Origin of the sequence: Butyricicoccus sp. OF10-2, from assembly GCF_003481925.1 — a bacterium.
GTDB lineage: Bacteria > Bacillota > Clostridia > Oscillospirales > Butyricicoccaceae > Agathobaculum > Agathobaculum butyriciproducens.
In genome coordinates this window covers 54,807-111,651 of record NZ_QUMC01000002.1, presented here as the reverse complement: position 1 = coordinate 111,651, position 56,845 = coordinate 54,807, and the positions used below count along the sequence as shown (strand labels likewise).

The window sequence follows — 56,845 nt, the reverse complement described above, 5'->3', positions numbered from 1 at the left end:
CTTTTTCTTTGCTCGTTTAGATAAATAACGGGGGCAGTTAATCACAACCGCCCGGAAGCTCTGCCTGCACCCATGCTGGCATTTCCGGCATAATTCGTTGTAAGTGACACGCCCCCGGTCATTGAGGTAAAAGGAAAGCTCATGCTTCCTCTTTTTACTCATTCTCGGCATATTGTGTTTCCTCCCGTTTTAGTGTATGGTTTCGGGGCGATTTTCGGCAAAATTACAGCCATAGAGCCGATTAAAATCTCCCGAAGTATCAGCGATAGGGTAGACTATCCCCCTATCAGATTGTCGTGTTTCGGTATCATTTCGGTGTCAGTTCGCCAGTTCTCCCCGGTGTCGTTCCTCCCCTGAATCTCACAGCGGCGTATCGCTCCCTTTGGTACGCTCGTTTCGGTCAGGGTTCCTCCACATCCCTGCCAAAAGTCATGGCACTACATCGCCGGGGAAGCATATCCCACACAGGCTGGTCATTCGATTGGAATAATCCATCGATGAACTACCTGTATCATAGAACATTTTTGTGCCCTGTGCCGTATGTCCACAAAGTAGGAATTAGGGGTAAAAATCAGAAATTTCCACGATTGCGGAAAGTGTGATATAATCCAGATAAGCGGCAGCAATGAAACCATTGGAAAGGAGCGCGCGCCCATGAAAGGAGCAACAAGCATACAGGAACGCCTTTGGGAACTCCGCAAGGACAAAGGCTTAAATCTGGAAGAACTATCAAAGCTGACAGGCATTTCCAAATCAGCTCTTGGAAGTTATGAAAAAGAGGATTTTAAGGAAATCAATCATGGCAACCTTATCACGCTGGCAGACTTCTATGGGGTCTCTGTTGATTATCTACTGTGCCGGACAGAGAACAGGGAGCAGATCAACACACCATTGACGGAGCTGCATTTGAATGATGAGATGGTGGCACTGCTGAAAAGCGGTCGGATTAACAACCGTCTGCTGTGCGAACTTGCCACCCATAAGGACTTTATCAAGTTTCTTGCGGATATTGAGATTTATGTGGATGGGATTGCCACCATGCAGATTCAGAACCTCAACGCCCTTGTCGATACCGTCCGGCATGAAATCATTGAACGGTATCGCCCCGGCGAAGATGACCCCCATTTGAAAGTGCTGCAAGCCGCCCATATCAGCGATGATGAATATTTCAGCCACATGGTGCTGGATGACCTCAACCTGATTATCCGGGATATTCGGGAAGCCCACAAAAAGGACAGTGAGAGTGCGCCCCAGACCACCGTTGCCGATGAATTGAAAGAAAATCTCGAAGCAGTCGAAAATTTCAAGGGCAGCCGGGATGAAAAGCTGGTTGTCCTTTACTGCAAGCAGCTCGGTATCAACTATAAAAATCTGTCAGACGAAGAATTTCGCTGGCTGATTCGGATTCTCAAAAAATCAAAGAAAATGGGAACGCCTATCAGCCAGAGGAAAAAACGGTAAAAAAAACCGCTGTTGCATGGTTGGGGTGCCTTCCATGTAGCAGCGGTTCTTGCTGTGGTTATTATTTCATTCGTTTTCTTAATATCCGGCGATAATTTGTTTCTCCCTTTGGTGCGTCCTGTATAATTTCCAACACACCATCTTCAAGCATTTTATCAATGCGATTAGAAATCCATACATCACTAATTCCAAGTTGATATTTTCCTAAAACATTACCTATAACAATAGCCATTTTGAATTGCTCTGGCTGTTCCGCAATTTCACGAAGAATGAAACTATCATATATATCTTCTGAAACACTTTGCAATTTACCATTTAGCATTGCACGCAAAGGTGCATTTTCATTTTGAAGTTGATTCCATTTCATAGCACAAGCTGAAAGAAATACAGGCTTAGCTTTTTCTTGTAGAGTTATATATTTTCCCCATTCGCCAGGAGAAACCTCACCCCATGCTATTTTGGATGTCATAGTATTTTCTTTTCCATATTCCCAGGCAGGTAACTTAACCAAATAAATTGTTGTCTGACAGTTTAATGGTCGAAGTTGTTTCATAAGCCAGTACATACCGCAAAGTTCATCCGGATTATAGCTATACCAAATACGAACTTCTTCCCCAGCTACATATCGTTCAATAACCGAAGACAATGTAGTTTTAATTTTCTGTATTTTTTCTTCAACCTGATAGTCTAAATCCTCTACAAACCAGACAGACAGCATTTTCTTGAGAACATTTTTCCGCTGTTCGCCAATTCCATTATCAGAAATATCTCCCACACTAAGAGCCATATCAAAACAATAAACATCACTGCTCTTGCCTCCCAATGGAATAGCATTCTCCCAATCAATATGTTCTTGTTCCTGTGCTTGAATTTGTGCTTCTTTCATTTCATCTGAAGATGGAACACTCCCATCTTCGTGCCTCATAAAGGCCGAAACTGCACTTCCTCTATACTTTCCCTTACCGTAAGTTTGGGCAATTTTCAAACTTCCACAGGCACTTTCACCAAATACAATTTCAATCATCTTATATACCTCCGATTTAATTACTCCCGTATGAATAAATTATATCATGCAAAACAATTTCTTCTGCCCGGTTGTGAATGTTATTACAACGCTGCACCCATTCCATTTGTTGAGTTCGCTTCAATTCCTCTGTCACGCCCTCGGTGGCTTTCATCTGCTCCATGATAGTGTCTAACCGTTCCTGTGCCTGTTCGTTCAGGTCTGCAAGATATGTCCACAATTCTCCGGTCAGTATCAATGTATTCAATCTGGCTGGGTGGACTTCTCTTAAATATTCCCGGTGCATCCGTCCGTACTTTCCGATAGGGCGGTGTTCCTCCGGCAGTTTCAAGTCCGGGATGTAGTATCTCCGACAAGGATATAATCAATTCCGTTTTCCGTTATTCTTGGTTTCAATTCGCTCATGTTCCTTACCTCCTGTGGAAGCAGGCTCGTCTGGTACTAACTCAATCACATCGGTAATCTCACAATTCAGCGTTTCACAGATACGGGCTAATGTGTCCATGCTGATGTGCTTTCCCTCTTTGCTCATGTTGGCAATCATATTCGTTGTCATACCAGCGGCAAGCCTTAAATCCTCTTTCCTCATATCACGCTCTAACAGTGTGTGCCAGAGTGGTTTATAGCTGATGTGCATATTGTTTTCCTGCCTTTCTATCCATACCACCGGGGCGGTTGCCCCGGCAGGAACTTTTCTCTTATTATAACACCAATCTTGTGAAATCACAATTTATTCTTGTAGCCTGCCGCTGATACCGTCTGGATTGTGCTTTTCCTTTCTTTTTGTTACCTTTAATTAGCCATGAACTGCTTCATGCCCTGGGATTTTACTGATGTGCGATAAAGAAGTAATAGAAGTGTAAAAAATTTTGCCGTTCCTATCCGGCACTTGCGCATTGTGTCGGATAGGTCGGGCGGTTATTCGGGCAAGTCCACCTTGCCAACAAAAGAATAATAAATCTCAATGTCCTGTCTGCGGGTCTTGTTCTCGTCATAGCTGCACTCATGCACAACGATTTTCTCTACAAACTCCCGCAGCAGAGTAGGGGTAAGTTCTTCAAAGCTGGTATGCCGCCGGACAACATTCATAAACTTTTCTGCGTTCACGGTGGCTTCCTGTGCTTTGGAAAGCTCCGCTTGAATAGCAGCGGCTCTTTCTTTCAGCTCCCGTTGCTCTGCTTCATAGTCTGCCGACAGCTCTGTGAAACGCTCGTCTGATATGCGCCCGGTCACGCTGTCCTCATACAGCCGCTTGAAGATAGCGGATAACTCGGCTATGCGTTTCTCGGAGGCTTCCAGTTCCTTTTTCTTGGCGGCGTTCCTGCGTTTGCCCCCGTCCTCGTTCTGCTCAATCAAGAGTTTCATAAACCGGGCTTCATGCTTTGCCGCATAGCTGGTCACTTTCCGCAGATTGGAGAGTACACCAGCGGTCAAGAGGTCGGTGCGGATAAAGTGCGCCGTACAGTCATGGGTGCGTTTCTTGTAGTTGCCGCAGATATAACAGTCCTGCTTGCGCTTGTCCGTCTGGTATCGCTGCTGATACATCACGCTGCCGCAGTCCGCACAGAACAGTATGCCGGAGAACAAACCCACTTCATCATAGCGGTTTGGGCGTTTGCGCTGTTTGCGAAGCTCCTGCACCCGTTCCCATGTTTGGGTGTCTATGATAGGCTCGTGGTGGTTCTCGAAAATCACTTGCTTTTCCGGGGGATTTTCTACACTGTGCTTGACTTTGTAAGAAAGTTTTTCTGTCTTGAAATTTACCAGACAGCCTGTGTATTCCCGGTTTTCAAGGATATGCACTACGGTATTGGTCGCCCACTTGCACTCATAGCCGGGGTGGTAGCGGCGGGTGCTGCCCGTCCTGCGGTATTCAAGCGTTCCCGGCGTGGGGATTTGCTGCTCTGTGAGCATACGGGCTATCTTGGTCGGACCATTCCCGGCAAGACAGAGGTTGTATATCTGCTTGACTACGGGTGCAGCTTCCTCGTCAATAATGAAATTTTCATCCTCGTCCATGAGGTAGCCATACACAGGCTTGCTTGTGATGGGCTTGCCATTCATGCCTTTTGAGCGTTTTACTGCTTTGATTTTCTTGCTCGTATCTCTCACCAGCCATTCGTTAAAGATATTCCGCAGCGGGGCAAAGTCATTGTCGCCCTGTGCGCTGTCCACTCCGTCATTGATAGCGATGAAGCGGACACCTTTCTGTGGGAAAATCATTTCCGTGTACATTCCCACTTGCAGGTAGTTTCGCCCTAACCTCGACATATCTTCTTGTGTCAAGTAGGGACTAAAAAAATTTTGAGAATTTACAAGCCGTTCATAGGTGGACAACCACCCGTGAACGGCTTGCGTTTTCTCTATGCTCTTTTGCCGTTCTTTGTGCGACGTTTCTTATACGCCGTCTCAAACGCCTCCTTCATTGGAGTGACCGGAAGCTCGTTGTCAGGCTTGGACAGATACTCGAACCGGATGCCGTTCTCCCTGAACTTTCGCTCAAACCTTATGAAAGAGGAAGTGTCCCGGCTAATCCGTGAGGTGTCACGGGTGAGGATCGTACCGATGTCCTGACGCTTGGCTTCGTTCAGCAGGAAGTTCATGATACCTTCCGTATGGACGCCGGAGATGCCGTCTGCTGCCATCGCAGCAGCCACCTCATAGCCTTTGTCCTTCGCATAGCGTTCCAGCTCTTCCCGCTGGTCTGCTGCCGCAAGCTGATCCGCACAGGCAACGCGCATATAAAGAAATACTTTCATTTGGCTTCTCCTTCTGATGTAGTGAGGAAGTCCTTGAACTTCCAGACGATTTCTATGTTGTCAAGATCGTAAATGTAGACCGCAGAAATGAATGCGTGGGTCAGCTCATAGGTCAGAGCTTTGCAGTCGGCGTACTGTTCGCAGACCGCATCCAGCTTTTCATCTGAACAGGCGGTCTCGGAGTCAAGCTCCTTCATCCGCTCGTGACTGCGCTGGATTACTCCATCGTTTTCAGCAATCTTCACATCCGTTGCCGCCTTCTGCTGAATGTACGCCTCCTTCGTGATGCTTCCGGCTGCATACTTCTCGTAGAGCCTCAGCTTGGACGCCTTGTGCTGCTCGTTCTGCTTTTGCAGAGTGCGGATTTTATCAGCACATTCCTTGATGGCAGATTTCCGCAGATCACCGACTTCGCGGTTCTGTATTGCTTCCTTCTGTGCCAAAGCAAGAAACTGAGTAAGGGCATGGAAGACAACCTTCTCAATATCCATTTCCGGAAAGCTCCTGCCAACCGGACAGTCTGTGTTTCCGTTGTTGACCGAGTGAATGCACTGGAAGTATCGAATGCCAGCCTTGTTCTTTCGGCGTGTCATAGCACGTTTACAGTTACCGCAGCGGACGAGTCCCTTGAGCGGATAGTCATGCTGCTTGCGCGTGGGATTCCGTCCTCCGCCTCGAATGACCTTCTGAGCAAGCTCAAAGTCTTCCTTGCTGATAATCGCTTCATGCGTTCCTTCTACGATAATCGGCTCATTGACAACACGCTTTTTTGAGCCGACACCGCAGGACTTCATTTTGCGGCTGACCAGTGTTCCGGTGTAAACAAGGTTTTTGAGGATGTTATAGACCATCACGGTTTCCCAACTGATTTTCTCGCTCATGTTACTGAACTTCTTCTTGTCGGAATGCTTGCTCTTGAAGTATTGCCCCGGCGTCGGGATGCCTTCATCATTCAGGCTGCGGGCGATCTGAGAGGTGTTGCTGCCTTCCAGCGCCTCGCGGAAAATACGACGGATCACATCAGCCGCCTCCGGGTCTACGGCAAGTTTGTTCCGAATGGTGGGATGCAGGACGTAGCCGTATGGGGCGTAGCCACCGACATACTTGCCCTGCTTCATCATCTGGATTTTTGCCGATGTGGTCTTTACGGAAAGGTCTTTGCTGTATGCGGCGTAGATGATGCTGCGCATAACCACTTCCAGACCGCCCGTTGTGCCTTTGTAATCGTCGCTGTCATAGCCGTCGTTGATGGAAATAAAGCGGACGCCCATGAATGGAAAAGTGCATTCCAGATAGTTTCCCGTTTCAATGTAGTCACGAGAAAAGCGGGAAAAGTCTTTGACGCAGATCAGATCGATTTCGCCGCGCTTGACCTTCTCCATCATCTGCGTGAACTGAGGACGGTGAAAGTTCGTGCCGGTATAACCGTCATCCGCAAACTCAGACCGCTGACAGTGAGACAGCTCCGGATGATTATCAAGAAAGCGGTTAATGAGCATACGCTGGTTGCCGATGCTGTCACTTTCTGCCTTGCTGCCATAGCCGGTATCTTCATCAGCCATTGAGAGGCGGATGTAGATGCCGATATTGTATTCCTTGCTCATTTACATCGCCTCCTGAACTTCCTTGATACTCTGAACGGTCAGAGCGTAAATATCGCCGTATTTCATGACCAGCTCGATTGAGCCGTCCTCATGGACTTTCACAAGCTCTACGGACTCGTCAACTAACTCCTGAGAGAGTATCGTTGCACCGCTGACGGATTTCATCAGCGTGAGCCACTTGTTGTCCTCGGACATTGCCTCGGCAAACTTTACCTTCCGCTGAACCGCTTCATCCAACCGCCGTGAAAAATCGACATACTGCTCATCGTAGGCTTTCTTGGCAAAGGCGTATTCCTCTTCATCGAGAATGCCTTCCGTGAAGTCCTCATAGAGCCGAGTACGCTTCTTGGAGATGCCGCTGAGTTTCAGATTCAGGCTTGTGATGAGCGCATTCTGCTGATCGCGGATGCTGCGTTCGCCTTCGCTGTTTCTCAGCTTGGCAAGCAGCTTGTCGTAATTGAGAGCCGCCTTGACTTGAAGCTGGATCGCCGCAAGCACATCGGCTTCGAGTTTGTCCTGCCGCGTATAGTGTGGCGTACAGAGATTGCCGCGCTTGACGGATGAACTGCACTCATAGAAGGCGTACCATGCGCCGTCCTTGCGCTTGTCAACGCGCTTGCGATGGAAATAGAGCTTCCTGCCGCAGTCTGCGCAGACGATTTTGTCTTCAAAGAGATTGATCAGTGTAGCACGGATTTTCGCCGTGCGCTCCATCTTCTCAATCCTTGTCCTTGCAGCAGCGTCGCGCAGCTCTTGTACCTTTTGGAAGTCCTCACGGGAAATAATCGCCTCGTGAGTATTGGGAAAAACAATCCATTCCTCGCGGTCGATATGCTGATTCTTGACGCCCTTGTAGATGGCGTTCAGCGTCCGTCCGAGAACGGTATCTCCGACGTAATGGGGATTATCCAGAATGGTAGTGAGTGAAGACTTGTTCCAAATCTTCTTTGCCGTAGCATTGCCTGTGCGGACGCCGACCTGATACTTCTGAAACTCCGGATTGGGCGCGTTCATTGCATCAAGCCGGTCTGCAATCGCAGGAAGGGACAATCCTTCAATTTTCCATTGGAAAATCTTCTGGACAATCGGTGCGGTTTCTTCATCGAAAACCATATTGCTGTGTTCTTCATCCCAGCGATAACCATACGGGAGATTGCGCTTCTTGAACTCTCCACTTTCCATCTGTGCTTTGAGCGCAGTAGAAACCTTGCGGGAGATGTCCTTCGAGTAAAGGGTGTTGATCATGTTTTGTAGAGGGATGATGAGGCTTTCGCCGGAGCCGTCCGTATCAAAGTTGTCGTAGTTCTCTTTGATAGCGATAAACCGAAGCCCGATCTGCGGAAAGACCCGTTCCAGATAGGTTCCAGCCTCGATGTAGTCACGCCCGAACCGGCTGAGATCACGAACTACAAGGCACTTGATCCTGCCGGTGCGGATGTCGTTCATCAGCCGGTTGAACTCCGGTCTATCAAAAACCGTTCCTGTTCGTCCGTTGTCCACATAGGTATCTATCAGATTCAGGTAGGGACGCTCTGCAATGTAGGACTTGCAAATCTCAATCTGATTTGCGATGACATCCACCTTTTCGGACTTGCCGCTGTTTTCAACGGAAAGACGGGCATAGATGGCTGTTGAGAAGACCTCGGAAGAAACAGGTTCGATAACCGGCTCTTCGACTGCAATTTGTTTTCTGCTTTTTCTTGCCATTTGCTCATCCCTCCTTTATACGGCAATATCCAGTTCGTCGGCATAGCGAGAATGTATTCAAGCGTCTGCTGGTATTCGTCCCTATATTTGAAGACGATTTCGATTGCATGGTTTTCGTGAATCAGGATGCGGTCAACCAACGACATCAGCACACGGCGGTTCAGCTCTTCGACGTTTTCATACTGCTTGAAAAGCGTCACCCAGTTTCGTTCAGTCGTACCGGTTGTCACCGTCTGCTTCATTTCTTTTTTAACCCGCAGAAGCGCGTCCTGCTTGCCCTCAATGATTTTGGTGTAGCTGTTGCGGAACTCGAAGTATTCCGATTTATCAATGACGCCGCCGATGAAGTTCTCGTAAAGCCCCAGCTTGAGCTTTTGGTACCGTTCAATCTCTTCCTCGATTTTGGCGATCTGAGCTTCGTAATTGAAAGCCTTACGGCTCTGAGACGGAAGCCGTTCTATCATCGCAAGCGCGTGTTCCAGATTGATGACAAGCTCGATCTGGTCATGAATGGCACGGAAGACCTTTTCCTCAACCTCTTTTGCGGCGATGCTGTGCGGGCTGCACGTCCGGCTATGCTTATTGGTGGAGCAGACGTAGTAAACATACTTTTTCGTCTTCGACGGGACGGTCTTGCGGATCATTGGCTGCTGACAGTCTCCGCAGAACAAGAAGCCGGAAAACAGATGCGCTTCGTCCTGATCGGGCGAACAGCGCATATCCCGCTGCATCATGACCTTGACTGCCATGAAGTCCTCGTAGGACACAAGAGCTTCATGCGCATTTTCAACCTTGATCCACTCGGATTCATCCTTGCTCTTCACGACGCGGACTTTGTAGTTGGGAGTGCCGCGCTTGCCCTGAGCCAGAACGCCGATATAAACCTCGTTGGTGAGAATACGCTGGACGGCTTTGTATGTCCATTTTGCGGTATCGCCGGTTTTGAAGACGGTATCAAACTTCACACCGGCGGAATGCTTGTATTCCATTGGGGACAGGACGCCCATCTGGTTCAGACGCTTTGCAATACGTCCGATGGAGAAGCCGTCCTTGTACATGGAAAAGATCATCTGCACATATTCGCTGACCGCTTCATCCACGATGAGCTGGTTTTTGTTCTCAGGCGATTTCATGTAACCGTAAGGCGCGAACGAGCCGACGAACTCACCGCTCTTCTGCTTGACTTCCAGACTGCTTCGGATTTTCATGGAGATGTCCTTGCAGTAAGAATCGTTAATCAGGTTTTTGAACGGGATAACAAAGGAGTCGGACTGCGGATCACCGGTCAGACTGTCATACGCATCATTGATTGCGATGAAGCGAATGCCAAGCTGCGGGAAAATCTTTTCAATGTAGCGCCCGCCGTCGATGTAGTTTCTTGAGAAGCGGCTGAGATCCTTGACCACGATGCAGTCAAGCGCACCCTTGCGGATTGCCTCTTCCAGCTTTTTGAACTGAGGACGATTGAAGGAAACGCCGCTGTAACCGTCATCCACAAACGGCTCACAGACAAGCTCCAAATCCTCATGCCTTGCGATATAGTCCTCGCAGATGGCTCTCTGGCTGGCGATGGAGTTGCTTTCTACTTTGTCTCCATCTTCACGGGACAGACGGCAGTAGATCGCCGTGCGGTAAACCTTGTCTGGCATAAAAATAACCTCCGTTTTTCTGTTTGGTGTGGTACATCAAATCAGAAAGACGAAGGCTTGCTTCAACTCTTATGAAGAGGAACACGAAAACGCCACATGACCATCAGGGCAAGCGGCTTAATCCGTATTCTTCTTTTTTGACCGATTTCATTATACCACAGGCTCAATCGCTTGTCCATAGAACCGGGTGAAAAGATTCAGACTGTTCATAAATCAGAGACCTCTCAGATAGTGTTCCAGACAATCTTCCATTGTCGTGTCCGTCGCGGCGAAGCTGATCTTCACCACAGTTTTCCCGTCCAGATAACAATAGGGATTTCTGATCTGCTTGATGAACTCCCTCAGCCTGTCCTCTCGCGGTGCCGCAGGATCAAGCCGGATGCTGCTTCTCTGAACGAGTGTGCTTCGGTCAACCGTTTTCGGACTGACGCTTTTCATTGTTTCAATGCCCATCATATTCTAAGCACCTCCTGTTTCGTGAAATATTCAGGACAAAAGGATATGGCAGAGCATCTTGTGAAGATACCCTGCCACATAGTTTTCATCCTGAAACTATATAGTAAGTTTCTTTTGGGTTTGTTTCATTGTCCGGCATATTTGCAGCTCGCGCCCCTGCCAGAAGAACTTTGCAGTTCCGGGAATGCTGCGGACTACCAATGGTCAATCGGTATCATGGGACTCTCACCCCTCCGAGGATCGCTCCGAGCCGCCCATTCAAAGAAAAGACGGAAGTATCATTATACCCGGCATCTGCATCGTCGCAAGCAGCCGCACCACACGACTGTTATAGCTCTCCGGAGGTCGCTCACTCCCTTTCGGGAGGTCTTGGCGTCGGAAGCTGTGTTGCTTCGCAGAAGCGGAAAGATCCGCAGCACTGAACTATTCAGTTTTCAAGGAGCAGTGAAGTGGTCTGATTGACCCTTTCACTTTACAACGGACATCTTTTTGCCGTTTGTTGAGTACCGCTCAAAAAATTTTTTGAAATTTTTTCTGCACCGCTGCTTTGAGGTCAAATGCAGCTCTGATGCCAATGCCTTTCCTCCGGGCAAACTCTCGAAGAGTCAGTCCTTCACGGGTCATCGCAAGATACAATTCGCGCTGCTTCTCGGTCAGAATGGAAAGAAGCTCCTTCTCTTTGAGGGCGGTGATCAGTTCCTCCATGCAGTCGCGGGAGTCTGCCAGCCATGCAGCGGACTTCACATCGTCCTCCGGCATAGCGTCAAGGGACAGCACGGTATCAGAAATTTTTTCTGCGCCGTCCTCATCCTCAGAGGTGTTGTCAGAGCCATACGAGCGTCTGATCCGCTTTTCCTCTGCGCGAAGGATTCTCATAACCTTGCGGTCAACCTCGGAAACTTCGCCGGTTCGTTTCACGCGCACCATGCACTTGCCGTCCTCCGTAGTCCAGAGGTCGTAATCGAACGCGATAGGGGTCTTAGGGATTTTCATTGTTCATCCTTTCCGCTGCGCGGGAGCAGCGGGAAGGGTGAAGACGGAAAAAGAGCCGCATGACGGTGAGGTTTGAATCCCATGCCGATAAAACAGAGTAATTAAACTCTGTCTCATGCGGCATTAGGATGACTTCACCTATCAGGCGGCTCCACAGCTCAGCTATGACATATATTTTATTTTAGAACAGAGGCTTGTCCTCTGGTTCCTACTTGGTACTTACTTGGTACGCGGGCGCAGTCTTCTCATATTCAGCACATCAAAGACTGTGATCCGCCCGCATTTCTTGCACTTGGATTCTACATGACCTCTCGTGTCTTCGTAGACAGCAATGGCATTATGCTGACAATAGGGACATTTCAGGTATCGGGGCTTCTGCTGGGAAATGGCAACTCTTGCCCTGCGGATTTTTTCGATCAGCTCCGGCGTCGGTTCCTGAACCCGAATGGATGCTCTCTTCATTACCACACCTCCAATGGGTCAACATACTCACTGAATGGACGATCTACCATGTAGCCGAGTTGACGAAGGCGGATAGACGCCGTTGTCTTGGAGACACCGAACAACCGGCAGAAAAGGCGCAGCGTTAAGTGATCACCATACGAATACCTCCCCTCGTAATTGATCAGCGGCGTTTCTGCAAACCGACGCATTGCCAGGTCAACCTCTTTTTGAGGAAGCAGGATCGCCGCGCCCAAGACATTTGCTTGCCACTCGTTCCAGTCCTCGCGGGTTTTCAGCTCTCGCGGTGTATAAGCAGTCCGTGCGGAATATCTCATTTCGCAGGATGCCTTTACCTCTTCCGATTCCAGTTGGAAGAGAATCTGATGAGCGCACTCGTGGGCAAGGGTAAATCTGCGCTTGGCGCAGAGCCGCTGCACGTTGCCGGATAGAATGAAGCTCTCGTCCAAGATGACCTGATTGCGCTTCAAAGCCAGTGTGCGCGTAATGCCAAGCTCCGTGATCTTGTACTCGGTGTCGGCATAGGCAGTGACACCGCAGATGCTTCCGTCCGGCGAGAGACGGGCGAATGATACGCGAAGACCGAGATAATTCTTTGCAAACTGATCAATGGGTGTTGGCAAAGCTGATCGGTCGGGCTTGTCCGCCTCATCCCCGAAAAAGAACCGGTTGAAGTCCTTTGTTGTTGAGGCTGCAATTTCTTCAAGTTGTCGCTGGGATAAAATCATGAGCAGTTGTCCTCCTTTGCTTCGACAAACCACTTGTCTCCTTCGTGGAAAAGAAACGATTCCTTTCCGCGAATCTGAACTGTGTAACGGATGCCTCCGCCCCCAACCTTTTTGGATGTGGCGCGGCATTTGTAAAGAATCTGGTCGATTTGAAAGATTACACCGTTGTCCCACCAGATAAGGCGAGGGAGGATTGCCCCTTCCTTGTCCACATCCAGCGTAACCGGAACGTATGCCTTTCTGTACTGTGTAGCCATTTGCGTTTCTCACTCCTGTTCCCTCATACCGGTGTATGCCGGTACGGATGATCTTCGGCAGCGTAAATGCCTGTCCATTTGAACTGCTCAAAAGATGTAACTTTTTCGTGTACAACTACTCATGCCCCTTGACAGGATGAGCAATTCAGGATATACTATGAGTAGTTGGATTGCTCAGTCATTATTATACGCACTTCAAGTGCCTTTGTCAATAGACTTGCGCAATTTGATGTCGCAAACTTTTTGTGAACAGGAGTGATTACCAAAATGACGTTTGGAGAGAAATTCAAGGCTGAACGGGAGAAGCGGAAGCTGACCCAGCAGGAAGTAGCCGATGCACTGGGGATCAACAGGCGTATGATTACCCGGTACGAGAACGGCATTTCCTTTCCCCGTACCAAGGACGCTTACAGAAAAATCGCGGAATACTTCAAGGTGGATGTGAACTATCTGCTGACCGAGGACGAAGAGTTTGTGGTTCAGGCATCCGAGCAGTACGGCTCCCGTGGCATGAAACAGGCAAAGGACCTGATTGAAGGGATGTCCGGCTTGTTTGCGGGCGGTACGCTGTCTGAGCAGGACAAGGATGCGGTGATGAAGGCGTTGCAGGATATATATTGGGAATCCAAAGCCCGGAATGTTGAGAAATACACGCCGAAGAAATACAAGAAGACCGGTACGGACGCAGAGGAATAACTGTCTGCGTCTCGGTTTCTTGACGGATTTACTTTGACTGTTTTCAACATGAAAGGGGTGAAGGTCCCGTGATAATTCGCTCCGAGGAAATATACAAAAAGGCGAACAGCATTGTCAAAAGCTGTGGAACAAGAGATACCTTGAAGATTGCCCGTGAGCTGGGCATTCATCTCCATTTCCTTGACAATCTGAACGATCTGCTCGGAATGTACACCTACCGCCATAAAGAGCGGCATATTCTTCTGAACTCCAACATGGAGTATCTGATCATGCAAATGGTTTGCGGTCACGAGATCGGGCATGATACCTTTCATCGCGATCTTGCCAAAGGGAACGAACCGCTCCCGGAGTTCGTGCTGTTCGATATGCGCACAAAACACGAATATGAGGCGAATGCGTTTGCCTCTCACCTGATCATTGACGATGATGAGCTGATTGACCTGATGAAGCAGGACTACGATGTGGTGCAGCTTTCTGCTGCAATGGGAACAAACATCAACCTGATGCTGATCAAGCTCAACGAGCTGAACCGCATGGGCTGGCAGCTCAACTTGCCGTATGTACCGCACTCTGACTTCCTGAAAAATGTCAGACCGGAGGGGTGAATGAGGATGAAGGATAGTAATTAGATGAACAACGACGACTATAAAGAAGCCCTTTTCTATGCCGCTTCCATCTTTAACGAACGCTTGGGGGCAGAGTTCAGTGAGGACAACCTTGTACTGCGCTGCTTTCAGACGGAAAACCAGCAGGAAGTCTTTGAGCAGTTCTGCAAGCAGTATTTCCCTGACCGGCTGGAAGACCGATATACAGAGGACGGCTATTTTGACTTTCACGCCTCTGCATTCGTCGGCACAGGAGACGGCGCGGACGGAATCCTTCTGCGCACAGACATAGCGCGTCATCCGGCAGAGTTGAAGCACATTCTTCTGCATGAGCTGGCGCATATCTTCTGCACCCGCAACGAGATTGACGGAGATAATTTCTTTGAGCGATACTGCATGGACGATACCATCAGCCGCGAAGAGGACGGAACCATTAACGCCGGTTATGCGGTCTGGCGGGAACTGATTGCGGAGCTGATTGCATTTGAGCTGGATGACAACTGCGATGTAGTTCCGCTTCGACGCAAGAAAGACCTACTCAGCTATTACGAAGGAGAACTCCTGACCGGCAACGGAAAAATGGGCGTCAGCATGATTCTCTGTGAGGCAATGACCAGTGCTGAGGGCGAAGCGTCTATGACATGGGACGCTGCCAAAAGCAAGTTTACGCGGTTCAAGCCCTTTGATGATCCGCTGTACAGGGACTTGCTGGAACTGGTTTTTACACACGTTAGAGAATACTTTATCGTGATCGACCGCGACTTTATCTATGAAATTGGAGTTTTGTATCTGAGCATTGCCGCACAAGCGATGATTGCGTCCCTAAAGAACAGATTTCAGGAAGAATAGGCAGGCCGAAAGAGAGAAAGGACGGGCAACGATATGAAATATAAGCTGTTTCGCTCCCCCGGTAATCTGGACAAGGCAGTCCGGAAGCACGAACTGGTTTCCGTGGAGACCGGCAAGAACATTGATGATGTGGCAGAAGCGCTTATCCGTGATGTTCGGGATGATCTTGCGGAAATGCCGGAGTATGCGCACTGTGAAACCGCTGCGTACGCACCGGAACCAATTCAGGAGCATCGCCGCGTAAGACGTTATCAGTATGAGATGATGGGTGTTGTTTACCCGCAGTATGCGGAGAAGAACATCCTGATTGATTATGGCGTGATTGAAGAGGCGGAGTAATGTCAAAGAGATATGCCAGACAACTACATAGTGCAGATGGTTTGATTGCCGCCGTCGAACAATACGGCTTTCTGCCCTTCTTTCGGAACGAGATTCACGGCTTCTCCATCGAGGAACTTTGCCCACCTGAGTTATGGTTTGCGGATGATGTAGATGGTCCGTGGGAATGGAAAGGACCGGCTGCGCGGAGCGGCAAATGTCTTTACGGCAAACTTTTCAACAAGAAGGCTGGATTTGTGAGTCGGGAGTGGATTCCGGACTTTGCGAACTTCCGGCGTGACGGCTATGACTTTGACGCCCGTTGGGATGACGGCTTGGCGTCCTACAAGGACAAGGAGCTTTATGAAGCCATAGCCGGTGAAGGCAGGATGCTTTCCAAACGGCTGAAAGAGGCTCTGAACTACCGCAAGGGCGGCAACACCGGTTTTGAGACGTGCATCACGCGGCTGCAAATGCAGAGCTATGTCTGCATCGCGGATTTCGTCTATATGCAGGACAGATACGGAAGACCTTATGGCTGGGGTGTCGCAGAGTATGCGACGCCGGAAGAACTTTTCGGGTACGACCTTATCACATCTGCCTATCAGCGAGACCCGCAGGAATCCAAAGAACGCATTCTAAAACATCTGCAATCACGTCTGCCTAACGCGACCGAAATGCAGCTTGAGAAAATCATAAAGGGGTAACGCAATGGACGATATTATCTTTGAGAAGGATTACCGGGAAACCGAGTCTGCCGAATACGATAAATGGTGCGATGAGGTGTTTGACCGCGCAGTTAATTGTGGTATGCTGAAAGCGTACTCCGAAGCAATGGACAAGATACCAAAGATCATTGTACCGGAGGACAAGAAGAACTACGAGTATCTTCTGGAACGCTGTGATGCGTTTGTCAAGCAACACCGCGGGTATATCAAGGGAATCGTGGACTATCATCGTTGGCACGCGGAAATCAATATGTTTCTTCCGTTTGCGGAGTTCGATGACTCAGAAGACCTTGCATTTTTGAAAGAAATTGCAGAAAAATCGCAAACCGTCTGCTTCTCCCCGGACGAAGAAGGTGGCATTCGCGTTCATATTTTTATCAACTACTTTGAAGAATTGATGTCAGCCGAACACAAGTCATACATCGAATACGATGCTATTATGCAGGACAAGAAACTATCTGAGTTACTTGGCATACCGGAGCTTTCTGACGAGGAAAAAGAACTCGCCCTGAAAATGAAGGGCATACTTGACCGCATTGATGAGGAAACAAGGATTGACCGTACCACGGCTTTTCGAGCCGTGCTTGATAAGATGACAAAAGAGCCGGAAGAAAACTGGTCGCTTCATTATATGGCAACATTGCTGGAAGCTCTGCTATACTTCATGCTGAATGAAGGAAATGAAAAGATTGATGAGGAAGAACACAATGAGTAATAAACTTGTAGCATATTTTTCTGCGTCCGGCGTGACCGCGAAGGTTGCCGAGACGCTGGCAGAGGCAATCGGCGCGGACATCTTTGAGATTGAGCCGAAGGTGCCTTACACGGAAGCTGATCTGAACTGGATGGACAAGAAAGCCCGCAGCACGATTGAGATGAGCGATCCTGCCTCCCGTCCTGAGATTGCCGTCAAGCGGGACAACATGAAGGACTACGATACCATCTTTGTGGGCTTCCCGATCTGGTGGTATGTCGCGCCGACGATTATCAATACGTTCCTTGAGAGCTATGATTTGACCGACAAGACGATCATCCCGTTTGCAACCTCCGGAGGAAGCGACATTGGCAAGACGAACGAACGCCTTGCGCCGAGCTGCAAAGGCGCAAAGCTGATGGACGGCAAGGTTTTCAAGGGCAGCGTCGGGCATCAGGAGCTTGCGGCGTGGGTTGAAGGACTTGGACTTTAAGGGGCAGACAACTCGGAAGTTGTGGAGGTGCTTTATGAACGAGAGAGAAAGAATTATCCGATTATGGTTTGATATGTGGATTAAGAAAGCAGATTTAGGAATTGACAATATTTTTACAGATGATGTTGTATATACTGAGAGTTGGAGTCCTAAATATGAAAACCGCAAAACGGTAAAGCACTGGTTTGACGAATGGAATACACGCGGAAGTGTTCTTGTCTGGGAGATTAAGCAATTTTTTCATCAAGGCAATCAAACAATCGTGGAGTGGTATTTTAAAAACAAAATGAATAATGGAAATGTTGAAGAATTTGACGGAATATCTTTAATTGTATGGACACAGGATAACAAAATAAAATCATTAAAAGAGTTTGGTTGCAATCTTCATAATTACAATCCATATCGAGATAGTGATATTCCCGTATTTCGAGAAGAAAAAGCAAATTGGTTTTGAGAGGACTATAAATTCCAGTTTAACGAACAGGAGATGATGAACGCATGAAAATCCTACATGAACTTTCTTGGCTATGGGAAACGCTGGGCATTGCGCTTGTTGCTGCGGCTGTCTGCATGGCTTGCACTGCTCTGATTGGCAAGGCAGCAAAGAAGAAACTCAGCAAAAAGTTGTTGGCGGTCATAGGGGCTGCGGCATTTGTGGGCGCGATTCTGGCGGTCATTCTGATCGCCCGGACACCGATGCCGCTTTGACAGAATAGGAGAAACTGACAATGATTGTTCTTACAGAGCAGATAGAGATTCCGGCTTCCTATGAAAAATTAAAGGCATGGACTGCTAACTTTGAGGAAGAGTTTGTGAAATGGAGTCCCTACCACATCGAATGTAATCTCTATAACGGGAACTATCATGCGGGAAGCAAGGTCCGCTTCCGCGAGATTGTTATGGGGCTGGACTACGATGTGACAGGCACGATTACGGAATGCGAACAGGATGAGAACCACTTCCGCATTGTATTCCGGAGCGACAAGAAAACAGCGTTCATCATCTTTGAAGGAAAAAGAACTGAAACAGGATGCCATTTCTCTCACACCGAGGCTTTCGGCATGACCACGCCGGTAATTGGGGCGATCATGAACTTTCTGATCTTCAAGGTGTTTTTCAGGAAAAAGGCAAACTGGCAGCTTATCCGGGATGATATGATTCTGGATAACAGGTATTTATATGACATTCTGACCGAGGGAAAATACCCGGAAAGAATCCCGATGGACAAGCTGCTGACCGGCGCGAAGTAACCGAATGGGAGGCTTGATCATGCCGCTTCAAATCGTCAGAAATGACATCACAAAAATGAAGGTGGACGCCATCGTCAATGCTGCCAACGAGTCGCTGCTGGGTGGCGGCGGTGTGGACGGCTGCATTCATCGCGCTGCAGGACCGGAGCTGCTGGCGGAATGTGAAACGCTCCACGGCTGCAAAACCGGGAGCGCAAAAATCACGAAGGGCTACAAGCTGCCCTGCAAATATGTCATTCACGCAGTCGGTCCGCGCTGGTATGACGGGCGGCACGGTGAGTGCGAACTGCTGATCTCCTGCTATCGGACATCGCTCATGCTGGCGAAGAAATACGGATGCGAGTCGGTTGCGTTCCCGCTGATTTCCTCCGGCATTTTCGGCTATCCGAAGGATCAGGCTCTCAAAGTGGCGATTGACACCATCAGCAGTATCCTTCTTGAAAACGAAATGACGGTGTACATCGTCATTTTCGACCGCAAAGCCTATCAGATCAGCGGCAAGCTGTTTGCCGACATTGCAGCGTACATAGACGACCGCTATGTGGATGAGCATACCGATCCTCGTTCTGAGCGGCTGCGCAGAATGAGTGCCTTCCGGATGGAAGAGCCGATGCCTTGCGAGTCATCCGTCTGCGATGAAGATGCAATCGAACAGCTCATCCCTCCTGTCTCTGTGGCGGCTGCTCCTAAAAAGGCGGCAACTCTCGACGATGCACTGGAACAGATCGATGAGAGCTTTTCCGAGATGCTGCTGCGGAAGATTGACGAACGCGGCATGACGGACGCGCAGTGCTACAAGAAGGCAAATATTGACCGGAAACTCTTCTCGAAGATCCGCTCGGACAAGTCCTACAAGCCTTCCAAGCCCACCGTCATTGCATTTGCCATCGCTCTTGAGCTGCCACTTTCCGAAATGAAGGATATGCTCATGAAGGCGGGCTTCGCGCTCTCACACTCCAACAAGTTTGACATCATCGTGGAGTATTTCGTGGAGCATGGGAACTATAACGTCTTTGAGATCAACGAGGCTCTGTTTGCTTTTGACCAGAGTTTGCTCGGAGCATAATACGCAAGGAGGATAACACAGTGATCAAATCTGTTCATGATTATCAAATAGACGATGTATTCAAGAAGGACGCTGGCTTCTGCTACATGATTCCGAAATATCAGCGTGAATACACATGGGGACAATACCAATGGAAAGACCTTTACGATGACATTTGCGAAAACGACAATGGGTATTTTATCGGCTCGATTATTTGCATTGATAACTCTTCCGATGCTTTCCAAACAAAGGAGCTTGAGGTTGTCGATGGACAGCAGCGTTTAACGACGCTCTGTCTCCTTCTGACTGCAATATACAATCGGCTCAAGATACATAAGGATGAGCTGGATGAGGATGATGAGGACGAGCTTCCTGCTCTTAGAAAGTCCATTATTTGCAAAGGCGCATCAAACGGGCTTATTCTTTGTCCTCAAATTCAAAACCACAATCAGGCTGACTTCAATGTCGTAATGTACGAGAATGGTCTGCTCAAAAGTGCGAAGCGCGAAAAGAATTGGGGCAATCGTAAAATCGCGAAGTGCTATAAATACTTCCTACAAAGATTAGATCAGGATATTGAAGAGTCCGGTGATGCAGTCAAGACCCTGCTTGAAATCAAGAGCAAGGTATCGAAAGCGGTACTCGTCAAGATAGAGGTTGGAAGTCACGCGGAGGCTTACACCCTTTTTGAGTCCCTGAATAACAGAGGTACACCATTGACAGCTATTGACCTCATGAAAAACCTTATTTTGGCGAGAGCCGAGCGTTCGGGTATGACTTGTGATGACTGCTTTGAGGATTGGCAGACACTCCTCGGTTATTTGACGGATGACTACTCTACACAAGAGCGTTTCTTCCGGCAGTATTACAATGCGTTCAAAAATCGCTTAAACGAGCCGTTCAGAACGGATGGGCAGCGCAAGAAAGATCCTCTCGGCTATATTGCCACCCGTTCCAATTTGTTGTCCATTTTTGAGGAACTGATAAGCAGAGATTTGTCCGGCTTTATGAGCGACATTTTGGTATGCGGTGAGATTTACTCTCGGCTTATCCTCAGCACCGACGATAAAACGAAATATACCAACAGCCTGACCGACCTGAGTCGTATTCAGGGCGCACCTTCTTATCTGCTGCTGATGTATTTGTTCAAAAATCAAGCCACGCTTGAAGTTGCTGACGCTGATATTCTGGAAACAATCAAGTTGCTGACTCGCTTCTTTGTCCGAAGAAATATCACAGATACTCCTAATACACGAGATTTGAATAAAATCTTCATGCAGATTATTTCCGATGTTGAGGAAGGAAAACTCACCGGAACTGCAATCTATCAGCATATCTACGACGAACTTGTCCGTTGGTCTGCCACCGATGAGTTGTTTGAAGAAAAACTCAAGGGAGACATTTACGAAGAGAATGCTGGCGTTGCAAGATTCGTTCTCTGCGCTATTGCTCAGAAACACATGACCAACGAAACTTGGACTGACCTCTGGGAGCAGAATGATTATGGTGGAAAAAAGGTTTTCAAATGGACTATTGAACACATATTCCCCGAAGGAAAGAATATTCCCGACAAATGGGTAGATATGATTGCCGCTGGAGATCGCAATTTGGCTAATGAGTATCTTGAACAGTATGTCCACAAGATCGGCAACCTGACTGTTACCGGATATAACAGCACTTTAAGCAATCTCTCTTTCGTAGAAAAGAGGGATCGTCTCAATGCTCAGAAGCTCTATGTGGGGTATAAAAACGGGCTTGAAATCAATAAGGAGCTTGCAGAAAAGGACGCATGGACGGTGCAGGATATTATTGATCGCACCGATGAGCTTGTAGAAATGCTGCTCGATATGTATAAGCTCTAAGGATGAAAGGAGGATCGCCGGAGCATGAAGCAAAGAACTTATATCGCAATCGACCTCAAGAGCTTCTATGCTTCGGTTGAGTGCCGGGAGCGCGGCTTAGATCCTCTGGACACAAACCTCGTTGTCGCGGATGAGAGCCGGACGGATAAGACTATCTGCCTTGCCGTTACTCCCTCCCTCAAAAGCTACGGTATCTCCGGACGCGGACGGCTGTTTGAGGTCAAGCAGCGTGTGAAGGAAGCAAATGCCGGACGGCAGCACGACGCGCCGGGACACAGGCTGGACGGCACATCACACTTCTTCTCTGAGCTACAAGCAGATCCGTCTTTGGCGATTGACTTCATCATCGCACCGCCCCGGATGGCGTATTACATGGAGTACAGCACCCGCATCTATCAGGTCTACCTCAAGTACATTGCGCCGGAGGACATCGTTGTCTACTCCATCGACGAGGTGTTCATGGATGTGACGGACTACCTGAATACCTACAAGCTCTCCGCCCATGATCTTGCCATGAAGATCATCCTCGATGTGCTTGAGACAACCGGCATTACGGCAACCGCAGGAATCGGCACGAACCTCTTTCTCTGCAAGGTGGCAATGGACATTGTGGCGAAACACATCCCCGCCGACAAAAACGGCGTCCGAATAGCCGAACTGGATGAAATGAAGTTCCGGCGTGAGCTTTGGGCGCACCAGCCTCTCACGGATTTCTGGCGCGTGGGTCGAGGTATTGCCAAGAAACTTGAGCAGAATGGGATGTTCACCATGGGTGATGTTGCCCTCTGTTCAGAGCGGAACGAGGACTTGCTTTATAAGCTGTTCGGAAAGAATACGGAACTACTCATTGATCATGCGTGGGGCTGGGAGCCTACGACCATTGAGGCAATCAAGGCATACCGTCCCAGCTCCAACAGCCTCAGCTCCGGTCAGGTTTTGCACTGCCCCTATGAGGCAGATAAAGCGAAGCTCGTCATCCGCGAGATGACGGACTTGCTCGTTCTGGATTTGGTGGACAAGGGGCTTGTCACCGACCAGATGGTTCTCACAGTTGGCTACGACATTGAGAACCTGACCGATCCGGCACGACGGGCAAAGTATCACGGCGCGATTGAGAAAGACCCCTACGGACGGGAGATTCCCAAACAGGCGCACGGGTCCATCAACCTCGACAGTCACACATCCTCTACGCGCAAAATAATGTGTGCTGTGTCAGAGCTGTTTGATCGGATCGTGGACAAGAATCTGCTTGTCCGCCGTATGTATGTTGTGGCAAATCATGTCCTGCCGGAAGCGGACGCACCGAAGAAAAATGACGGTGCTGTCCAGCTTGACCTCTTCACCGACTATGCCGCCGAAGAGGAAAAGCGGAAAGCCGAAGATGCCGCCTTGGAACGTGAACGAAAAATTCAGAAGGCGGCTCTCGCCATCAAGAAGAAGTACGGAAAGAACGCCATCCTCAAGGCGATGAATCTTGAAGAAGGCGCAACGGCAAAGGATCGGAATGCACAGATCGGCGGGCATAAGGCGTAACGCGAAAGGATTAGAGCGATGAATTACTTGACCGGAATAAGACTCAATGGGTTTCCAGAACAATCATCATATCTTGCTAACTTGCCAGTAGTCAAATACCTACAATCACTTGAAGAATTGGCTTTTGAAAAACCGGTAACTTTTTTCGTTGGTGAAAATGGGACGGGTAAATCGACATTACTTGAGGCGATTGCGGTTGCATTGGGCTTTAATCCAGAGGGAGGGTCCAGAGATTTCTCCTTCTCAACAAAGTCATCACATTCTGTTCTCCATCAGTATCTAACCACCATCAAATCCGGTTATCCCAAAGACGGATTCTTTTTAAGAGCAGAAAGCTTTTATAACACGGCAACATATTTAGATGAGCATAGCACTCTCCTTCGTTACGGTGGAGTTTCTTTTCACGCTCAGTCCCACGGAGAGTCTTTTTTGTCCCTTGTAACAAACCGTTTTGAAGGAAACGGACTTTATATTTTGGACGAACCCGAAGCAGCTCTTTCTCCGCAAAGATTGATGTCGTTGATGATTGCGATTGATGAGCTTGTCGAAGAAAACTCTCAGTTTGTCATTGCCACACATTCTCCTATACTCATGACATATCCCAAGGCTGAGATTCTCGAAATGACCGACACTGGGATACACAAAGTCAAATATTCAGAGACAGAACATTATAAAATCACAAAACAGTTTTTGGATGACCCTGAACGAATGCTGAGATACTTATTCCGCGATTAAGGGAAAGGTCTGGATGTGAAATGGAAAAATACAGAGAAATAATCGACCTCCCTCACCACGTCTCCAAGACGCGACCACAGATGCCAATGTCAGATCGGGCGGCGCAGTTCGCCCCCTTTGCTGCCCTCACCGGCTACGATGCTGCAATCAAAGAAACCGGGCGTCTGACCGATGAAAGGATTGAGCTTGACGAGGAAGCACTGACTGCATTGGACATGAAGTATCAGCTTCTCATGGATGCCCTCGATGACAAACCGGAAGTCACCATTACTTACTTCCAGCCTGATGAGCGGAAGGCTGGCGGCAAATATGTATCAGCAGTCGGTACGGTCAAAAAAGTCGATGATTTTGAGCGGCGGATCACTATGCAGGACGGCTCGAAGATTCCGATGGATGACGTTCTAATCATTGACGGAGAGATATTCTCGTCCTTAGAATAATGTCGCTTGCCATGCGACCAAACGAAGTGAATACCGAAGTACAATATGACTGTAAGGTGAGACGCCAAGCAGTCATATTTTTTATATACGGAGGTACTGAACATGAGAAAGAACTTGACGGAGATCGTATTCATCCTTGATCGCAGCGGCTCTATGAGCGGGCTGGAAGCAGACACCATCGGAGGCTTCAACTCCATGATTGAAAAGCAAAAAAAGGAGAATGGCGAGGCATTGATCTCTACCGTCCTCTTTGACAACGTGAGCGAGGTTATTCATGACCGTGTACCGGTTCAAAAGGTCGAGTCGATGACCGACAATGACTATTCCGTTCGCGGCTGCACCGCGCTTCTGGATGCAATCGGCGGAGCGATTCATCACATTGGAAATGTCCACAAGTACGCAAGAAATGAAGATGTCCCTGAACATACTCTGTTCGTCATCACAACGGACGGCATGGAGAATGCAAGCCGCCGTTATGACAGCGAGAAGGTCAAGAAAATGATTGAGCGTCAGAAGGAAAAGTATGGCTGGGAGTTTTTGTTCCTCGGTGCAAACATCGACGCAGTTGAGACGGCAAGGCATTTCGGAATTGGTGCAGACCGAGCGGTCAACTACCACTCTGACCATGAGGGAACGCAGCTCAACTATGAAGTTCTGAGCGAAGCGGTTTCTGCTGTCCGATGCAGCGTACCACTGGGTACGAATTGGAAAAAGCGTATTGATGAGGACTTCAATTCCAGAAAGGACGGGAGAAAGTAATGAGAACAATCACCGTAAAAGGGACAGGAAATGTCTCCGCAAGACCGGATTACATCATCCTATCTCTGAACATTGAAGCAAATTCAAAAAACTATGACCTTGCAATGTCGGAAGCTGCCGAGAGAATCGAAAAACTGCAAGGTGTCGCTGTCCGCGTTGGGTATCGTAAGGAAGACCTGAAAACCACGAGCTTTGATGTCCAGACAAGGTACGAGAATGTCAAGGATCGGCAAGGTAATTACAAGCGAGAGTTTGCCGGATATGCTTGCAGCTATCGCTTGAAACTTGCCTTTGACTTTGACAGCAAGCAGCTTGCAAAGGTCATTTCTGCGATTGCGGATTGTGGGGCGCAACCAGAACTCAGCATTGCGTTCACCGTGAAAAACCCGGCAAGAGTCAGCGAAGAGCTGCTGATCAATGCGACGGAGAACGCCAGAGCAAAGGCGGAGATTCTTTGCAAAGCATCAGGCAGTACGCTTGTGCAGTTGCTCAACATCGACTACAACTGGGGCGAACTCAATGTGTATTCCAGAACGAGCTATGAGGTCGAAGACTGCATTCAGCCTCTCATGGCGATGAGCAAGTGCGCCGCACCTGAGATTGAGCCAGATGATATTGATGTGACAGACACAGTGGCTTTTACATGGGAAATCCAATGATTTTTTGACTTTTTTGAAATCCGGTACTCAACAAACGCTCTTATTGTGTCCGTTGTAAAGTGAAGGGACATTTCACGGAGTAATCTTCGTAGAATACGATTTTGGGAGATTAGCAAGCAAATCCGGTGAGTACCCACCGGAGAAAAATCAGTTAAGAAGACCCTGCCCTTAACATCAGATTTTTGCTTGTTGGGATAGTCCCAAACCCTTCTAATCTTTACGACGGAGGGCGCAGCATGGTACGAAGAACACGAGACATTCAGAAGAAGATTTGGCTGACACCACAGGAAGAACGGACGATTGCAAAGAAGATGGAGATGATCGGCACGGAGAACTTCGGTGCGTATGCAAGGAAGATGCTGATTGACGGCTACATCATTGTCGTAGACTACACAGAGCAGAAAAAGCTCGCCGCCGAAATCAACAAGATCGGCGTGAACATCAATACCGTCTGCCGCAGGATCAACTCGACGGGACGATTCTATCAGGACGATATTGACGAGCTGAAAGAAAAGATGGACGCGGTATGGCAGTTACTAAAATCAAAGCAATCCGAGAAACTTTGAGCAAGGCAATCGCGTACATTCTGAATCCCGAAAAGACCGACGAGAAGCTGCTGGTCTCGTCCTACGGCTGTGCCAGCGAGACCGCAGCGCGGGAATTTGAATGGACGCGGAAAATAGCCGAGCAAAAAGGGATGAATCCGGTCAGGATCATAGCCCGTCATGTGATCCAGTCCTTTGAAATTGGAGAGGTCACACCGGAGCTTGCCCACGAGATTGGCAAGCAGTTTGCAGATGAAATCCTCGGAGGAAAATATGAGTATGTGCTGACCACTCACATTGACAAAGACCATGTTCATAACCATCTGATTTTCAATGCGGTTGACTTTGTGAACTACCACGCATACAAGAGCTATAAGCGGATTTACTATGATATGCGTGAGGTCAGCGACCGGCTCTGTAAGGAAAACGGTCTCTCTGTTATCCCTCCCTCTCAGAACAAGGGCATGGGCTACAAGGAGTACACCGAAGCCAAATGCGGTACGAGCTGGAAGCAAAAGCTCAAGCAGACCATCGACCGGCTTGTCATCACAGCGAAGGACTACGATGACTTTCTGCGGCTTATGCAGGAAGCCGGTTATGAAATCAAGACCGGCAAATACATCTCCTTCCGAGCTGAAGGTCAGGAGCGATTTACCCGGTCTAAGACCATCGGAGAAAACTACACCGAGGAACGCATCAAGGAACGAATTGCTGGACGGACGCCCCGAAGAAGCCAGAGACAGACCGTGCCGAATGGCATCTCCCTTATCGGAGATATTCAGGAGCGGATCAGGCTCATCGACAGCAAGGGCTATGAGTATAAAGCCAAGCTCACAATCCTCAAGGAAGCGGCACGGACGCTCAACTATCTCACGGAAAACAACTTGCTCCAATACGCTGATCTTGAGAAGAAGGTTGAGGATGTTCACGTCTCCTATGACCGCACCGGCAAGGAACTGAAAGCTGTGGAAGCACGTCTGCGGGAAGTCCAGCCGCTTATCAAAAACATCTCCAACTACCAGCGGCTCAAGCCTATATATGACGCCTTCCAGAAGGCGAAAGACAAGCCGAGCTTCAAGACAAAGCACGAAGCCGAGCTTGTGATCTTCGAGGCGGCGCGGAGTACATTACTTGCCATGCAGGGAGATGAAAAACTGCCGAGTTTGAAGACGCTGCAAGCGGAACAGCAGCGACTTCTTGAAGAGCAGCAACGGCTCTATGATGAACGTGCGAAGCTCAAAAAAGAAGCGAAGCACATAGAGACGATCAAGTCTAATGTTGATACGTTTCTCGCTCCTTCTGTTGACCATGACCGTGATCATCTGCGCAGCACACAGCGCGAATAATCTCTTCAAAAGCAGGGCATCTTCTGTTGACCGGAGATGCCCTGCATCCTTGAGAGAAGGTTCGAGAAGTTGAAACTTTTTCTTTAATTTTTGCATCAACGGATTGCTTTTGAGAATGAAATCCGGTATAATATTATAAGCGATGTTGAATGCAAGCAAGTGAAAGGATGGTTGCCGTGCGCATAAGCTATAAGAAACTATGGATGCTTCTTCTGGAACGCGACATAAAGAGGGCTTCTCTACGACATGAGGTAGGGCTGTCTGCCGGAACATGGACAAAACTGAATAAGGGGGAAGAAGTGTCCCTCTCTATTTTGCTGCGCATTTGTGATTACCTGAACTGTGACATCGGAGATATATGTGAGGCTGTGCGAACGGACAAGAACTGAGTCCGGTTTTTCGTACAGCTCTTTTTGTAAAATAGGTTAGATAAATACATAGGGAGGATTTTGATATGGCACGAGCCGCATCGGCACCGAAGAAGGAGATTTCTATGGAGGAAGCTCTGTGGAAGTCCGCAGACAAACTTCGTGGTTCTGTTGAACCAGCAGAATACAAGCACGTCGTTCTCAGCCTTTTCTTCTTGAAGTTTGCCAGCGATAAGTTTGAGGCACAAAGGAAAGCTATTTCTGAAAAATACGGTGAGAAGTTTGTTGACAATGTTGCCTTCTATACGAAGGACAACGTGTTCTTCCTGCCTGAGATCAGCCGTTGGTCTTTCATCATGGAGAATGCGAAACAGGATGACATTGCGCTGAAAATCGACACCGCCCTCTATACGATTGAGAAAGCGAATCCCGCACTGAAAGGCGCACTGCCGGACAACTACTACTCACGTCTTCACATCGACACAGCAAAGCTGGCATCACTGCTGGACGAGATTGATAAGATCAACACCGGCGATAAAGAGAATGACATTATCGGACGAGTCTACGAATACTTCCTGAGTAAGTTTGCACTTGCAGAAGGCAAAGGTAAGGGCGAGTTCTATACGCCGAAGTGCATTGTCAATTTGATTGCGGAAATGATCGAGCCGTATGACGGTATTCTCTATGACCCTTGCTGCGGTTCTGGCGGTATGTTCGTGCAGTCAATGAAGTTCGTGGAGGCACATCACGGCAACAAGAAGAAGGTCTCTATCTATGGTCAGGAATATACAAACACGACGTACAAGCTGTGCAAAATGAATCTGGCTATTCGCGGCATCTCTGCAAACCTCGGAGAAATGGCAGCGAACACATTCACCAATGACCAGCACAAGGACCTCAAGGCAGATTACATTATGGCAAACCCGCCTTTTAATCAGAAAGAATGGCGTGGTGATAATGAGCTGATTGATGATCCGCGCTGGGACGGCTATGAAGTTCCGCCGACGAGTAACGCAAACTATGGCTGGATTCTGAACATTGTTTCAAAGCTCTCTCAGAACGGTGTTGCCGGTTTCCTGCTTGCAAACGGCGCACTATCTGACGATGGTACAGAGCTGAAAATCCGCCGTCAGCTCATCGAGAACAATCTCGTCGAAGCAATCATCATCCTTCCCCGCAACCTCTTCTACACCACCGACATCAGCGTTACGCTTTGGATTCTGAACAAGAATAAAAAGGCTCGTGTGGTTGAAGAAAACGGAGAGGTAAAACGCTTCCGTAACCGTGAGCGCGAGATCCTTTTCATGGACTTGCGGCAAATGGGAAGCCCTTATGAAAAGAAGTATATTGAGCTGACAGAAGAAGACCGTGCAAAAGTCACGGGCGTCTATCACGCATGGCAGCAGGAAGGCTATGAAGAAACTTATCAGAATGTGCCTGAATTTTGTTACAGCGCATCCTTCGATGAGGTTGCTGAAAAGGGCTTTACCCTTGTTCCGAGCCGTTACATTGAGTTTGTAAACCGCGATGAGAACATCGACTTTGATACAAAAATGAAGACGCTGCAAAGTGAACTGCGTGATCTGCTCATTGCAGAAGAAAAGTCAAAGGCAGACCTGTTGACCGTGTTTAAGGAGCTGGGCTATGAAATCGAATTATGAACCTCTTGGTAAACACATTCGGCTTGTTGATTATCGAAACTCCGAGGAAGTCACCAGCACTGTTCTTGGCATAAGCATCGACAAAGAGTTTATGCCTTCCGTCGCAAATGTAATTGGCACAGATTTGAGTCGGTATAAACTGATCAGCAAGGGGTTATTTGCCTGTAACCCAATGCACGTTGGACGCGATGAACGTCTTCCGATTGCGCTCTATGAGAAAGACAACGCCTCAATAGTTTCTCCGGCGTATTTCATGTTTGAGATTATTGACCGCGATGTCTTAAATGAAGAGTATTTGATGATGTGGTTTCGTAGACCGGAGTTTGACCGCGAGTGCTGGTTCATGACGGACGGCAGTGTTCGAGGCGGAATTACATGGGATGATCTTTGTCGCATTCAGCTCCCGGTTCCGCCCTACGAGCGACAGCTTGATGTTGTTGAGTCTTATCGGGCAATCACAAGGCGAATTGCTATGAAGAAGGAGATAAATGATAATTTAGTTGCGACCGTTACTGCAATCTACCGCAGGATGTTTATTGAGGGTGGCAGAATATATCCGACTGCCCCGCTGAAACAACTTTGCTCTAAAATTGGAAGTGGTGCAACACCGAAAGGCGGAAAAACAGCCTATCAGGAGTCAGGTGTTTCACTTGTCCGAAGCACAAATGTCTTTGATTACGCCTTTTCCTACGATGACCTTGCTCATATTTCTGATGAACAAGCAGACCAACTCTCAAATGTGATTGTCGAGGAAAATGATGTCCTTTTCAATATAACTGGCGTATCGGTTACACGATGCTGCATCGTTCCAGCGGATGTTCTTCCTGCTCGTGTAAATCAGCACGTCATGATATTGCGTCCCAAAACGGCTATGCCAATGAGCTATTACATCATGACAACGCTTTGCTCTGCCGAAAACAAAGGCAAACTCATGGGAATCGCCCAGTCTGGTTCGACCAGAGAGGCAATTAACAAGCAGGAAATGGAGTCTTTCTCAATTCCGGTTCCGCCCACAAAAGAAGTACAAGATTTTGAGATTAAGGCGCGTGGGCTATACGAATCTGTCATCCGGAACACAGAGGAAATTATGCGGCTGAATGTCATGCAGCAGCTACTTTTGTCGCAACTATCAAGCCGCTAAATTATCATTTACAGTCCACAACTCTCACCAGTGGCGAGAGTTTTACCACAAGGAACTGCCACTGATTGTCGTTCTCTGAGTTAAAACAAAGGAGAAACGATAATGAAAGAACAACTAATTCAAGAAGTGCAGCGACAGATGCTTCCGTATCTGAACAATGCACAGCTCAAGCAGCTTCAAGTTGTACTTGAGAAGGCACTGACCGGCGTAACCGTCCATCGTGACGAAGCTGCTGATGTAAGTGAAGGCGTAGACACGGTTTCCTTGTTTATCACAGCCAAGCGAATAGAGGGCTGCTCAGAAAAGACGCTGAACTACTATCGCCAGACCATCTTTGCAATGCTGTCCGGCATCGGGAAATTGGCGCAGGAAATCACCACAGAAGACTTGCGTCAGTATCTCACGGACTACCAAACGCAAAGAAAATCCAGCAAGGTCACGATTGATAACATTCGCAGGATTCTATCCAGTTACTTCTCGTGGATGGAGGATGAAGATTATATCGTGAAAAGTCCTGTTCGCCGCATACATAAGGTCAAAACAGCGAAGGTGATCAAGGAGACTTATTCAGATGAGACTTTGGAAATCATGCGGGACAACTGCTGCAATGTCCGCGATCTTGCGATGATAGACCTTCTTGCATCCTCCGGAATGCGTGTTGGTGAGATGGTTACCCTTAACCGCGATGACATCAACTTTAATGAGCGAGAGTGCGTTGTTTTCGGAAAAGGAAGCAAGGAACGGATCGTTTATTTCGATGCCAGGACAAAAATCCATCTCCAAAACTATCTGGAGAGCCGTACAGACACCTGTTCAGCGTTGTTTGTCTCGCTGACCGCACCGCATGACCGTTTGCAGATCGGCGGTGTTGAAAGACGGCTTCGAGAACTGGGGAAAAGGCTGAATCTGCCTCGTGTCCACCCACATAAGTTCCGAAGAACATTGGCAACATCCGCCATAGACAAAGGAATGCCCATAGAGCAAGTCCAGCAGCTCTTAGGGCATCAGAAGATCGACACGACCATGCACTATGCTATGGTTAAACAGCAAAATGTCAAGCTGGCACACAGAAAATACATAGGGTGAGGTGTCACAATGAAAGAAGGATATAGGCTGCTTGGAGACTTTATTCGCCAAGTCGATGTCAGGAACACAGACGGAAAAGAGGAAAACCTTTTAGGTGTTTCCGTCCAAAAGATGTTCATTCCCTCCATTGCAAACACGGTTGGTACCGACTTTACGAAATACAAGGTAGTCAAACGGGGGCAGTTTACCTACATTCCAGATACTTCTCGGCGTGGAGACAAAATTGGTATTGCTCTTCTGACGGATTATGATGAGGGTCTTGTCAGCAATATCTATACCGTTTTTGAAGTGAAAGATGAAAACGAGCTACTACCTGAATACCTAATGCTCTGGTTCAGCAGACCGGAGTTTGATCGTTACGCACGTTTTAAGTCTCACGGCAGCGTCCGGGAAATAATGGACTGGGATGAAATGTGCAAGGTAGAGCTACCTGTCCCCTCTATTGACAAACAGCGCAGCATTGTGAAGGCGTATCAGACCATTACGGAGCGGATTGAGCTAAAGCGGCGGATAAATGATAATTTAGCGGCTTGATGAAAGCCGAGCAAGGAGCTGATTTTGCAGCTCATACAGTCTTTCAATTTCAGAGAAATTGTTCTGCATTCCCACTATTAAGGGGGTTACGAGCTGCATATAGTGATCCTGCCCTTTACTGTCAGGGAGCAAAATGGGCAAATCCTTAATTGTTCCCAAACTAAGATTGGCTTGAACAGCTTGCTGCGTATTTCTCTTATAGAACTCGACCTGCCATTCGCCAATGAAATAGCTATACAGCATTGCAGGCATGATTTTGCTCGTTCTAATTATTGCTACTGCTTGATTGGTGTTAGCAGGAATAACAGAGCTATCAACTAAGGCGAATTTCCCAAGCGTACCAGCAATCGTGAAAACAATGTCATTCACATAGATACGCGACCTTTTAAGGAGTTCATCAGTTTCATCATCAATATGGGCAAACAGAGTCTTATTAAAACTATGGTCATCGTTGATACTTTCGCCCTTGATAAAATTGATACCCGTATCTGCAAAGTCTTTGCCTAATGTGGTTGGTGTGGTTCCTTTAGTAACACAATCACAAAGGTTGCCAAGCAACTCATAATGCCAGCCGTTCGGGATAAGACCATACTGTGATTGTACAAGCTCTACACCATCAAAAGCATCAAAGTCAAGAAACCAAGATTTGAAGACAGCTTTGATTGTCTTCGCTAAATTATCATTTACCTACGAAGGGAGGGATGAAAATGGACAAGGAAACGCTGATCAAAATTGCCGAGGAACTTCATCATGGAGCTTTTGACGCAAATGCCGATTACCTCATCTTGCAGCAGTATCGTAAGAACCAGCGTGAATACGCGGAAGAAATGAAGATGTCACCAGCGTTCTATCAAACGATTCACGGAGCTTTGATGAAAGCCTGTTTTATGGAGATCGCCAAACTGTATGATAGCTCAAATGGCGTTGTGTCCATTGGCACCCTCCTTGCCAAATGCGCGGAAAATCAAGACCTATTTCCGACGTACAGAGAAACAATGACCGTAGAGCATGATGGGACAGCATTTTCCTATCAAATCCCGTATCAGCATCAGCTCAAGCCAGAGGAAGAGCGTTTCTTCAAGGATCAGGTTGAGAGCGACAGAAAGCTCTTTGCAGTGTTTGATATTCCTGATGCCGCAAATGCTCCGGTTCGGGTGGATTTGACATTTCCAGAGTTCTTAGCTCTGTATCAGAAACGCTTCAATGCGTTAAGCAAAAAGAGAGAGAATATCCGAATGCAGCGGAATAAGCTCTACGCCCACAACGATGAACAGCGTATATTGAGCAACGAGAACCTAACGGATCGTCATCCTATTTTATATCCGGACATACAGGAAATGATAGACTTTGCACTCGATTGTACAGGGCTGATCCTCGGTGTTCTCACAGACGTAAACCGTGCAACGCAATACTCAAACATTGATGACTGGGAAGGTACACTCATGCTGGCACGTCTGGGTTTGAAGTATCAGGAGTACGACTTCCAGCAAAGTGAAAAAGCCTTTGAAGCAGAAATGCAGAGGCAGTTAGGGGGAAATGATAATGGCGAACTTCAATGAGCATTCTCTTGAAATGTCCATCATGGATTTGTTTCAAGATGAAGGGTATATCTATTTGAATGGTGAGCAGATCCACCGTGAACGCTCTGAGGTTCTGCTTATCGACGATCTGCGGAAATACCTCCTGAACAGGTATGCCTCAGAGGGACTTACCCCAAGCGAAGTTGATAGCATCATCCTTCGCCTGAGGTCTATTTCCGGTACGATCTACGAAGCAAACAAAGCAGTCTGCAAAATGATTTGTGACGGCTTCATCTTCAACCGTGAGGATCACACAAAGAAAGACATTTACATTGAGCTGATTGACTTTGATGAGCCAGAGAAAAACGTGTTCAAGATCGTCAATCAATTTGAAATTGAAGGCATCAACAACCAGCTACGCATACCGGACGGGATCGTCTTCATCAACGGCATTCCTGTTGTTGTGCTTGAGTTCAAGAGCGCAGTCAAAGAAAACACAACGATCATGGACGCCTATACTCAGCTTACCGTGCGTTATCGCCGTGATATTCCTGAACTCTTCAAGTATAACGCCTTCATCGTCATAAGCGATGGTGCAAATAATAAATACGGTTCCTTCTTCTCCCCGTATGACTTCTTCTATGCGTGGAGAAAGATTGAAGCTGACGATAAGGAATTGGACGGCATCAATTCCCTTGTAACTATGGTGAGCGGACTGTTCCGCAAAGAACGGCTTTTGGCAGTCATCAAGGATTTTGTCTATTTCCCTGATAGCTCGGACAAGGACATCAAAATCGTCTGCCGCTATCCTCAGTATTTTGCTGCGGTCAAGCTGTTTGAGAATATCAAGGCACATCTCAGACCGGAGGGGGACGGCAAGGGCGGCACATACTTCGGCGCGACAGGCTGCGGAAAAAGCTATACTATGCTCTTCCTCACAAGAATGCTTATGAAGAGTACCTTCTTCCATAGCCCTACAATCCTGATTATTACCGACCGAACGGATTTGGATGACCAGCTCTCAAAGCAGTTTGTAGCATCCAAGAAGTACATTGGTGACGAAACCGTTGTGAGCATTGATTCCCGCGAAAAACTGCGTCAGGAACTTCAAGGCAGGACAAGCGGTGGGGTGTACATGACCACCATCCAAAAGTTCACCGAGGACTTGGAGCTTCTGACGGATAGAGCGAATGTGATCTGCATATCCGATGAAGCACACCGTAGTCAGATAAACCTCGATCAGAAAGTCAAGGTCACTGCCGAAGGTGTAGAGCGAAGCTATGGATTCGCAAAGTACCTACACGATTCTCTCCCCAATGCTACCTATGTCGGTTTCACCGGCACGCCCGTAGATGGCACGATTGAAGTCTTCGGTCCGGTTGTCGATGCCTACACAATGACAGAGGCGGTTAAAGACGGTATCACAGTCAACCTTGTCTACGACGGACGCGCTGCACGGGTCACTCTTGATCAGGCAAAGGTTCGGGAAATTGAAGATTATTATGACCGCTGTGCTGTTGAAGGCGCAAATGAGCATCAGATTGAGGAAAGCCAGAAGGCGGTTGCTCATATTGATGCGATCATCGGTGATCCTGACCGACTTCACGCAGTTGCGGAGGACTTCATTAACCACTATGAGACCCGCGTTGCCGAAGGAGCTACCGTTGCAGGAAAAGCAATGTTTGTCTGCTCTAATCGCAAGATGCATACGCTTTTTATCAGATTATAGTTGGAATGAGACCGGAATGGGCAGAGAAAAAGGTTTGCCCTGACGGGGTTCAACTGACGGAAAAAGAGAAAAAGGAACTCAAACCCATCGAGAAGATCAAGCTCATCATGACGCGAAATAAAGATGATGAGCCTGAGCTTTATGAAATGCTGGGAACGAAAGATGACCGCAAGGAGTTTGACCGTCAGTTTAAGAACGTTAAATCAAACTTCAAAATTGCCATCGTTGTTGATATGTGGCTTACCGGCTTCGACGTACCGGCACTCGACACAATCTACATCGACAAGCCCATCCAGCAGCACAGCCTTATCCAGACGATTTCCCGCGTCAACCGCGTCTATACCGGCAAGGACAAGGGCTTGATCGTGGACTACATCGGCATTAAGAAAAACATGAATCTCGCCCTCAAGAAATACACCAACTTTGAGAGCGATGAGTTTGAAGGCGTCGAGCAGTCTATCACGATTGTTAAAGACCAGCTCGATGTCTTGGCTCAGATGTTCCACAACTTCAATAGCACGGATTACTTCAACGGCTCACCGAAAGAGCAGCTTGCTTGCCTCAATCGGGCTGTTGAGTATGTACAGCTCACGGAAGATTTGGAAACTCGCTTTATGGCGGCAGTCAAACGCATGAAACAAGCGTTCAACCTATGCAGTTCAAGTGAGGCTATCTCTGATAAAGAAAAGGACTATCTGCACTTCTACTGTGCTGTGCGCTCTATTCTTTTCAAACTCACAAAGGGTGATGCCCCTGACATTTCACAAATGAATGCCCGTGTCCGTGAACTTCTTGAAGGTGCAATTCAATCTGATGGTATAGAGGAACTGTTTGAGACGGGAAAGCACATCTCTGTTGATATTTTCAGTGACGAGTATCTGGATAAGATCAATGCAATCCAACTTCCAAACACAAAGATAAAGGTGTTGCAGAGGCTTCTTTCTCAAGCGATTGATGAGTATAAAAAAGTCAACCGCATTATGGGCATGGAGTTCTCAGACCGCCTCAAGCGGGTGTTGATGAGTACAACAATCGCCGTCGTGATGAGGCTTTCGCTAACGAAGTTCTTGACGATGTAGCGGAACAACTTGCAAAGCTCCTTGAAGAACTCAAAAAGGAAAAAGACTCCTTCAAGGGTATGGGGATTGACTATGAAGAAAAAGCCTTCTATGACATCCTCAAAGCGGTTGCCAAGAAGTACGAGTTCGAGTACCCGGACGATAAGATGATTGAATTGTCAAAGCGGATTAAGATCATTGTCGATGACAAAGCTAAATACACCGACTGGTCTACCCGTGATGACATTAAGGCAAATCTTCAAGTTGACCTCATTTTGCTACTGGATGAATTTGACTATCCCCCCGTAACCATTGATGATGTCTACAAGGAGGTTCTGGAACAAGCTGAAAACTTCAAAAAGTACGCTCAATAACTCGCGTTCCACCGAAAGGAGTAGATCATGGGCAATTCAGTCATGTTGAATGGCGTCGAATATGCCGGAGAGCAGATTGCCTACAAAGACAGCACCTATGAGCTTGTGTCAAAGGTTGCCTACCTGATCGGCGTCCCGCTCCGTATTTTTCAAAATGAACACGAGCCGCCGAAGATAGAGATATACAACCGGCTTGAGCAGGATAAAAATGCCCGCATTATCCGAAATCTATGTATCATCCGCACCGCCATTGAGCGCAACTACCGGAAAATAAATGACATCATGCGGATGGAATACCGTGGGCTGCTTTCAATGCCGGAGATCATTCCGGCTTCCAGTATGCAGCAGCTCTCAAACGACGGAATCAGCTTTATCAAAAAGTCGAGTACAAAGCTATGCCACCACATTATCGAGATCAACCGGCTGATTTCAGACCGCATTAACAACTGCAAAAGCCTCTTTCCAATCTGGATTAACTGGACGTACATAAAAGAGCTGTTCATTATGCCAAACGGCTTGACAGAGGACGGAACGAAAGATGCTGCGGACATCTATTACGCAAGTCTCTCCTACTACCCCTATCAAATGTATATCAACTGGGTACCGATGGACGAGGGCAATGTCCTCTATAATGATAAGAAGTTTGCTACCCTGCTTTATCAATGGCATTGCGACGCCTTCACGGAATACAGTAAAGTCTCCGATGCAGGGGCTTTTGTAAAAAACAATATCTACGACTTCATAGATGACAGTGAGAAGACCGTATTGGTAGTGGACTGCGAAAACTCTGACCCGTACAAGCTGTGCGCCACGCTCAAAAACCTTGATTATGAGGTCATGCAGAAGATTACGGCGATCATTCTCTTTGATGACGTACACACCGCTACGGCATGGCGGATTCTTGAAAACTACACCCGCATCCCCGTTGAACATATCATGATTGAGCGGATCAAGCAGAACAAATCACTGGTAGACATCAAGCTCACCGCAAGAGCCTGTCAGGAACACTACCAGAAGCAAGTGGATTCCTTCGTCATCGTCTCAAGCGATTCCGACTACTGGGGGCTGATCTCTTCCTTACCGGACGCCAGATTCCTTGTCATGATTGAGCGGGAAAAATGCGGACCGGATATGAAGGCAGCACTTGCAGAATCAGGGATATTCTACTGCTATCTGGATGACTTCTACTCCGGCAACAGCGAGGACATCAAGAAAAACGCACTGTTCAAGGAGATGTACCGCTGGATTGACAACTCCGTTCACCTGAATGTCAACGATATGTTTGATGCAGCTCTGCGAAACACGAGGATCGAAATGTCTCCCGCAGAGCGGCGGCAGTTCTATGAGAAGCACATCAGGCACATGACGCTGACTATCGACGAGAACGGAAACGTCAGCATTGAACTGAAACGCGGATAGCCTTGGTTTCTATTCCGGGAGGAATGTGGATGGACAACAGATTCTATTTTGGATTCAATACATCGGAGGAACGGAAAAAGCGCAGAAAAGCAGAGCTGTACTCCATGAGTGAGAAAGTCAGCACCTTCTTTTGGGATGAAGCCCCGCAGCATGGCTTGGAAATGCGTGAAGGGCAGCAGGATATGTCCTTTGAGATTGTGGACGCCCTCATAAACGATCAGCATTTTGCGATTGAAGCTGGCGTGGGCATTGGAAAGTCCTTTGGCTATCTTGTGCCGGTGCTGCTGTACAGCAAACGCATGAACAAGCCGGTTATCATCGCAACCTCGACCATTGCGCTTCAAGAGCAGCTCTGGCGCGATGTCCACGCGGTAATGCCCCTTCTTGGGCTGAACAGAGATGTTATCCTCGCAAAAGGACAGACCCATTATCTCTGCAACAAACGCGCAGATGAGTATATGTGTGACCCGAAAGCAGACCCACCGGACGCGCTCAAAGAAGGAATCAAGCAAGGGTATGAGGAACGCAAGGATTTCCCGGAGGTTTTGCCGCAAGGAGTCTGGGACAAGGTAAACGTGCAGCGGTTCAGCATGAAGAATTGTAGCTCCTGTGAAAAGAAGTGCAAGTATTACAAAGTCCGCGCAGCATTAAAGTTTACGGATGGAGTGGTACTGTGCAATCAGGATTTTCTAACCCAGCATCTCATGAAACTCCGGCGCGGTCAGGAAGGGCTGATTAACGCCGCCGCTGATCTGCTTGTCGTGGATGAAGCACACAACTTGGATGATAAGGTGCGGAGTGCCACAACGGAGCGTTTCGGGCAAGGTATGCTCTTTGGAATGATTAAGAGCGCATTCTATGAGCTGCGATCCTTTGACCAGAGCAGTGTGTCCGGTGAAAAGCGAGAGGCAGAGAGCGCAATCATCGCCTTCTATAACTGCCTGAAAGCACAAGTCCAAAAGCAGATCAACGAGGCAGAACAGGATATGCGCTACGCTGACCGCTTTTTCTTCGACAACAATGGCAGTGCGATTGAACTGCTTACCGAGATGAACGCCGCCATACACAACCTTTCGTCCAGCATTCAGATTTATTCCAGCATGGATTTCAGAAACAACCGTTCCTTTGCTGCCTCTGATGATCTGGATGCCGTCAGCGAGTCCCTTTCAGAGCTTCTTGACCAGATAGACGATATGCTGATCTGGATTGAGCAGCACGGCAGCAACACGGAACTCGTCTATTGCCCTAAAAACACAAAAGAAATTGTGAGCCGCCTATACTTCAATGGTGATGAAAGAACCATCTTGACCTCTGCCACGCTGACGAACGCCACGAGCGGGTCTCTGGAAGAACAGTATTCTTACTTTATCAGCAATACCGGCTTTCCCGCTGGTGACCGCGGCTGCTTATCCGAGCCAAAGCCTTCCCCATATCCATACGATGAACACGCCATGATCTACTATTGCGACGATCTCCCGCACCCGACCAGAGAACATGAAGCCTTCATTGAAAAGGGTGTGGAGCGACTGCTTGAGATCCTGAGCATTTCCAACGGAAAGGCACTCGTGCTGTTTACGGCAAAGACCGACATGGAAGAGGTCTACTCCATTCTCAGTGAGAAAAATCTTCCGTACAAAATCTTGATGCAGCAGCCGGGATCGTCGCAGGACAAGGTGCTGAATGAGTTTAAGGAAGATACGAACTCCGTGCTTCTGGGGACGGGTGCATATTGGGAAGGTATCAGCATTGAAGGAAAAAGCCTTTCCAATGTCATCATTTTCCGGCTTCCGTTCCCTGTCCCCGATCCGATTATCGAGTATAAGTGTTCCGTTGCTAAGGATGCTCTGATGGATGTTCGCGTTCCCGAAATGATTATCAAGCTCAAGCAAGGCATCGGGCGATTGATCCGCAATTTCACAGACACCGGCATTGTCTGCATCATCGACCGAAGACTGCGGGATGAGCCGCCGGAACGCTATCATGACATTACATGGGACTCCCTGCCTATCAAAAATCGGACAAGCAGTTTGGGCGAACTTAGGAAGTTTTACGAAGGTCTGCCCTCAGCCAAGGAATGATGATACAAACGGCAGTCTCTTCGGAAACATAGAGCAGCCCCCCCCCAAAAAACGACAATCAGAAAACGGAGGTGTATCATGCTGTACAATGAAAATCTGCACGAAGAAGAACAACATCTGATCCAGCAGATTGCCGAGCAAACAGAGAGAGGAAAAATCGACTGGGAACTAACAGAGTACAATCCGCTGTCCTTTCTGAATGAGGACAAGATAGACAAGAACCCAGCAGTAATCTGTCAGTCCTTCTCCTTTGAGGCGATCATCGGCGGCTCCCGTTACGAGCTTGATGTCATGGAGAATATTGATGTGCCGTCCGGTATGGGAGACTACACCATAACCTTGACGCGGGATGAAACCGAAAATTATCTTAAAATTGAGGATGCGCTTTCCTTTGACTGTGACCGCTATGAATGCACACCGGAGGAAGTCGCAGAGCGATTTGCGGACAGCCCCATTGTCCGTCTCTGCAACGCCATCATCCTGCCACGCTTGGGCAGGAGGATTTAGAAGAGGTCTTCACATGGGCAAGGTTTTTCAACGAGACTGGCATTTCTGCAAAGCTGATGAATCATCCGCTGACCAAGCTCTGTGAAAAGCTGTTCGACGAACACCGTCTGATGGACTTCCATCGCTGCGTCTTGGATGTGGACTATCGAAAGCTGCTCCTAAATGAACTGGCTCATAACTAAGACACGGAAAAACGCCCCCGACACTGTGCCAGACGCACAGTGCCGGGGGCGTTCCCGTTTCCAGCGATTTATTTTTCTCTCGGCAAGGGACTGTTCATAAGGTGACACTTTCCGTTTTACGAAGCCGTGAAAATTCGATGCGTTCCGTGGAGATGTTCACTGGGCAGCATACGCCGTACACGTTTCCAATAATCACCGAGTAGTGCAATGTGTATTCGCTATCGGGAAATACTTCACGGTTTTCACAACTCTTGATTCAGGAGTGGGATTTTTGCCTTATTCCCGCGTGACATCAAGGGAAACCGGATTGATAACGATGATAGATTTGCCCTTTTTGTGGGCATATCTCACGGTGTTCCCGGTACCGCTGGGGCATCCATTCCATACTGCGAGAATATAATCGGCGTGATCGACCATGTACCGATTTCTCTTGTCCATGCAGTCCGACGTGTACTCCCGTTGCAGCATGGTCTCCTTGTCACACTTTGCCGCGATATTATAATACCGTTCCCGTGAAGCCACAGACCATTTGATCGCTTGTGTCTCACAAGGGATTGCACTTTCCAGAGTAATGTGAGGGTATTTTGATTTCAAATCGAGTACAATTTCCGCAGCGTACATATCGACGCCAAGAGCCATGCCGGTAATAAAATGCGTGACGCCCTCGTTCTCGATGAGTGCTACAATCTGATCCCGCATAACAGATTTCAAAGAAGTACAACGCTTATCGGATTCATCAAAGCCGAACGGAAGACTCTGCGGTCTATGACCGGTAAACGCACAAGTCTTGCCTTGAACGGATTGCTTTGCAGCTTTTTGAGCAGACTTTCTAAACTCAATAATGCGTGACATGACACCCCTTCTTTCACTCTTTTGGTAGGTAACTCCATTCTATCACCCTCATCACGGACAGTCAACGCATTGTCGTTAGTAAAATCAACGACGGCGTACCGTGGATAATGACACCGCCGTTAGGTACACTAAATGCAAAGGTGGTGAGGCTATGCGAGAGAAGAAGGACATCAATATTGAAATCGGCGGCAATATTCAAGTGGCAAGAGAACAGGCGGGCTATACGCAGGACACGCTCTCAGAAATGCTTGGCATGACGCCGAATCACCTGAGCGCTATTGAGCGTGGTGCTTCCGGTATTTCTCTTGAAGCCTTGCAGCGTCTTTGCCGTTTGCTGGGCGTCAGTGCGGACCGAATTATCTTTGGGACCGAGGAGCCAGAAGCGGAAGCCCTTGCGCTTGCCAGACGTATTTCGGATATAAAGCCGGAATACCGGCAACAGGTTCAAGAGCTGCTGTCCGCTATTTTGAATATGTCATAAAAAAAGAGCCTCTGCCACGCCCAAAACGGGCATCGACAGAGGCTCTTGGTTTGTTTTCCGGGCATTCAAACAAGTGCCGAAATCGACCTTATTCTCGCTCTATTGCTGGAACTGTGCGGGGAATATAATCACACTGGGCGGTCATTCCTCGTCGCTCTGAGGCTTGCAATCACAGGCTTTTTCGACCCCTAACTGTCTACACCGCGATGCCTTGCGGGAGAAGTGCGGACAGGCGATGAGATCCGCACGGAAGCTCTGCTTGCAGCTATGGACGCAGCGGACGCAGAAGCGGTTATACTTCCGGCGTCCGCTATCTCCTATGAAGAACGACCACTCCTGCCGCCACTTCTGACTTCTGCTCACAGCTCAATCTCTCCTTTGTGCTTTTGGGGAGGGCAGCATTCCTTCTGCTTTTCAGCCTTTGCGGACTTGAGCCTGTCCATGATGGAGGACTTTTCGCCCCTTTCGGGGGCTTTGACCTCTGCGGTCTTGCCCTCCTTCGGACCGTTGTTGATGATTCCGTCAATCATGCCGTAGTCATCCTCCATCGACATCTCCGCTGCCTTGAGGTAGTTTTCCTTCTCAAGAGCCGCCATCCAGCTTTCCTTGCTGATACCGAGCATTCCGCCCTTTGCCGCATGATCGGCAATCTCTTTTGCATCTACACACAAGCCCTCGGTGTTATCGGAATAGAGACGGTAAACCTCGCAGCCCTTCTCCAAAGCCTTCTCAGCCGCCTCCTGACCAGCGGGAAGAACACCAGCCATGCGTAGCCGTAGTCCTTCATATCCTGAACGGAGAGCGCGGGATCGGGCATTTCCGGCACTTCCTTGACTTCAAGGTCAAGAAGGCGGAGTGTGTCATCGTCAAAGCCGTTGTAGACATCATCAAGGACGAGCTTGCCGCGCTCATCGACGATGATGCAAGCAGCTTCATCGCCGTAGGTGTCATGCTCCATCAGATAAAAGCTGTGACCGCCGACTTCGTGCTGGTCAATGGTGTGCCACGTCCCGATGTGACCGGCAACCGTCAGACCGGAGGTGTCGGCATTCATCTCAAAGTCCTTCTGCTCAACGCTCTCCTGCTTCTGCTGCTCCTTCGAGATCATGGGGATCGCAACAATCTTATCGCCCAACTTAACAAACTGCTCCGGAACTTTGAAGAGGTCGGAGAACTTCTGCATCTGCTCTACGGTCAGAGAACCGAAGCTGTCATCCGTCAAGCCGACTACCAAGAATGTTCCGGCAACAACGTCGTAGATGTCACCGTCCTCATCACGCAGAGCGCGGTTCAGTGGCAGACCTTCCAGCTTGCCTTCCTCGTTGCAGACTAAGGCAACAGGGTCTTCGTAGGGATAAATTGCCTCGATGTAACCGCCGACCTCATGCTGCAAGGACTCCAGACCGGAGTCAATCTCCTTCACATAAGTCTCCTTTCCCGGCTCAACAATGAGAACGGCGATGGTGCTGTCACGCTCGGTGGCTTCCCCTGAGCCGGTGATCCGGTATTCATCGGGAATATCATCAAGCTCACCGTTAAACTGCCTGTCCCACCTCTCGCTTGCAACACGGACATAGCCTTCATCAGTGAAGCGTCCCTGCTCATCCATCGCAATGTCGCGCCCATAGCGTTCATAGTCGATGTAATTTGCCAGAGGACCGAGATCCTTTTCGGAGTAAATACCGGCTTCGTGGGCGTAATAATAGCCAAGGTCGGATTCGTCGTTGATACCGGGCATGATGTCGTAGCAGTCCAAATTGAACGTCAAGTTGATGAGATCGTCGATGTCGCTGACCTCATCGCAGCCAGCCTCCATAATGGCAACGAGCTTTTCCTGATCGCTCAGGGAAAGCTCGTCAATCAAGGCGGCGAGATAGTTGAGCTTATCAAGGCTCTCGTACTCGCCAAGCATCTTCTGAACGCCATAGATTGGGCATTCGTAGTCAGTGATAAACCACTCTTCGTAGGGCTGACCGAAATCATCCTGCTTGCCGATCCCGATGCGCTCAAAGACCTTCTGCATCTCTTCCTCTGTGGTGGGCAGCTTCACCCACTCACCGACCAGCATACCCTCGTTGTACTTGCCAAGGTTCGTGACGAAGGCTTCAAAATCACCGTCTAATACGGGCATAGGCATCCTCCTTTCAGTCATCTACCATGCCGTCCGGCATGATATACAGTTCCTCAAACTCAGCATCGGTCATGGCTTCGAGCTTCCGGACGGTCTTATACATCAGCTCTGCGATCTCGCCGTCCATGTCGTTCAGGGTGACGCTCTTCATATCGTCGATCAGCCGCTTCCGGCTGGACGTGTTGAAGCAGCACATCAGGTTGATTTCTTCCACGGTAAAGTTTTTCATATCAGAGTTCCATATCCTTTCCTTTGTTTTTCTGCGGCTTCGGTGTGTGAGGCGGCTGGGCTTTTTGCGCGGATTTCAGCTTGTCGCGGATGGATTCACGGGCAGCGGGCTTCTTCGGGATGGTGTCGTAGATGGCAGTTCCGGCATCCTCCACATAGGAGCGGACATACTGGATGCTTTCAGAAAAGCGGATGGGGCGGTTCTTGTCCTCGATGTTGGTCAGCCGGACTTCATCAGCGGCAAAATCAACCGCGTCAATTCTGCACTTGATTCCGTCCACATTCAGCGTCGCGCCGACAGGAATGTAATCTGCGGCTTTGAGTTCCTTGAAGGTCTCGCCGTCCTTGCTGAGAAAGACATCCGCCCCGGACTTCCAGAGCTTGTGAGAACCGGCTACCCACGCGCTTTCACGGAAGCCAGTCACCGGCATGAAGGGCTTGCCGCGTACCTTCTTCTCAAGGAGCTTTGTGCCGAGAAGCGGCGCGGCTTTTTCAGCATCCTTGCCGTACAGCTCAAAATAGCCGTTTTGAGCAAAGCAAACCAGCGCGTCGGGATGCGCCTTTTTGACCGCTTCGTACTTGCGGAGTTCTGCGACGGGCAGAGGCGAAAGCGCCTCTGTCCTTTCTGCATCCGGCAGTCTGTCACGGCGGCTTTTCTGCTTAGACAGCACTTCTGCCAGCGGCTCCGCGTCCTTCGGGAGCGTCTGGTGGGTTTTGACGCCGCCATGCTCACCGACCAGAGCCATTGCTGCATCGAAGCTGCTGCGGCAGGGCGCGTCCAGCACAAAGCCATCTGCAAAGGTTAGCCGGTCATGATCCGACGCAACCGAGTTCTGCGCCACATTTGCCGCCTGTTCCCGGTAGTTGATCTCAAAGACATCTCCGAAGACCTTGCCGCGCTTAACGGCTTTCGGGATGATGATGCGGGCAATGCACTCGTCGTAGGTCTGCTCCGCGTAAAAACGGAAGGTGTTGTGATCCCGCGTTCCCTGAATAAAGACCTGATTTTCATTGAGGCAGTGCGTTCCATGCGGACGGCAGAACCACATCAGCGTTTTCTCTTCGGGATTCGGGCTTTCGGCAGCGCGGCGGATGATGCGCTTGTCGATGTCGAAGTCTTCCTTGTAGCTGTCTACATGACTGTCTACGAGCTTCTGAAGCTCCGCAACGATGTCAACATCTGTATATTTCTTCATGCGTCTCCTTTCTCACAACTCCATGTCGTGCGTTTTGGATTTGACCGGTAACTTCTTCTCCGGCTGCTGTTTTGCGGCAGTCCTGAGCTGATCACGGATGGAGGGCTTTTCCTGTTTCTGCTCCTGCTTGACGTATTCCAGCGTCGGCATCAGTTCACGATAACAGCCCTGCGTTTTCCGTGCCGCATGACGGCGATGGATTTTGAACAGCGGCTCACCGTTCTGCGTGACCGTGTTGCCCTCAATTTTGACGCCGTTCCGTGCCAGCAGATTGAAGGAGTGGTTAGAGGCGCGGTAGGAAGCCCGCATCCCGTCATTGTGATAGGCAATCTGCCCCTTGAGCGTGTCCATGACGGCGGCTTTGATTTCCTTCTCTTCGGCAGTCAGGCGGTGTCCCTTCGGTGCTTTTGCCGCTTCCTCCGGTAAGGGAGCAAAGGGAGACTTGACCTCCACGGTTTTTACCTCAATAGAGGTAATCTCATCGTTCTCCCATGCAACGACCTCCGGGTCTCTTCCCTCTGTTTTCTCAGAAGTGATTTCCTTCTGGGGTTCGGTCTGCTGACGGAACGCATCCACGAAAAGTGCCGTCAGTCCGGGATTGGGTTTATCCACAAGGAAGCGAGAGGCATTCTCCGGGCAGACCTCAACGTTCTTCGCCCATTCCTTGAGGGGCTGCGGAATACGCCCGTCAAAGTCTTTCTGCTGAATGGTGTTTGCGAGGACATATCGGACACGCTCCGGAGAGAACTGCTCAAGGACACTTTTCACGGCAGCATCCGCATCCAGCCGGTTATCACCGTAGTTGGAGCTGATTGCCGCCTCAATCGCACGGCGGCATTCCACGTTTGCAGCGAGAGAAGCACGATATGACTCCAGCTCACCGGCTTCATAGGCATAATTCGCCGTCTCGCGGTAAATGGGGACTTCCGGCTTTTCCTCCGGAACAGCTTCCTTTACGGGAGCTTCGACTTCCATCTCTGCGGACTGTGCTTTCTCTGCCAGCAGCACCTTGAGCTTGGCGTCAATGCCCTCGATCATCTCAGCCGCCGTCTTGCGGATGGTGTCCAGAGAGCTTTTCAGTTCCTTGGTTTCCTTGCCGGATGACCAACCGGCGATGTAGCCGAAGGAATAGTCCGAGGTTTCAATGCCGTAGTGCTGGCAGACGGTGTAGGCAACGCTTTCCGCCTCAACCTCTTTGGTGTGACGATCCTTCTTGTCTTCGGGGGCGGCTTTCTCGTCCGGCTTGACGGCGTGGAGCTTTGCGTGGGCGATCTCGTGAATGGCGGTTTTGACCGTCTGGATTTCGCTCATGCCCTCCTGAATGGCAATGCGGCTTTCAACCGGCGAGAAGAATCCCTTTGCACCGCCCGGAATGTCCTCAAAGGAAATAGGGACGGGAGATTCCTGCCTGAGCGCGTCGAAGAACGCCTCGTAGTTTTCGACGGTGCCTTTCAGCTCATCGACGATGATGTCCGGAAGCTCCTTGCCGTCCGTCTGGGAAACATCAAAGACACTCACCACCTTGAAGGCAGGACGCAGAACCTCAACTGTTTCTGTGACAGCCTTCCCATCTGCGCCGATCACTGGTTTCTGCGTCGCGGGGTCAATCTTCTCACGCTCTTCCTGCGCCTTGTACGGCGCGGGCGCAAGAATCTTGATGCCCTTTTCGCCCTTCATGACCTGACGGTCAAAGTTGCGCTGCCACGAGGTATAACCGGCAACATAGGTTGCCTCCGGCTTCTGCATCGCAATGAGCAGCGTGTTGTTGAAGGAATAGTTGTAGAACTTGGACATCGTGCGGAGATATTCCTTGAACCGCTCGGATTCAAACAGCTCCTTGATGCCCTGTTCCAGCTTGTCCGTGATTTCGCGGACTTGCTGTGCATTTTTGCTTTCAGCCATTTCAAACCTCCATTTCGGATTTGTTTCGGGGAGAAGAACCCCCCGTCTGAGATTTGCTCAATAAACGAGCCTTTACCTCAGACGGGGTTTCTCTGCGTGTCAGCCGACGATGAAAGATGTTATCCTCCTGCTCCCATTCAATCAGCCGGTCAAACATATCCGGGTGCTTTGTGACCATGTGCAGCAGCTCCGAGTCACTGGCGTTGGGACAGAACCAGCAGCCGTTTCTTCGGCAGTGAGCGTAGATTGGGGAAAGCAGCCCGTGTTCCTGACAGAGCTTGTAGGCGTCCGCCTCGGTCATGCCGTACTTGGCAAGGAGACTGACCTTCTTCACGCCGTCCAGACGCACAAGGCGTTTTGGCTCATCCTCCGCGATGCCGACATAGCTCACAGTATCCGGAGAAAGCGCAGCATTGAACTTGCGGACTGGCGGGATTTTGCAATCCCGATTGACCGCGCACATCCCGGCCCACGCGAACCCGCGAACCTCGCCCTTATGAGGCCCGCGGGTGATGACATGATGAAATACGTCATCGTAGGTCTTGTCCGCATGGAGAATGGTGAACTTGATGCCCAACTCTTTTTCGCAGAAGGGCTTGAGCCGGTCATAAATGAAGTCCCGGTGTTCCGGGACTTCGCCGCTTGTGTCCTTATCAAACATGACCTCACTGAAAACCGCCTCGTCCAGCGGCTCATTGTGCTGTGCAGCCAGCAGGAGCGTCGCTACGCTGTCTTTGCCTCCGCTGCATGAAGCAACATACTTTGGGCGGGTCATCGGTCAAACTCCATCTTGAAGCTGACGTATTTGCCGCCGCTGTCATCCAGACGAATCACCGCATCGTAGAGCTGAGGCTTCTTCGGCGTGTAAAGCCCGGTCACGCGGCACCAGCCCTTGTCCAGCAGCTCCTTTGCAATCCTCTTGGTCAGCTTCTTTTTCTTGCTGGAAAAGAACTTGTTGTCTTCCCACAGGCAGAAGGAGCATTCCTTGTTTGAGCAGTAGAAGTTGCCCTTGCCGACATAGACCGGAGATCCACAACGAGGACATTTGCCGATTTCCTCCTTACCCGTGCCGAAACGCTGGGCTTCGGCATCGGAGAGAAACGGGTAGGCTTTCACGAGATCCCCGGTCATCCGGACAATGCCGCTGAGAAATGCGTCTGCATCCGCATTGCCGCGCTCAATCTCCATGAGCGTGTTTTCCCATTCCGCCGTCATTGCGGGAGATGTGATCTGTTCCGGCAGGACGCAGACAAGGTTGCAGCCGTCCTTCGTGGGAATGAGAGACTTACCCTTGCGCTCTGCAAAGCCGGACTTCACCAGCTTTTCAATGATACCGGCGCGGGTCGCGGGTGTTCCAAGACCTTTCTTCTCGGTGTCATCGTCAAACTGATCGTTTCCGGCAGTCTCCATTGCAGACAGGAGCGTGTCTTCCGTGTACTGCTTCGGAGGCGTTGTGAAGTGTTCGGTGACGCTGGCGGACACATTATCCAGAGCATCACCCTCATGGACTTCGGGCAGGGACTTCATGGGATCGTCCTTTTCCTTCGTCTTGAGGGAAGCCTTGAACAGCTCTTCGATGGCTTTCCAGCCGTTTTGAACGATGGTCTTGCCCTTGGTTTTGAACGCATAGCCCTCGCAGGAGAGCGTGATCTGCGTTTCTGCGTAGGTGTGCTTCTCGCCGGTCGCACACAGAAGGCGCATCCCGATAAGATTGAGGATTTTCTGCTCCGACTGAGGAAGCGCCGAAACATCCTGCTTTTCAAGCTGGACGGTCGGGAGGATGGCATGGTGATCTGTGACCTTGCTGTTGTCGGTTACGCGGGCAATGTCCGGAGTAACCGAAACGCCGGAGAAAAGCGGAAGCTGGCGGCAGACGATGGAAATGACCTGACGGGCAGTGTCCTCCATATCGTCCGTGATGAACTGGCTGTCCGTGCGCGGATAGGTCAGGAGCTTCTTTTCGTAGAGTGTCTGAACGAGATCGAGCGTCTGCTGGGCGGTGAAGCCGTAGTAGCGGTTAGCCTCGCGCTGCAAGGTGGTCAGATCATAGAGCTTCGGAGGGTTGACCGTCTTCGTTTCCTGCTTGAGAGAAGAAACGACGGCTTGCTTTTTCTCGCAAGCCGCCGCAATCTTCTTTGCTTCCTCTTTGGTTTTGACCTTTTCCAGATCAGCGGTCAAATCGCCCTTGCCGACGTGGACATTGAAATACTTTTCCTTCTGGAACGTGGAGATTTTCCCGTCACGCTCCACCAGCATTGCAAGGGTCGGCGTCTGGACGCGCCCGACCACCAGTTTCTTGTGATAGAGCGTGGTAAACAGGCGGGTGCCGTTGATACCGACAATCCAGTCCGCCTTCGAGCGGCTGAGTGCCGCTTCATAGAGACGGTCATATTCCTTGCCATCCCGGAGATGCTGGAAGCCTTCGCGGATGGCGGAGTCCTCCAATGAGCTGATCCACAGACGCTTGAAGGGCTTGGTGCATCCGGCTTTGTTGTAAACCAGCCGGAAGATCAGCTCACCCTCGCGCCCTGCATCGGTTGCGCAGACCAGCTCGGTGACGCGCTTGTCCTTCATGAGAGAGGACAGCACCTTGAACTGCTGGGCTTTGTCCTTCGTGACCTCAAACATCCAGCTTTCCGGAACAATGGGCAGATCGTCATACCGCCACTTGGCATACCGCTCATCGTAGGAGCTGGCGTCTGCCAGCTCCACCAGATGACCGAAGCACCATGAAACGATGTAATTGCCGCCCTCCATGTAGCCGTCCTTGCGGGACGTCGCGCCCAGCACCTTTGCGATGGACTGGGCAACGCTGGGCTTTTCAGCAATGACTAAGATCAATCTTCATCACCATCCGTTTCAGCATCCTCCGCGATCTGCGGCTCTTCATCCTCGTTGATATACGGCTCTTCCTCGTAGCCTTCATCATCAAAGAAGTCCATGTCCTCATCCTTGGGCTTTCTGCCCTTGACGAACTTGATGTAGTAATAAGCTGCACCCGCAGCACCGGCAAGGGCAAAGATGACGAGGATCATGCCGACGTTGGATTTCTTTTCGGGCTTAGGTGCGGGGACATCGCTTTCTGCTTCCTTGTCCGGCTCAGGTGTAACGGGGGCTGTGCCGGTGCATTCGCTCATGTTGGTCTTGCAGACCGGGCAGTCGGTGTTGACCTGACCAGCAGCGCACTTTTCCTTGCAGTTACAGGTGGTCAGAGCCGCCGCAGTGTCTTCATCCAGCAGCGCAAGCAGATCGCTTTCATCGACCATGTTCAGGAAGTACGTCTGATACTGTTCCTCATCCTCATTGATGGGTGCATCGTAGTCAATGACGATATAGAAGGTGTTGCCGTTCTTCGTCTGGACAGTGATGAACTGCTTGTTGGTTGCCTTGTCATAGAGCAAGTCGCGGGTGTAGGCGTTGCCCTCATCGTCAATCGGCTCACCCTTCGGCTTTTCCGGCGCGGGTGTGACTGCGGGCTGCTGTTCCGGCTGGGTTGCCTCTGTGACCGGAAGGTTCTGATCGGTGTCATCGGCATAGGCAAACGCCGTCACCGAGAAGCAGGACAGAACCATGACGCAGACCGCAAGGACGGTCAGAAAACGAAACTTCTTACGCATTGTCGATTACCTCCGTATTTTCAGCGGGTTTGGTGCCGCCCTTCATGGAAGACAGGAACGCCATGATCTGATCCTTGTCCATCACCATAGAGCGCACAGTATTGATGATTTCAAGGTTTTCCAGCTCTGTCTTCTTGTCGTACAGCTCCTTGAGCTGACCTCGATTTCGGACTTCTTCTTTTCAGCCTTCTCAATGTCGGAGAGGACTTTCTGATACTTGGGATTCATGCAAAACTCCTTTCTTTTAATAGGCGGGTCTTCCGAAGGCGTAGAAATGCTGCTGCCAATAGGAAGAGTTGATAGATGTGTACTGAATGGGATCGCCGCAGTGGATCATGACCCCATCACCAACGTAGATGCCGACGTGAGACACGCCGGGGGTGTCATACGTCCCGACGAAAAAGATAAGATCACCGGGCTGTGCATTCGCCTTTGAAACCGGCGTACAGACGTTGTAAAGCCCCTGTGCGCCCAGCCGCCCGGTGTTCACAAGACCGCTGTTCGTGAGAACATAGCTGACAAAGCCGGAGCAGTCGAAGGACGTGTCGGGATTGGAGCCGCCCCACACATACGGATAGCCGAGATACTTTTCCGCCTCGGTAATCAGCGCTGCAAACTTCTCGTCGTTCAGGTATTCCGGGTTGACATCGTAGTCGGCGGGAGGATTGGTGATGTACTTGTCCACATAGGGAGAGTCTCCGAACAGATCCTCGCGGTTGCCCAGCACCGACATATACGTTGCGTACATGGAAAGCTGTTCCTGAGACATGATGTAGACCGGGACGTGGGAGAGATTGAAGTTTTCGAGCTTCACGTTGCAGATGTAGTAGTCATACGGGACGCGATAGGTTTCCGTGTGCGTGTTGCCGTCTGCGTCCGTCCATGTGTCGGTTTCCGTGCGGTATCTGGTTTCGACGATAACCTCTTCGGTGAGGATGTACTGCTTTTCAAACAGCATTTGGAGCGTACCCTGCACCTCATCCAGCGTGAACTCGCCCTCATGGAGAGCCGAGAGAATGGAGATCAGCACATAGGGGTCATGCTCAATATCATCCAGATCGAAGTGGTATTCATCGTAGTTGTGAGTGCTTTCGTAGGTGTCGAGATAGCGTTGCAGCTCCTGCTCCATTTGGCAATACTGCGCTTCTGCGCCCAGCATCGCATCATCCTCGCTGAGATAGGAGGAAGCGATAACCGTCGAGCCGGTAGAAGTAAGCATCGAACACGAGCTGATTCCGGCACCGAGCAAAACGAGAAGGGCAATTCCGACGCCGATCCAGATGAAGACCTTCTTGTTCTTCTCAAAGAACTCCTTGATCTTGTCGGACGCCTTCTCACCGAGCTTCTTGCCGGTGCTTTTTGTAGCAGTCCCGGCAGTCTGAGAACCGGCATTTCGAGCGGCGGCATATTCCTTCTTGATGCTCTGCTTCTGATAGTGCTTGTTCATGTTCTGCTTCTTCATCTCAGGATGCTCCTGCTGATTTCTTTCATATTGGAGCTTCGCATCCGCAGCATCCGCCTTGTGTTCCAGCTTGGAGACCTTCTCGTAGGGCTTGTTGACGCTGCTTTCCCGATGATGACGGAAATGCCGAGCGGCAGTCTCAGCGGCGATCTCCGTTTTATGCGCCGCCTCAACCGCCGTGTTTTCCTGTTCGACCTCATGGATTTTGCCGTGAATGCCGGAAGCGAGGGTGTCACCGACCTTACGGACGGTTTTATCTGCTTCAAATTGCAGCTTGCCTTTGCTCTTGGGCTTTTTCAGCTCATCCTCAAAATGAAGGCGGGTTTTGCCCTTGCCGGTTTCCTCATCAAAAACACGCTCTTTCTTGAGAACCTTGTGCGTGGGCAGCTTCTCGCGGGCAGCGTCCAGACGCTCATGTGCCTTCTCTGACTTCCTTTCGAGCTTCTGCATCCGCTTCGTGGGCGGGACGGCATCGTCGATGATCGGCTTTGCGGAAGCAGTCTCCGCCGCTTGGGAGAGAACGGCATCCGCGTCAACGGCTTCAACCGCAGAGGTCTTGCGCAGCTTGTGCGTGACAACCGTTTCAGCAATCACCGTGCCGGTATGAGAAGAAACGCTGTGCTGCTCTAAAGTTGGAGGCTTGAACGGCGTTTCCGAGGGCAGCGGTTCAGGTACATTCTGGGGTGGATTTTCTGCCCTTTTCTCTTCTGTGACGGACGTTTCCGAGGGCGGCTGTGTGTCGTTATCCTCGGCGTGTTCCGCCCGAAACTGACGCTGCTGACGGCGCATCTGCACCTTTTTCTGTTCCTCTGGGGAAAGAGCTTCGGAAGGCTCGACTGTCTCACTGGGCTTCACCAGCTCCACATCTTCCGGACGTTTTGACACACGCTGCTCGGTGCCAGCCGTCAGGTTTTCCTCGACCGCGCCCTCTCGCGTCATCCGCAGAACAACCTTGTCGCGGGCTTTGAGTTCCGGTTCCTTGGACATCAGATTTCACCTCCAATCCGCTTGTAGGCAAGCTCGGTGTATTCAGGGTTCAGCTCTATGCCCACGAAATGACGCCCCATCTGTGAGGCAACCATGCCGGTTGTGCCGCTTCCCATGAACGGGTCAAGCACAATGCCGCCTTCTGGACAACCGGCGAGAAGACAGGTTTCAACCAGCTTTGGAGGGTAGGCGGCATAGTGACCGCCCTTGAAGGGGACGGTGTTGATCTTCCAGACATCGCGCTTGTTGCGGACCGGATTGATGTCTGCGTCCTTGATCGCGCCATGCTCACGCGGGCGGTTGATGGACTGCGGCTGAGGCTGACCGGGAACGGGCTTGCCGTATTTGTTTCCGCCCTTCATGCCGCGCTTGAGGCGTTCTGCCGTTGCGGGGGCAATCGGCTCGGAGATTGCCTTGTAGTCAAAGAAATACTTCTTGGACTTGGAGAACAGAAAGATATGCTCATAGCAGCGGGATAGGCGGTCTTTCACGCTCTCCGGCATGGGGTTATCCTTCATCCAGATGATGTCGTTGCGCAGATACCAGCCGGTATCGCGGAGGGCAAAAGCCAGCATCCACGGAATGCCGATCATATCCTTCGGCTTGCAGCCCTCAACCTTGTTGTTGAGAGCCACAGCCTGACCGTTTCTGCCGCAGGGGTTCTTCGGGTCAATGAAGTCTCCCTGATTGCCCTTTCCGGCGTAGGTGTCCGAGATGTTCAGCCAGAGCGTTCCATCCGGACGCAAAACGCGCCTGACTTCGGTAAACACTTCCGTCAGGCGCGAGATATATTCCTTCGGCGTTGTCTCTCTGCCGATCTGCGCATCCATGCCGTAATCGCGGAGCGCGTAATACGGAGGGGACGTCACACAGCAATGAACGCTGTCATCGGGCAGGGTTTTCAGGATTTCAAGGCAATCGCCGGTATGAATGATGTCAAGTTGTATGGTGGTTTACCTCCTGTTCTGTTGGATTTGCGTTCCCGTTGAAATGTTGGCTGTAAAACCCGATAACATTTCAATGGGCATCAATCGGAGTAATACTCGTCCGGCTCGTAGTCCTCGTCTTCCATGAAGTCCTCGTCGAGATCGTCAATCTCGTCCGCCCAACGGTCGAAGATTTCCTCGGCTTCCTTCGCCGCCTCACGATAGAGGCTCAGCCGGTTCTTCTCAAAGGCGGCAAAGGCAGGGACGAACTTGCCGAACTCACGGATTGCCTTCACATCCTGCGTGCGCATATCTGCGACGCACTGGATGATTTCGGACATGGTGAGCAGATCGTCGATCATCAGCTCATACTTGCCCTTGGGGATAGAAACGGTTTCATCTTCACCCGCGTCAGCGAAAGGGGTATTCTCATCGTTGTTGCTGCACTCAGAAACATCAACATTGAAGTAAAAGCCGATCATATCCACGGCTACTTTGGTCATAATCTGACGCGCTTCCTTGACCTTTTCGTCGATGTCCTCCCTCACATGGAGGTAGGCGCGGTGATGCTTCTTGAGGTCGCTTTCCAGTCGGAGCAGATCGGTCAGCTCCCACAGAGCCTTAAACAGCGCGGAGGTGTTCTCTCCGTATTCGATAGCGTCCGCATAGGGAATGGTAATCATCTTGTTGTTCATATTCAAAAATCCTCCTATCAGTTCTGTACGATTTCTTCTAAGCGGGTGGTCATGATGCGGTAGAGCTGGGTGTCCTTCGGGAAATCGTCCTTGAAGGGAACGATGGTCGAGCCGTAGAAGATCAGCCCCTCACCGGCGTTGGAGTTGGTGATGTAGTTCTGCTGGCTGGGCGAGATGTTCAGCGCCTTCGAGAGAATCTGCCGGTCGCCGGATGCCTGATTCAGAAGGTAGACAAAATCCGAGTTTTCAAAAATGTTCTCCACCTCGCGGGAGGCAAGAAGATCCTTGACGTTCTGCGTGATTCCGGTCGGGATGCCGCCCCATTTTCTGAAACGCTTCCAGATTTCCACGCTGTACGCGGCGGTCTGTTCCTCTTTCAGCAAAAGGTGGAACTCGTCCATGTAGTAGCGCGTTGCCTTGTGCTGGGCGCGGTTGATGGTAACTCTGTTCCACACCTGATCCTGCACAATCAGCATACCGAGCTTTTTGAGCTGCTTGCCGAGTTCGCGGATGTCATAGCAGACGAAGCGGTTGTTGACATCCACATTCGTTCTGTGATTGAAGACGTTCAGAGAGCCGTGAACATAAATTTCAAGGGCAGTTGCAATGCGCTGTGCCTCCGGCTCCTTCTGATTTCTCAGAATGTTGTAGAGGTCTTCGAGGATCGGCATTTTCTCCGGTTTTGGGTCTGCAAGAAACTCCTGATAGACCATGCGGACGCTGCGGTCAATGATGGTCTTCTCAACTGGCTGCAAGCCGTCCTTGCCGCCGACAATCAGCTCACACATGGAGAGAATGAAGTCGGATTTCAGCGTCAGCGGGTTTTCCTCTTCGGAGTAGTTCGTGTTGATGTCCAGCGGATTGATGTAATCCGTGCTGACCGGCGAGATGCGGATGACCTGACCGCCGAGCTTCTGCACAAGGGGGAAATACTCGGCTTCGGGGTCGCAGACGATGATGTCATCCTCAGTGATGAGGAAGGCGTTCGTCATTTCGCGCTTGGCGGAGAAGGACTTACCGGAACCGGGTGTACCCAGGATCAGCCCGTTGGGGT

The 56,845-nt window shown here is 49.7% G+C and carries 58 protein-coding genes and 4 pseudogenes (2 of these 62 only partly in view); 33 read left to right on the top strand and 29 right to left on the bottom strand.

Annotated features, from left to right (window positions below; all coding sequences use genetic code 11):
- A protein-coding gene (locus DXB00_RS02210) for a hypothetical protein (RefSeq protein ID WP_003533394.1) crosses the window boundary here: on the bottom strand, window positions 1-171 show its 5' portion. The gene continues 18 nt to the left of window position 1, outside the view; 171 of the gene's 189 nt are visible here — the first part of the coding sequence; its start codon is at window positions 169-171; its stop codon lies beyond the left edge, outside the window.
- 483 nt (window positions 172-654) lie between these two features.
- On the opposite strand from DXB00_RS02210, the gene DXB00_RS02200 reads away from it, so the two are divergent.
- Complete coding sequence (locus tag DXB00_RS02200) at window positions 655-1,461, top strand: helix-turn-helix domain-containing protein (protein WP_009296084.1); 807 nt, start codon at window positions 655-657, stop codon at window positions 1,459-1,461.
- Between the two features lie 61 nt (window positions 1,462-1,522).
- Here the strand turns inward: DXB00_RS02200 and DXB00_RS02195 are convergent, their stop codons facing one another.
- The 13 genes and pseudogenes from DXB00_RS02195 to DXB00_RS02130 form a co-directional block, all read right to left on the bottom strand.
- Entirely contained in the window at window positions 1,523-2,485 is a 963-nt protein-coding gene (locus DXB00_RS02195; RefSeq protein WP_118730095.1) for a DUF3658 domain-containing protein, read from the bottom strand.
- A gap of 16 nt (window positions 2,486-2,501) precedes the next feature.
- A pseudogene (locus DXB00_RS02190) lies at window positions 2,502-2,890 on the bottom strand (TnpV protein).
- The gene (locus tag DXB00_RS02185) at window positions 2,850-3,212 is read right to left on the bottom strand and encodes a helix-turn-helix domain-containing protein (protein ID WP_005335920.1); all 363 of its coding nucleotides are present in this window, start codon (window positions 3,210-3,212) and stop codon (window positions 2,850-2,852) included. Before DXB00_RS02185 ends, DXB00_RS02190 begins: the two are co-directional and overlap by 41 nt.
- A gap of 191 nt (window positions 3,213-3,403) precedes the next feature.
- Window positions 3,404-4,762, bottom strand: a pseudogene (locus DXB00_RS02180) (recombinase family protein); the annotation flags it as partial.
- A gap of 86 nt (window positions 4,763-4,848) precedes the next feature.
- The gene (locus DXB00_RS02175) at window positions 4,849-5,244 is read right to left on the bottom strand and encodes a recombinase family protein (protein ID WP_119214467.1); all 396 of its coding nucleotides are present in this window, start codon (window positions 5,242-5,244) and stop codon (window positions 4,849-4,851) included.
- Entirely contained in the window at window positions 5,241-6,848 is a 1,608-nt protein-coding gene (locus DXB00_RS02170; protein WP_119214466.1) for a recombinase family protein, read from the bottom strand. Before DXB00_RS02170 ends, DXB00_RS02175 begins: the two co-directional genes overlap by 4 nt.
- The gene (locus tag DXB00_RS02165; protein ID WP_243107137.1) at window positions 6,849-8,429 is read right to left on the bottom strand and encodes a recombinase family protein; all 1,581 of its coding nucleotides are present in this window, start codon (window positions 8,427-8,429) and stop codon (window positions 6,849-6,851) included.
- A complete protein-coding gene (locus DXB00_RS02160) occupies window positions 8,366-10,204 on the bottom strand; it encodes a recombinase family protein (protein WP_243107136.1) in 1,839 nt (612 codons plus the stop codon). The genes DXB00_RS02165 and DXB00_RS02160 overlap by 64 nt, the downstream gene beginning before the upstream one ends.
- A 213-nt stretch (window positions 10,205-10,417) precedes the next feature.
- Window positions 10,418-10,660: a DUF6870 family protein gene (locus tag DXB00_RS02155; RefSeq protein ID WP_008816138.1), complete on the bottom strand. Its 243-nt coding sequence runs from the start codon at window positions 10,658-10,660 to the stop codon at window positions 10,418-10,420.
- Window positions 10,661-11,170: 510 nt separating this feature from the next.
- The gene (locus DXB00_RS02145) at window positions 11,171-11,653 is read right to left on the bottom strand and encodes a hypothetical protein (protein ID WP_118623761.1); all 483 of its coding nucleotides are present in this window, start codon (window positions 11,651-11,653) and stop codon (window positions 11,171-11,173) included.
- Between the two features lie 219 nt (window positions 11,654-11,872).
- On the bottom strand, window positions 11,873-12,115 hold the full coding sequence (locus DXB00_RS02140) for a hypothetical protein (RefSeq protein WP_005934741.1): 243 nt from the start codon (window positions 12,113-12,115) through the stop codon (window positions 11,873-11,875).
- Entirely contained in the window at window positions 12,115-12,843 is a 729-nt protein-coding gene (locus DXB00_RS02135) for an ImmA/IrrE family metallo-endopeptidase (RefSeq protein WP_119214464.1), read from the bottom strand. The genes DXB00_RS02140 and DXB00_RS02135 overlap by 1 nt, the downstream gene beginning before the upstream one ends.
- Window positions 12,840-13,100, bottom strand: a complete 261-nt coding sequence (locus DXB00_RS02130; protein ID WP_015564532.1) for a hypothetical protein — start codon at window positions 13,098-13,100, stop codon at window positions 12,840-12,842. The genes DXB00_RS02135 and DXB00_RS02130 overlap by 4 nt, the downstream gene beginning before the upstream one ends.
- 267 nt (window positions 13,101-13,367) lie before the next feature.
- On the opposite strand from DXB00_RS02130, the gene DXB00_RS02125 reads away from it, so the two are divergent.
- From DXB00_RS02125 to DXB00_RS02010, 24 genes are all read left to right on the top strand, one after another.
- Complete coding sequence (locus tag DXB00_RS02125; RefSeq protein ID WP_005934745.1) at window positions 13,368-13,796, top strand: helix-turn-helix domain-containing protein; 429 nt, start codon at window positions 13,368-13,370, stop codon at window positions 13,794-13,796.
- Between the two features lie 68 nt (window positions 13,797-13,864).
- Window positions 13,865-14,401 carry an ImmA/IrrE family metallo-endopeptidase gene (locus tag DXB00_RS02120; protein WP_005934746.1) on the top strand — a complete coding sequence of 179 codons (537 nt, stop codon included), beginning with the start codon at window positions 13,865-13,867 and terminating at the stop codon, window positions 14,399-14,401.
- 24 nt (window positions 14,402-14,425) lie between these two features.
- On the top strand, window positions 14,426-15,250 hold the full coding sequence (locus DXB00_RS02115; protein ID WP_119214463.1) for a hypothetical protein: 825 nt from the start codon (window positions 14,426-14,428) through the stop codon (window positions 15,248-15,250).
- 33 nt (window positions 15,251-15,283) lie between these two features.
- Window positions 15,284-15,589 (top strand): carboxylate--amine ligase, encoded by a 306-nt coding sequence (locus DXB00_RS02110; RefSeq protein ID WP_119214462.1) that lies wholly within the window; start codon window positions 15,284-15,286, stop codon window positions 15,587-15,589.
- Window positions 15,589-16,275, top strand: a complete 687-nt coding sequence (locus tag DXB00_RS02105) for an AlkZ-related protein (RefSeq protein WP_050005986.1) — start codon at window positions 15,589-15,591, stop codon at window positions 16,273-16,275. The genes DXB00_RS02110 and DXB00_RS02105 overlap by 1 nt, the downstream gene beginning before the upstream one ends.
- A 4-nt stretch (window positions 16,276-16,279) precedes the next feature.
- Window positions 16,280-17,011 carry a hypothetical protein gene (locus tag DXB00_RS02100; RefSeq protein ID WP_006573502.1) on the top strand — a complete coding sequence of 244 codons (732 nt, stop codon included), beginning with the start codon at window positions 16,280-16,282 and terminating at the stop codon, window positions 17,009-17,011.
- Complete coding sequence (locus DXB00_RS02095; RefSeq protein WP_119214461.1) at window positions 17,004-17,483, top strand: flavodoxin; 480 nt, start codon at window positions 17,004-17,006, stop codon at window positions 17,481-17,483. The genes DXB00_RS02100 and DXB00_RS02095 overlap by 8 nt, the downstream gene beginning before the upstream one ends.
- 34 nt (window positions 17,484-17,517) lie before the next feature.
- On the top strand, window positions 17,518-17,937 hold the full coding sequence (locus DXB00_RS02090) for a nuclear transport factor 2 family protein (protein ID WP_007046147.1): 420 nt from the start codon (window positions 17,518-17,520) through the stop codon (window positions 17,935-17,937).
- 44 nt (window positions 17,938-17,981) lie between these two features.
- Window positions 17,982-18,191, top strand: a complete 210-nt coding sequence (locus tag DXB00_RS02085; protein ID WP_007046146.1) for a hypothetical protein — start codon at window positions 17,982-17,984, stop codon at window positions 18,189-18,191.
- Window positions 18,192-18,211: 20 nt separating this feature from the next.
- A complete protein-coding gene (locus DXB00_RS02080; protein WP_071430920.1) occupies window positions 18,212-18,733 on the top strand; it encodes a hypothetical protein in 522 nt (173 codons plus the stop codon).
- A 19-nt stretch (window positions 18,734-18,752) separates the two neighbouring features.
- Window positions 18,753-19,799, top strand: a complete 1,047-nt coding sequence (locus DXB00_RS02075) for an O-acetyl-ADP-ribose deacetylase (RefSeq protein ID WP_119214460.1) — start codon at window positions 18,753-18,755, stop codon at window positions 19,797-19,799.
- Window positions 19,800-19,819: 20 nt separating this feature from the next.
- Window positions 19,820-21,640, top strand: coding sequence for a DUF262 domain-containing protein (locus DXB00_RS02070; protein WP_119214459.1), 1,821 nt, complete (start codon window positions 19,820-19,822; stop codon window positions 21,638-21,640).
- A gap of 24 nt (window positions 21,641-21,664) precedes the next feature.
- Window positions 21,665-23,173: a Y-family DNA polymerase gene (locus DXB00_RS02065; RefSeq protein WP_119214458.1), complete on the top strand. Its 1,509-nt coding sequence runs from the start codon at window positions 21,665-21,667 to the stop codon at window positions 23,171-23,173.
- A gap of 18 nt (window positions 23,174-23,191) precedes the next feature.
- A complete protein-coding gene (locus DXB00_RS02060) occupies window positions 23,192-23,908 on the top strand; it encodes an AAA family ATPase (protein WP_071430927.1) in 717 nt (238 codons plus the stop codon).
- A gap of 20 nt (window positions 23,909-23,928) precedes the next feature.
- Complete coding sequence (locus DXB00_RS02055) at window positions 23,929-24,348, top strand: hypothetical protein (RefSeq protein WP_071430929.1); 420 nt, start codon at window positions 23,929-23,931, stop codon at window positions 24,346-24,348.
- 102 nt (window positions 24,349-24,450) lie between these two features.
- A complete protein-coding gene (locus DXB00_RS02050) occupies window positions 24,451-25,107 on the top strand; it encodes a vWA domain-containing protein (protein WP_119214457.1) in 657 nt (218 codons plus the stop codon).
- A complete protein-coding gene (locus DXB00_RS02045) occupies window positions 25,107-25,766 on the top strand; it encodes an SIMPL domain-containing protein (RefSeq protein WP_071430933.1) in 660 nt (219 codons plus the stop codon). Before DXB00_RS02050 ends, DXB00_RS02045 begins: the two co-directional genes overlap by 1 nt.
- 236 nt (window positions 25,767-26,002) lie before the next feature.
- Window positions 26,003-26,332 carry a plasmid mobilization protein gene (locus DXB00_RS02040; RefSeq protein WP_119214456.1) on the top strand — a complete coding sequence of 110 codons (330 nt, stop codon included), beginning with the start codon at window positions 26,003-26,005 and terminating at the stop codon, window positions 26,330-26,332.
- Complete coding sequence (locus tag DXB00_RS02035) at window positions 26,293-27,657, top strand: relaxase/mobilization nuclease domain-containing protein (protein ID WP_199697242.1); 1,365 nt, start codon at window positions 26,293-26,295, stop codon at window positions 27,655-27,657. The genes DXB00_RS02040 and DXB00_RS02035 overlap by 40 nt, the downstream gene beginning before the upstream one ends.
- A 149-nt stretch (window positions 27,658-27,806) precedes the next feature.
- Window positions 27,807-28,046, top strand: a complete 240-nt coding sequence (locus DXB00_RS02030) for a helix-turn-helix domain-containing protein (RefSeq protein ID WP_008982943.1) — start codon at window positions 27,807-27,809, stop codon at window positions 28,044-28,046.
- Between the two features lie 65 nt (window positions 28,047-28,111).
- On the top strand, window positions 28,112-29,686 hold the full coding sequence (locus DXB00_RS02025; protein ID WP_119214454.1) for a type I restriction-modification system subunit M: 1,575 nt from the start codon (window positions 28,112-28,114) through the stop codon (window positions 29,684-29,686).
- Entirely contained in the window at window positions 29,670-30,827 is a 1,158-nt protein-coding gene (locus DXB00_RS02020; protein ID WP_119214453.1) for a restriction endonuclease subunit S, read from the top strand. The genes DXB00_RS02025 and DXB00_RS02020 overlap by 17 nt, the downstream gene beginning before the upstream one ends.
- Before the next feature lie 102 nt (window positions 30,828-30,929).
- Window positions 30,930-31,913, top strand: a complete 984-nt coding sequence (gene xerA, locus DXB00_RS02015) for a site-specific tyrosine recombinase/integron integrase (RefSeq protein ID WP_119214452.1) — start codon at window positions 30,930-30,932, stop codon at window positions 31,911-31,913.
- Window positions 31,914-31,922: 9 nt separating this feature from the next.
- Window positions 31,923-32,447 (top strand): restriction endonuclease subunit S, encoded by a 525-nt coding sequence (locus tag DXB00_RS02010; protein ID WP_119214451.1) that lies wholly within the window; start codon window positions 31,923-31,925, stop codon window positions 32,445-32,447.
- Here the strand turns inward: DXB00_RS02010 and DXB00_RS02005 are convergent.
- On the bottom strand, window positions 32,436-33,029 hold the full coding sequence (locus DXB00_RS02005) for a restriction endonuclease subunit S (protein ID WP_305143084.1): 594 nt from the start codon (window positions 33,027-33,029) through the stop codon (window positions 32,436-32,438). The genes DXB00_RS02010 and DXB00_RS02005 overlap by 12 nt on opposite strands.
- A gap of 125 nt (window positions 33,030-33,154) precedes the next feature.
- Between DXB00_RS02005 and DXB00_RS02000 the strand changes: the two genes are divergently transcribed.
- The 7 genes and pseudogenes from DXB00_RS02000 to DXB00_RS17610 all read left to right on the top strand — a co-directional run bounded on the left by DXB00_RS02000 (window position 33,155) and on the right by DXB00_RS17610 (window position 41,314).
- Window positions 33,155-34,006: an AbiU2 domain-containing protein gene (locus DXB00_RS02000; RefSeq protein WP_119214449.1), complete on the top strand. Its 852-nt coding sequence runs from the start codon at window positions 33,155-33,157 to the stop codon at window positions 34,004-34,006.
- Complete coding sequence (locus tag DXB00_RS18085; RefSeq protein ID WP_243107135.1) at window positions 33,990-35,696, top strand: HsdR family type I site-specific deoxyribonuclease; 1,707 nt, start codon at window positions 33,990-33,992, stop codon at window positions 35,694-35,696. Before DXB00_RS02000 ends, DXB00_RS18085 begins: the two co-directional genes overlap by 17 nt.
- Before the next feature lie 5 nt (window positions 35,697-35,701).
- Window positions 35,702-37,128 (top strand): annotated as a pseudogene (locus tag DXB00_RS18080) (type I restriction enzyme endonuclease domain-containing protein).
- A gap of 27 nt (window positions 37,129-37,155) precedes the next feature.
- Window positions 37,156-38,547, top strand: a complete 1,392-nt coding sequence (locus tag DXB00_RS01990; protein ID WP_119214448.1) for an NYN domain-containing protein — start codon at window positions 37,156-37,158, stop codon at window positions 38,545-38,547.
- A gap of 29 nt (window positions 38,548-38,576) precedes the next feature.
- Window positions 38,577-40,625 carry an ATP-dependent DNA helicase gene (locus DXB00_RS01985; RefSeq protein WP_119214447.1) on the top strand — a complete coding sequence of 683 codons (2,049 nt, stop codon included), beginning with the start codon at window positions 38,577-38,579 and terminating at the stop codon, window positions 40,623-40,625.
- Window positions 40,626-40,703: 78 nt separating this feature from the next.
- Entirely contained in the window at window positions 40,704-41,132 is a 429-nt protein-coding gene (locus tag DXB00_RS01980; protein ID WP_243107134.1) for a hypothetical protein, read from the top strand.
- Window positions 41,133-41,188: 56 nt separating this feature from the next.
- Window positions 41,189-41,314 carry a hypothetical protein gene (locus DXB00_RS17610; RefSeq protein ID WP_305143083.1) on the top strand — a complete coding sequence of 42 codons (126 nt, stop codon included), beginning with the start codon at window positions 41,189-41,191 and terminating at the stop codon, window positions 41,312-41,314.
- Between the two features lie 276 nt (window positions 41,315-41,590).
- On the opposite strand, the gene DXB00_RS01975 is transcribed toward DXB00_RS17610, so the two are convergent.
- Window positions 41,591-42,166 (bottom strand): SLOG family protein, encoded by a 576-nt coding sequence (locus DXB00_RS01975; protein WP_015564512.1) that lies wholly within the window; start codon window positions 42,164-42,166, stop codon window positions 41,591-41,593.
- Between the two features lie 151 nt (window positions 42,167-42,317).
- Here DXB00_RS01975 and DXB00_RS01970 point away from each other — a divergent pair, with 151 nt between their 5' ends.
- Window positions 42,318-42,647: a helix-turn-helix domain-containing protein gene (locus DXB00_RS01970; protein ID WP_015564511.1), complete on the top strand. Its 330-nt coding sequence runs from the start codon at window positions 42,318-42,320 to the stop codon at window positions 42,645-42,647.
- Window positions 42,648-42,788: 141 nt separating this feature from the next.
- Here the strand turns inward: DXB00_RS01970 and DXB00_RS01965 are convergent, their stop codons facing one another.
- The 13 genes and pseudogenes from DXB00_RS01965 to DXB00_RS01905 form a co-directional block, all read right to left on the bottom strand.
- Window positions 42,789-43,010 carry a hypothetical protein gene (locus DXB00_RS01965; protein WP_058966976.1) on the bottom strand — a complete coding sequence of 74 codons (222 nt, stop codon included), beginning with the start codon at window positions 43,008-43,010 and terminating at the stop codon, window positions 42,789-42,791.
- Window positions 43,007-44,799: pseudogene (locus DXB00_RS01960) on the bottom strand (antirestriction protein ArdA). The gene DXB00_RS01965 and the pseudogene DXB00_RS01960 overlap by 4 nt, the downstream one beginning before the upstream one ends.
- Entirely contained in the window at window positions 44,792-45,007 is a 216-nt protein-coding gene (locus tag DXB00_RS01955) for a transposon-transfer assisting family protein (RefSeq protein ID WP_008396825.1), read from the bottom strand. Before DXB00_RS01955 ends, DXB00_RS01960 begins: the two are co-directional and overlap by 8 nt.
- 1 nt (window position 45,008) lies before the next feature.
- Window positions 45,009-46,202 (bottom strand): DNA mismatch repair protein MutS, encoded by a 1,194-nt coding sequence (locus DXB00_RS01950; RefSeq protein ID WP_119214446.1) that lies wholly within the window; start codon window positions 46,200-46,202, stop codon window positions 45,009-45,011.
- 12 nt (window positions 46,203-46,214) lie between these two features.
- Window positions 46,215-48,104 carry a DUF3849 domain-containing protein gene (locus tag DXB00_RS01945; RefSeq protein WP_119214445.1) on the bottom strand — a complete coding sequence of 630 codons (1,890 nt, stop codon included), beginning with the start codon at window positions 48,102-48,104 and terminating at the stop codon, window positions 46,215-46,217.
- Window position 48,105: 1 nt separating this feature from the next.
- Window positions 48,106-48,879, bottom strand: coding sequence for a phosphoadenosine phosphosulfate reductase (locus tag DXB00_RS01940; RefSeq protein WP_119214444.1), 774 nt, complete (start codon window positions 48,877-48,879; stop codon window positions 48,106-48,108).
- Window positions 48,876-50,945, bottom strand: a complete 2,070-nt coding sequence (locus DXB00_RS01935) for a DNA topoisomerase 3 (protein ID WP_119214443.1) — start codon at window positions 50,943-50,945, stop codon at window positions 48,876-48,878. Before DXB00_RS01935 ends, DXB00_RS01940 begins: the two co-directional genes overlap by 4 nt.
- On the bottom strand, window positions 50,942-51,721 hold the full coding sequence (locus DXB00_RS01930) for a DUF4366 domain-containing protein (protein WP_119214442.1): 780 nt from the start codon (window positions 51,719-51,721) through the stop codon (window positions 50,942-50,944). The genes DXB00_RS01935 and DXB00_RS01930 overlap by 4 nt, the downstream gene beginning before the upstream one ends.
- Window positions 51,714-51,818: a DUF4315 family protein gene (locus tag DXB00_RS16900; protein WP_243107131.1), complete on the bottom strand. Its 105-nt coding sequence runs from the start codon at window positions 51,816-51,818 to the stop codon at window positions 51,714-51,716. Before DXB00_RS16900 ends, DXB00_RS01930 begins: the two co-directional genes overlap by 8 nt.
- A 147-nt stretch (window positions 51,819-51,965) precedes the next feature.
- Window positions 51,966-54,170, bottom strand: a complete 2,205-nt coding sequence (locus DXB00_RS01920; RefSeq protein WP_119214441.1) for a C40 family peptidase — start codon at window positions 54,168-54,170, stop codon at window positions 51,966-51,968.
- Window positions 54,170-55,039, bottom strand: coding sequence for a DNA-methyltransferase (locus DXB00_RS01915; protein ID WP_442861355.1), 870 nt, complete (start codon window positions 55,037-55,039; stop codon window positions 54,170-54,172). The genes DXB00_RS01920 and DXB00_RS01915 overlap by 1 nt, the downstream gene beginning before the upstream one ends.
- 158 nt (window positions 55,040-55,197) lie before the next feature.
- The gene (locus tag DXB00_RS01910) at window positions 55,198-55,791 is read right to left on the bottom strand and encodes a nitrogen fixation protein (protein WP_119214439.1); all 594 of its coding nucleotides are present in this window, start codon (window positions 55,789-55,791) and stop codon (window positions 55,198-55,200) included.
- 17 nt (window positions 55,792-55,808) lie between these two features.
- Window positions 55,809-56,845, bottom strand: partial view of a VirB4-like conjugal transfer ATPase, CD1110 family gene (locus DXB00_RS01905; RefSeq protein WP_119214477.1) — the 3' end only. It continues 1,363 nt past the right edge of the window; the window shows 1,037 of its 2,400 coding nt (coding positions 1,364-2,400); its start codon lies beyond the right edge, outside the window — the gene reads right to left on this strand; it ends in the stop codon at window positions 55,809-55,811.

Coding starts and splice junctions, on each gene's coding strand:
- DXB00_RS02200 (WP_009296084.1), top strand. CDS start 655: ATGAAAGGAGCAACAAGCATACAGGAACGCCTTTGGGAACTCCGCAAG.
- DXB00_RS02195 (WP_118730095.1), bottom strand. CDS start 2,485: ATGATTGAAATTGTATTTGGTGAAAGTGCCTGTGGAAGTTTGAAAATT.
- DXB00_RS02175 (WP_119214467.1), bottom strand. CDS start 5,244: ATGAAAGTATTTCTTTATATGCGCGTTGCCTGTGCGGATCAGCTTGCG.
- DXB00_RS02170 (WP_119214466.1), bottom strand. CDS start 6,848: ATGAGCAAGGAATACAATATCGGCATCTACATCCGCCTCTCAATGGCT.
- DXB00_RS02160 (WP_243107136.1), bottom strand. CDS start 10,204: ATGCCAGACAAGGTTTACCGCACGGCGATCTACTGCCGTCTGTCCCGT.
- DXB00_RS02155 (WP_008816138.1), bottom strand. CDS start 10,660: ATGATGGGCATTGAAACAATGAAAAGCGTCAGTCCGAAAACGGTTGAC.
- DXB00_RS02145 (WP_118623761.1), bottom strand. CDS start 11,653: ATGAAAATCCCTAAGACCCCTATCGCGTTCGATTACGACCTCTGGACT.
- DXB00_RS02140 (WP_005934741.1), bottom strand. CDS start 12,115: ATGAAGAGAGCATCCATTCGGGTTCAGGAACCGACGCCGGAGCTGATC.
- DXB00_RS02135 (WP_119214464.1), bottom strand. CDS start 12,843: ATGATTTTATCCCAGCGACAACTTGAAGAAATTGCAGCCTCAACAACA.
- DXB00_RS02130 (WP_015564532.1), bottom strand. CDS start 13,100: ATGGCTACACAGTACAGAAAGGCATACGTTCCGGTTACGCTGGATGTG.
- DXB00_RS02125 (WP_005934745.1), top strand. CDS start 13,368: ATGACGTTTGGAGAGAAATTCAAGGCTGAACGGGAGAAGCGGAAGCTG.
- DXB00_RS02115 (WP_119214463.1), top strand. CDS start 14,426: ATGAACAACGACGACTATAAAGAAGCCCTTTTCTATGCCGCTTCCATC.
- DXB00_RS02110 (WP_119214462.1), top strand. CDS start 15,284: ATGAAATATAAGCTGTTTCGCTCCCCCGGTAATCTGGACAAGGCAGTC.
- DXB00_RS02105 (WP_050005986.1), top strand. CDS start 15,589: ATGTCAAAGAGATATGCCAGACAACTACATAGTGCAGATGGTTTGATT.
- DXB00_RS02100 (WP_006573502.1), top strand. CDS start 16,280: ATGGACGATATTATCTTTGAGAAGGATTACCGGGAAACCGAGTCTGCC.
- DXB00_RS02095 (WP_119214461.1), top strand. CDS start 17,004: ATGAGTAATAAACTTGTAGCATATTTTTCTGCGTCCGGCGTGACCGCG.
- DXB00_RS02090 (WP_007046147.1), top strand. CDS start 17,518: ATGAACGAGAGAGAAAGAATTATCCGATTATGGTTTGATATGTGGATT.
- DXB00_RS02085 (WP_007046146.1), top strand. CDS start 17,982: ATGAAAATCCTACATGAACTTTCTTGGCTATGGGAAACGCTGGGCATT.
- DXB00_RS02080 (WP_071430920.1), top strand. CDS start 18,212: ATGATTGTTCTTACAGAGCAGATAGAGATTCCGGCTTCCTATGAAAAA.
- DXB00_RS02075 (WP_119214460.1), top strand. CDS start 18,753: ATGCCGCTTCAAATCGTCAGAAATGACATCACAAAAATGAAGGTGGAC.
- DXB00_RS02065 (WP_119214458.1), top strand. CDS start 21,665: ATGAAGCAAAGAACTTATATCGCAATCGACCTCAAGAGCTTCTATGCT.
- DXB00_RS02060 (WP_071430927.1), top strand. CDS start 23,192: ATGAATTACTTGACCGGAATAAGACTCAATGGGTTTCCAGAACAATCA.
- DXB00_RS02055 (WP_071430929.1), top strand. CDS start 23,929: ATGGAAAAATACAGAGAAATAATCGACCTCCCTCACCACGTCTCCAAG.
- DXB00_RS02050 (WP_119214457.1), top strand. CDS start 24,451: ATGAGAAAGAACTTGACGGAGATCGTATTCATCCTTGATCGCAGCGGC.
- DXB00_RS02045 (WP_071430933.1), top strand. CDS start 25,107: ATGAGAACAATCACCGTAAAAGGGACAGGAAATGTCTCCGCAAGACCG.
- DXB00_RS02040 (WP_119214456.1), top strand. CDS start 26,003: ATGGTACGAAGAACACGAGACATTCAGAAGAAGATTTGGCTGACACCA.
- DXB00_RS02035 (WP_199697242.1), top strand. CDS start 26,293: ATGGCAGTTACTAAAATCAAAGCAATCCGAGAAACTTTGAGCAAGGCA.
- DXB00_RS02030 (WP_008982943.1), top strand. CDS start 27,807: ATGCAAGCAAGTGAAAGGATGGTTGCCGTGCGCATAAGCTATAAGAAA.
- DXB00_RS02025 (WP_119214454.1), top strand. CDS start 28,112: ATGGCACGAGCCGCATCGGCACCGAAGAAGGAGATTTCTATGGAGGAA.
- DXB00_RS02020 (WP_119214453.1), top strand. CDS start 29,670: ATGAAATCGAATTATGAACCTCTTGGTAAACACATTCGGCTTGTTGAT.
- xerA (WP_119214452.1), top strand. CDS start 30,930: ATGAAAGAACAACTAATTCAAGAAGTGCAGCGACAGATGCTTCCGTAT.
- DXB00_RS02010 (WP_119214451.1), top strand. CDS start 31,923: ATGAAAGAAGGATATAGGCTGCTTGGAGACTTTATTCGCCAAGTCGAT.
- DXB00_RS02000 (WP_119214449.1), top strand. CDS start 33,155: ATGGACAAGGAAACGCTGATCAAAATTGCCGAGGAACTTCATCATGGA.
- DXB00_RS18085 (WP_243107135.1), top strand. CDS start 33,990: ATGGCGAACTTCAATGAGCATTCTCTTGAAATGTCCATCATGGATTTG.
- DXB00_RS01990 (WP_119214448.1), top strand. CDS start 37,156: ATGGGCAATTCAGTCATGTTGAATGGCGTCGAATATGCCGGAGAGCAG.
- DXB00_RS01985 (WP_119214447.1), top strand. CDS start 38,577: ATGGACAACAGATTCTATTTTGGATTCAATACATCGGAGGAACGGAAA.
- DXB00_RS01980 (WP_243107134.1), top strand. CDS start 40,704: ATGCTGTACAATGAAAATCTGCACGAAGAAGAACAACATCTGATCCAG.
- DXB00_RS17610 (WP_305143083.1), top strand. CDS start 41,189: ATGAATCATCCGCTGACCAAGCTCTGTGAAAAGCTGTTCGACGAACAC.
- DXB00_RS01975 (WP_015564512.1), bottom strand. CDS start 42,166: ATGTCACGCATTATTGAGTTTAGAAAGTCTGCTCAAAAAGCTGCAAAG.
- DXB00_RS01970 (WP_015564511.1), top strand. CDS start 42,318: ATGCGAGAGAAGAAGGACATCAATATTGAAATCGGCGGCAATATTCAA.
- DXB00_RS01955 (WP_008396825.1), bottom strand. CDS start 45,007: ATGAAAAACTTTACCGTGGAAGAAATCAACCTGATGTGCTGCTTCAAC.
- DXB00_RS01950 (WP_119214446.1), bottom strand. CDS start 46,202: ATGAAGAAATATACAGATGTTGACATCGTTGCGGAGCTTCAGAAGCTC.
- DXB00_RS01945 (WP_119214445.1), bottom strand. CDS start 48,104: ATGGCTGAAAGCAAAAATGCACAGCAAGTCCGCGAAATCACGGACAAG.
- DXB00_RS01940 (WP_119214444.1), bottom strand. CDS start 48,879: ATGACCCGCCCAAAGTATGTTGCTTCATGCAGCGGAGGCAAAGACAGC.
- DXB00_RS01930 (WP_119214442.1), bottom strand. CDS start 51,721: ATGCGTAAGAAGTTTCGTTTTCTGACCGTCCTTGCGGTCTGCGTCATG.
- DXB00_RS01920 (WP_119214441.1), bottom strand. CDS start 54,170: ATGTCCAAGGAACCGGAACTCAAAGCCCGCGACAAGGTTGTTCTGCGG.
- DXB00_RS01910 (WP_119214439.1), bottom strand. CDS start 55,791: ATGAACAACAAGATGATTACCATTCCCTATGCGGACGCTATCGAATAC.